The organism is Agrobacterium sp. 22-209-1 (genome assembly GCF_053522485.1).
Genome location: NZ_JBNWCH010000004.1, coordinates 284115 through 340220 on the forward strand (window position 1 = coordinate 284115; position 56106 = coordinate 340220).

Annotated in this window: 56 protein-coding genes and 2 tRNA genes (2 of these 58 running past the window's edge); 26 read left to right on the forward strand and 32 right to left on the reverse strand. The window is 59.3% G+C overall.

All coding sequences use genetic code 11. The features are described from left to right. Together ACQZ48_RS12480 and ACQZ48_RS12485 are read right to left on the reverse strand one after the other, a co-directional pair. Positions 1-649, reverse strand: partial view of a D-alanyl-D-alanine carboxypeptidase family protein gene (locus tag ACQZ48_RS12480; RefSeq protein ID WP_077982293.1) — the 5' portion only. It extends 524 nt beyond the left edge of the window; only the first 649 of its 1173 coding nucleotides appear in the window; it begins with the start codon at positions 647-649; its stop codon lies beyond the left edge, outside the window. A 75-nt stretch (positions 650-724) separates the two neighbouring features. Next, the gene (locus ACQZ48_RS12485; RefSeq protein ID WP_137410306.1) at positions 725-1813 is read right to left on the reverse strand and encodes a septal ring lytic transglycosylase RlpA family protein; all 1089 of its coding nucleotides are present in this window, start codon (positions 1811-1813) and stop codon (positions 725-727) included. Between the two features lie 318 nt (positions 1814-2131). On the opposite strand from ACQZ48_RS12485, the gene ACQZ48_RS12490 reads away from it, so the two are divergent. Then, positions 2132-2470, forward strand: a complete 339-nt coding sequence (locus ACQZ48_RS12490; protein WP_137410307.1) for a hypothetical protein — start codon at positions 2132-2134, stop codon at positions 2468-2470. A 131-nt stretch (positions 2471-2601) separates the two neighbouring features. Here the strand turns inward: ACQZ48_RS12490 and ACQZ48_RS12495 are convergent. The 4 genes from ACQZ48_RS12495 to ACQZ48_RS12510 form a co-directional block, all read right to left on the reverse strand. Next, positions 2602-2691 (reverse strand) — tRNA-Ser (locus ACQZ48_RS12495). 87 nt (positions 2692-2778) lie between these two features. Then, a complete protein-coding gene (locus ACQZ48_RS12500; protein ID WP_077982291.1) occupies positions 2779-2943 on the reverse strand; it encodes a hypothetical protein in 165 nt (54 codons plus the stop codon). Between the two features lie 328 nt (positions 2944-3271). Continuing rightward, on the reverse strand, positions 3272-3499 hold the full coding sequence (locus ACQZ48_RS12505; RefSeq protein WP_077982290.1) for a hypothetical protein: 228 nt from the start codon (positions 3497-3499) through the stop codon (positions 3272-3274). A gap of 15 nt (positions 3500-3514) precedes the next feature. After that, entirely contained in the window at positions 3515-3778 is a 264-nt protein-coding gene (locus ACQZ48_RS12510) for a hypothetical protein (protein ID WP_003502742.1), read from the reverse strand. A gap of 137 nt (positions 3779-3915) precedes the next feature. Here ACQZ48_RS12510 and ACQZ48_RS12515 point away from each other — a divergent pair, with 137 nt between their 5' ends. From ACQZ48_RS12515 to ACQZ48_RS12525, 3 genes are all read left to right on the forward strand, one after another. Then, positions 3916-4635, forward strand: coding sequence for a hypothetical protein (locus tag ACQZ48_RS12515; RefSeq protein WP_077982289.1), 720 nt, complete (start codon positions 3916-3918; stop codon positions 4633-4635). A gap of 138 nt (positions 4636-4773) precedes the next feature. Next, positions 4774-6267, forward strand: a complete 1494-nt coding sequence (locus ACQZ48_RS12520) for a D-alanyl-D-alanine carboxypeptidase (RefSeq protein ID WP_191218283.1) — start codon at positions 4774-4776, stop codon at positions 6265-6267. Positions 6268-6350: 83 nt separating this feature from the next. Continuing rightward, positions 6351-6611 (forward strand): hypothetical protein, encoded by a 261-nt coding sequence (locus tag ACQZ48_RS12525; protein WP_077982287.1) that lies wholly within the window; start codon positions 6351-6353, stop codon positions 6609-6611. A gap of 97 nt (positions 6612-6708) precedes the next feature. Here the strand turns inward: ACQZ48_RS12525 and gyrA are convergent, their stop codons facing one another. Beyond that, complete coding sequence (gene gyrA / locus ACQZ48_RS12530; protein ID WP_191218282.1) at positions 6709-9501, reverse strand: DNA gyrase subunit A; 2793 nt, start codon at positions 9499-9501, stop codon at positions 6709-6711. A gap of 217 nt (positions 9502-9718) precedes the next feature. Here gyrA and ACQZ48_RS12535 point away from each other — a divergent pair, with 217 nt between their 5' ends. Together ACQZ48_RS12535 and ACQZ48_RS12540 are read left to right on the forward strand one after the other, a co-directional pair. Beyond that, positions 9719-10348, forward strand: coding sequence for a MarC family protein (locus ACQZ48_RS12535; protein ID WP_080790741.1), 630 nt, complete (start codon positions 9719-9721; stop codon positions 10346-10348). Positions 10349-10480: 132 nt separating this feature from the next. Further along, positions 10481-11629, forward strand: a complete 1149-nt coding sequence (locus ACQZ48_RS12540) for an HPP family protein (RefSeq protein ID WP_448728864.1) — start codon at positions 10481-10483, stop codon at positions 11627-11629. A 68-nt stretch (positions 11630-11697) separates the two neighbouring features. Here the strand turns inward: ACQZ48_RS12540 and ACQZ48_RS12545 are convergent, their stop codons facing one another. Further along, on the reverse strand, positions 11698-12279 hold the full coding sequence (locus ACQZ48_RS12545; RefSeq protein ID WP_448728865.1) for a single-stranded DNA-binding protein: 582 nt from the start codon (positions 12277-12279) through the stop codon (positions 11698-11700). A 264-nt stretch (positions 12280-12543) separates the two neighbouring features. Here ACQZ48_RS12545 and uvrA point away from each other — a divergent pair, with 264 nt between their 5' ends. After that, positions 12544-15465 carry an excinuclease ABC subunit UvrA gene (gene uvrA / locus ACQZ48_RS12550; protein WP_077982283.1) on the forward strand — a complete coding sequence of 974 codons (2922 nt, stop codon included), beginning with the start codon at positions 12544-12546 and terminating at the stop codon, positions 15463-15465. Between the two features lie 56 nt (positions 15466-15521). Then, positions 15522-16322 (forward strand): DUF72 domain-containing protein, encoded by an 801-nt coding sequence (locus ACQZ48_RS12555; protein ID WP_448728866.1) that lies wholly within the window; start codon positions 15522-15524, stop codon positions 16320-16322. A gap of 6 nt (positions 16323-16328) precedes the next feature. On the opposite strand, the gene dusA is transcribed toward ACQZ48_RS12555, so the two are convergent. Then, on the reverse strand, positions 16329-17339 hold the full coding sequence (gene dusA / locus ACQZ48_RS12560) for a tRNA dihydrouridine(20/20a) synthase DusA (RefSeq protein WP_448728867.1): 1011 nt from the start codon (positions 17337-17339) through the stop codon (positions 16329-16331). 138 nt (positions 17340-17477) lie between these two features. Between dusA and ACQZ48_RS12565 the strand changes: the two genes are divergently transcribed. Continuing rightward, positions 17478-18167, forward strand: coding sequence for a fumarylacetoacetate hydrolase family protein (locus ACQZ48_RS12565; protein WP_448728868.1), 690 nt, complete (start codon positions 17478-17480; stop codon positions 18165-18167). Between the two features lie 33 nt (positions 18168-18200). Then, a complete protein-coding gene (locus tag ACQZ48_RS12570; protein ID WP_173989101.1) occupies positions 18201-18734 on the forward strand; it encodes a gamma carbonic anhydrase family protein in 534 nt (177 codons plus the stop codon). Positions 18735-18770: 36 nt separating this feature from the next. Here the strand turns inward: ACQZ48_RS12570 and zur are convergent, their stop codons facing one another. Genes zur through znuC form a run of 3 tightly spaced genes read right to left on the reverse strand, consistent with a single transcriptional unit; the run spans position 18771 to position 20912 of the window. Further along, positions 18771-19184, reverse strand: a complete 414-nt coding sequence (zur, locus tag ACQZ48_RS12575; RefSeq protein WP_077982278.1) for a zinc uptake transcriptional repressor Zur — start codon at positions 19182-19184, stop codon at positions 18771-18773. Further along, complete coding sequence (znuB, locus tag ACQZ48_RS12580; RefSeq protein WP_191218276.1) at positions 19181-19999, reverse strand: zinc ABC transporter permease subunit ZnuB; 819 nt, start codon at positions 19997-19999, stop codon at positions 19181-19183. Before znuB ends, zur begins: the two co-directional genes overlap by 4 nt. Further along, positions 19992-20912: a zinc ABC transporter ATP-binding protein ZnuC gene (znuC, locus tag ACQZ48_RS12585; RefSeq protein ID WP_448728869.1), complete on the reverse strand. Its 921-nt coding sequence runs from the start codon at positions 20910-20912 to the stop codon at positions 19992-19994. The genes znuB and znuC overlap by 8 nt, the downstream gene beginning before the upstream one ends. Positions 20913-21016: 104 nt before the next feature. Between znuC and znuA the strand changes: the two genes are divergently transcribed. After that, entirely contained in the window at positions 21017-22009 is a 993-nt protein-coding gene (znuA, locus tag ACQZ48_RS12590) for a zinc ABC transporter substrate-binding protein ZnuA (protein WP_191218274.1), read from the forward strand. A gap of 194 nt (positions 22010-22203) precedes the next feature. Here znuA and ACQZ48_RS12595 read toward each other — a convergent pair whose 3' ends face one another. Next, the gene (locus ACQZ48_RS12595; RefSeq protein WP_191218273.1) at positions 22204-23256 is read right to left on the reverse strand and encodes a LacI family transcriptional regulator; all 1053 of its coding nucleotides are present in this window, start codon (positions 23254-23256) and stop codon (positions 22204-22206) included. A gap of 489 nt (positions 23257-23745) precedes the next feature. Between ACQZ48_RS12595 and ACQZ48_RS12600 the strand changes: the two genes are divergently transcribed. From ACQZ48_RS12600 to ACQZ48_RS12610, 3 genes are all read left to right on the forward strand, one after another. Beyond that, positions 23746-26244: a glycoside hydrolase family 2 protein gene (locus tag ACQZ48_RS12600; protein ID WP_191218272.1), complete on the forward strand. Its 2499-nt coding sequence runs from the start codon at positions 23746-23748 to the stop codon at positions 26242-26244. A 103-nt stretch (positions 26245-26347) separates the two neighbouring features. Continuing rightward, positions 26348-27379: an L-glyceraldehyde 3-phosphate reductase gene (mgrA, locus tag ACQZ48_RS12605; protein ID WP_448728870.1), complete on the forward strand. Its 1032-nt coding sequence runs from the start codon at positions 26348-26350 to the stop codon at positions 27377-27379. Between the two features lie 190 nt (positions 27380-27569). Further along, complete coding sequence (locus tag ACQZ48_RS12610) at positions 27570-27896, forward strand: RcnB family protein (RefSeq protein ID WP_077982272.1); 327 nt, start codon at positions 27570-27572, stop codon at positions 27894-27896. A gap of 66 nt (positions 27897-27962) precedes the next feature. Here the strand turns inward: ACQZ48_RS12610 and gndA are convergent, their stop codons facing one another. The 5 genes from gndA to ccoG all read right to left on the reverse strand — a co-directional run bounded on the left by gndA (position 27963) and on the right by ccoG (position 34080). Further along, the gene (gene gndA / locus ACQZ48_RS12615) at positions 27963-29393 is read right to left on the reverse strand and encodes an NADP-dependent phosphogluconate dehydrogenase (protein ID WP_142912238.1); all 1431 of its coding nucleotides are present in this window, start codon (positions 29391-29393) and stop codon (positions 27963-27965) included. Positions 29394-29556: 163 nt separating this feature from the next. After that, the gene (ccoS, locus tag ACQZ48_RS12620) at positions 29557-29715 is read right to left on the reverse strand and encodes a cbb3-type cytochrome oxidase assembly protein CcoS (RefSeq protein WP_077982270.1); all 159 of its coding nucleotides are present in this window, start codon (positions 29713-29715) and stop codon (positions 29557-29559) included. Beyond that, complete coding sequence (locus ACQZ48_RS12625; RefSeq protein WP_191218270.1) at positions 29712-32003, reverse strand: cation-translocating P-type ATPase; 2292 nt, start codon at positions 32001-32003, stop codon at positions 29712-29714. The genes ccoS and ACQZ48_RS12625 overlap by 4 nt, the downstream gene beginning before the upstream one ends. Next, positions 32000-32500 (reverse strand): FixH family protein, encoded by a 501-nt coding sequence (locus ACQZ48_RS12630; protein WP_077982268.1) that lies wholly within the window; start codon positions 32498-32500, stop codon positions 32000-32002. Before ACQZ48_RS12630 ends, ACQZ48_RS12625 begins: the two co-directional genes overlap by 4 nt. Further along, complete coding sequence (gene ccoG / locus ACQZ48_RS12635; protein WP_191218268.1) at positions 32497-34080, reverse strand: cytochrome c oxidase accessory protein CcoG; 1584 nt, start codon at positions 34078-34080, stop codon at positions 32497-32499. Before ccoG ends, ACQZ48_RS12630 begins: the two co-directional genes overlap by 4 nt. A gap of 120 nt (positions 34081-34200) precedes the next feature. On the opposite strand from ccoG, the gene ACQZ48_RS12640 reads away from it, so the two are divergent. The 3 genes from ACQZ48_RS12640 to ACQZ48_RS12650 are packed head-to-tail and all read left to right on the forward strand — an operon-like array spanning position 34201 to position 35435. After that, the gene (locus ACQZ48_RS12640) at positions 34201-34605 is read left to right on the forward strand and encodes an SRPBCC family protein (RefSeq protein ID WP_191218267.1); all 405 of its coding nucleotides are present in this window, start codon (positions 34201-34203) and stop codon (positions 34603-34605) included. A 10-nt stretch (positions 34606-34615) separates the two neighbouring features. Further along, positions 34616-34972 (forward strand): VOC family protein, encoded by a 357-nt coding sequence (locus ACQZ48_RS12645; protein ID WP_137410399.1) that lies wholly within the window; start codon positions 34616-34618, stop codon positions 34970-34972. Between the two features lie 16 nt (positions 34973-34988). Beyond that, complete coding sequence (locus ACQZ48_RS12650) at positions 34989-35435, forward strand: VOC family protein (RefSeq protein ID WP_191218266.1); 447 nt, start codon at positions 34989-34991, stop codon at positions 35433-35435. 57 nt (positions 35436-35492) lie between these two features. Here ACQZ48_RS12650 and ccoP read toward each other — a convergent pair whose 3' ends face one another. From ccoP to cobU, 5 genes are all read right to left on the reverse strand, one after another. Then, positions 35493-36356, reverse strand: coding sequence for a cytochrome-c oxidase, cbb3-type subunit III (gene ccoP / locus ACQZ48_RS12655; protein WP_142912243.1), 864 nt, complete (start codon positions 36354-36356; stop codon positions 35493-35495). 3 nt (positions 36357-36359) lie between these two features. Further along, positions 36360-36512 carry a cbb3-type cytochrome c oxidase subunit 3 gene (locus tag ACQZ48_RS12660; RefSeq protein WP_443388985.1) on the reverse strand — a complete coding sequence of 51 codons (153 nt, stop codon included), beginning with the start codon at positions 36510-36512 and terminating at the stop codon, positions 36360-36362. Positions 36513-36525: 13 nt separating this feature from the next. Next, complete coding sequence (gene ccoO / locus ACQZ48_RS12665) at positions 36526-37257, reverse strand: cytochrome-c oxidase, cbb3-type subunit II (RefSeq protein ID WP_077982262.1); 732 nt, start codon at positions 37255-37257, stop codon at positions 36526-36528. 10 nt (positions 37258-37267) lie between these two features. Beyond that, the gene (ccoN, locus tag ACQZ48_RS12670; RefSeq protein WP_077982261.1) at positions 37268-38890 is read right to left on the reverse strand and encodes a cytochrome-c oxidase, cbb3-type subunit I; all 1623 of its coding nucleotides are present in this window, start codon (positions 38888-38890) and stop codon (positions 37268-37270) included. 237 nt (positions 38891-39127) lie between these two features. Next, positions 39128-39649 carry a bifunctional adenosylcobinamide kinase/adenosylcobinamide-phosphate guanylyltransferase gene (cobU, locus tag ACQZ48_RS12675; protein WP_077982260.1) on the reverse strand — a complete coding sequence of 174 codons (522 nt, stop codon included), beginning with the start codon at positions 39647-39649 and terminating at the stop codon, positions 39128-39130. 503 nt (positions 39650-40152) lie between these two features. On the opposite strand from cobU, the gene ACQZ48_RS12680 reads away from it, so the two are divergent. Then, on the forward strand, positions 40153-40845 hold the full coding sequence (locus ACQZ48_RS12680; protein ID WP_077982918.1) for a DUF599 domain-containing protein: 693 nt from the start codon (positions 40153-40155) through the stop codon (positions 40843-40845). Between the two features lie 65 nt (positions 40846-40910). Beyond that, positions 40911-41876, forward strand: coding sequence for a heparan-alpha-glucosaminide N-acetyltransferase (locus tag ACQZ48_RS12685; RefSeq protein ID WP_077982259.1), 966 nt, complete (start codon positions 40911-40913; stop codon positions 41874-41876). 287 nt (positions 41877-42163) lie between these two features. On the opposite strand, the gene ACQZ48_RS12690 is transcribed toward ACQZ48_RS12685, so the two are convergent. After that, complete coding sequence (locus ACQZ48_RS12690; RefSeq protein ID WP_003524989.1) at positions 42164-42550, reverse strand: MerR family transcriptional regulator; 387 nt, start codon at positions 42548-42550, stop codon at positions 42164-42166. Positions 42551-42622: 72 nt separating this feature from the next. Further along, the gene (gene mgtE, locus ACQZ48_RS12695) at positions 42623-44050 is read right to left on the reverse strand and encodes a magnesium transporter (protein WP_077982258.1); all 1428 of its coding nucleotides are present in this window, start codon (positions 44048-44050) and stop codon (positions 42623-42625) included. Positions 44051-44443: 393 nt separating this feature from the next. On the opposite strand from mgtE, the gene ACQZ48_RS12700 reads away from it, so the two are divergent. Genes ACQZ48_RS12700 through ACQZ48_RS12710 form a run of 3 tightly spaced genes read left to right on the forward strand, consistent with a single transcriptional unit; the run spans position 44444 to position 47558 of the window. After that, on the forward strand, positions 44444-46744 hold the full coding sequence (locus tag ACQZ48_RS12700; protein ID WP_191218262.1) for an FdhF/YdeP family oxidoreductase: 2301 nt from the start codon (positions 44444-44446) through the stop codon (positions 46742-46744). Continuing rightward, a complete protein-coding gene (locus ACQZ48_RS12705; RefSeq protein WP_191218261.1) occupies positions 46744-47046 on the forward strand; it encodes a hypothetical protein in 303 nt (100 codons plus the stop codon). Before ACQZ48_RS12700 ends, ACQZ48_RS12705 begins: the two co-directional genes overlap by 1 nt. 17 nt (positions 47047-47063) lie before the next feature. Next, on the forward strand, positions 47064-47558 hold the full coding sequence (locus ACQZ48_RS12710; protein WP_191218260.1) for a peptide deformylase: 495 nt from the start codon (positions 47064-47066) through the stop codon (positions 47556-47558). A gap of 3 nt (positions 47559-47561) precedes the next feature. Here the strand turns inward: ACQZ48_RS12710 and ACQZ48_RS12715 are convergent, their stop codons facing one another. After that, positions 47562-47990: an OsmC family protein gene (locus ACQZ48_RS12715; protein WP_448728871.1), complete on the reverse strand. Its 429-nt coding sequence runs from the start codon at positions 47988-47990 to the stop codon at positions 47562-47564. Positions 47991-48113: 123 nt separating this feature from the next. On the opposite strand from ACQZ48_RS12715, the gene ACQZ48_RS12720 reads away from it, so the two are divergent. Next, positions 48114-48281, forward strand: a complete 168-nt coding sequence (locus tag ACQZ48_RS12720; RefSeq protein WP_191218258.1) for a Thivi_2564 family membrane protein — start codon at positions 48114-48116, stop codon at positions 48279-48281. Positions 48282-48357: 76 nt separating this feature from the next. On the opposite strand, the gene ACQZ48_RS12725 is transcribed toward ACQZ48_RS12720, so the two are convergent. After that, positions 48358-48855 carry a PAS domain-containing protein gene (locus ACQZ48_RS12725; RefSeq protein WP_448728872.1) on the reverse strand — a complete coding sequence of 166 codons (498 nt, stop codon included), beginning with the start codon at positions 48853-48855 and terminating at the stop codon, positions 48358-48360. A gap of 497 nt (positions 48856-49352) precedes the next feature. Next, positions 49353-49437: transfer RNA gene (locus ACQZ48_RS12730), tRNA-Leu, on the reverse strand. Between the two features lie 189 nt (positions 49438-49626). On the opposite strand from ACQZ48_RS12730, the gene lipB reads away from it, so the two are divergent. The 3 genes from lipB (at position 49627) to ACQZ48_RS12745 (ending at position 52513) form a co-directional block, all read left to right on the forward strand. Then, positions 49627-50358 carry a lipoyl(octanoyl) transferase LipB gene (gene lipB / locus ACQZ48_RS12735; RefSeq protein ID WP_137410409.1) on the forward strand — a complete coding sequence of 244 codons (732 nt, stop codon included), beginning with the start codon at positions 49627-49629 and terminating at the stop codon, positions 50356-50358. A 66-nt stretch (positions 50359-50424) separates the two neighbouring features. Beyond that, on the forward strand, positions 50425-51492 hold the full coding sequence (locus ACQZ48_RS12740) for an NAD(P)-dependent alcohol dehydrogenase (RefSeq protein WP_077982251.1): 1068 nt from the start codon (positions 50425-50427) through the stop codon (positions 51490-51492). An 85-nt stretch (positions 51493-51577) separates the two neighbouring features. Further along, the gene (locus tag ACQZ48_RS12745) at positions 51578-52513 is read left to right on the forward strand and encodes a DMT family transporter (protein WP_170985574.1); all 936 of its coding nucleotides are present in this window, start codon (positions 51578-51580) and stop codon (positions 52511-52513) included. Positions 52514-52532: 19 nt separating this feature from the next. Here ACQZ48_RS12745 and ACQZ48_RS12750 read toward each other — a convergent pair whose 3' ends face one another. From ACQZ48_RS12750 to secDF, 4 genes are all read right to left on the reverse strand, one after another. Beyond that, positions 52533-52991: a hypothetical protein gene (locus ACQZ48_RS12750; RefSeq protein WP_077982250.1), complete on the reverse strand. Its 459-nt coding sequence runs from the start codon at positions 52989-52991 to the stop codon at positions 52533-52535. Between the two features lie 143 nt (positions 52992-53134). Further along, positions 53135-53980, reverse strand: a complete 846-nt coding sequence (locus tag ACQZ48_RS12755; protein ID WP_173989129.1) for a phytoene/squalene synthase family protein — start codon at positions 53978-53980, stop codon at positions 53135-53137. Positions 53981-54003: 23 nt separating this feature from the next. Further along, the gene (locus ACQZ48_RS12760; RefSeq protein WP_077982248.1) at positions 54004-54396 is read right to left on the reverse strand and encodes an Mth938-like domain-containing protein; all 393 of its coding nucleotides are present in this window, start codon (positions 54394-54396) and stop codon (positions 54004-54006) included. Beyond that, positions 54396-56106: the 3' portion of a protein translocase subunit SecDF gene (secDF, locus tag ACQZ48_RS12765; RefSeq protein ID WP_077982247.1), read on the reverse strand. It continues 854 nt past the right edge of the window; only the last 1711 of its 2565 coding nucleotides appear in the window; its start codon lies off the right edge, out of view; it ends in the stop codon at positions 54396-54398. Before secDF ends, ACQZ48_RS12760 begins: the two co-directional genes overlap by 1 nt.

Genomic DNA, 56106 nt, shown 5'->3' on the forward strand with positions numbered 1-56106 from the left:
TGTTGCGCTGGAAAATCCGGTTCCATTCGAAATCCGGCTTGGTAAAAAGCCCGTAACGGTCGGGATAGGTGTCATGCAGATGCTGGGCAAGGCGCACCATATCCCTCGCACTCGTCCGGTTGCCGGGGTCGGGAAGCCCGGTCGAATTGGTAAAGGTGCTTCGGCTCATGCCCAGTTCGTCCGCCCTCACCGTCATGCGTTTGGCGAAAGCGGCATCCGAACCTGCCATGCCTTCGGCGACGACGATACAGCCGTCATTGGCGTTCTGAACGATGATCCCGGTCAAGAGATCGTTGATGCTGACCGAGGATTTCAGCGCCGCGAACATCGTCGAGGTGCGTGAAGGCGCGCCGCCCGTGCGCCAGGCATATTCCGAGACGGGATAAGCCGTCTCTGCCGTCACCTGCCCCTTTGAAAGCGCATCCAGCACCACTTCCACCGTCATCAGCTTGGCGAGCGATGCGGGCGGAAAAGGCTGATCCTCATTTTGCGAAAGAAGCACCGTGCCTGTTTCGGCATCGATCATATAGGCCTGTTCCGCCTTGGCGATGAAGGGGCCGGTCTGCGATTGTGCCGGGCTTGCACTGAAAAGCGCAAACGCTGCCGCTGCGAGGAGCGAACAATAGGAGCGATGAATGGCCTTGCGCATGAAACCGCCCAGTCCTGCCTGCCGTAACCGGCTGCCCGCGACAAAGGCAAAAGGCCGGCCGTATCCTTCAATTCGTCAGCGCGACTTCGCCTGCTGACGTTTCACATGGGCGAGTATCGATTGCTCGTTGAGCGCGCCACGGTCGACGAGCACGCTGTCGAAGGCGCTCGCGGTCCTGGAGACCGTAGCCGATTCTTCGGAATAGGCCGCCGCAAATTTGGAGGAAGGCGTCGGCACACGCAGATAATTGCCGCCGGGCGCCGCCGGTTCACGCATGAAATTGCCTTCCGGACGTTCGGCCAGGAAAGGACCGATTTCCGGCAGGATCGCGAACTGTTCGAAAGCCGGTGCCGAACCATTGACCAGCGGCATGGCCTGCAACGCTGCATTCTTCCTGGAGCCGACAAGCGCTGTCTGGGTCGAGCCGCCATAATTCGGGTTGGACGCCGGAGCCGGAACGAAATTCGGCGAGGCTGAAGCCACCATCACGCCTGTCGCGATCTGCCCTTCCGGCGCCACACCCGGTGAGCGAGAACCCTTCGGAATATAAGATGCCATCAGATAAGGCATGTCGTGACCATCGAGCGGCGCACGTCCGGCGTATTGTACCCGCACATTGGCCGTGCCAGTGGTCTTCATGTCGAGAAGATCGGCCGTCTTGCTTGAAACGTCGATCAGGCGGCCTTCGTGGAACGGTCCGCGATCGTTGACGCGCACCAGAACCGACGCGCCATTGTCCATATTGGTGACGCGCGCGTAGCTCGGCAGGGGAAATGTCGGATGTGCGGCAGAAAGATGTTCTTTGTCGTAGACTTCGCCATTGGCGGTCAGGCGACCATGGAAGGCGGAACCATACCAGGAGGCGAGGCCGGTCTTGTTGTAACCCGGTTCTTCCTTGGGGAAATAACGGCGGCCCTTGACGGTATAGGCATTGCCGATCAGCTCGCGCCCGCCGCCCTTGGGAATGGCCTTGCCATCGGCCACACGCGGACTGGCTTTGACGCCATATTCGGATTCGGAAAAATATTCCTTGCTGCGCTTGGGCTTAGGCTTGGTCTCGGATGTCGTGGAACACGATGCGGTTGCGGCGCAAAGCACGGAAATTGCAAGCCACTTCACGCCCGACCTGGCGTTGATGCCGAGTTTCTTGACCGTAGAATTCAAATCGTCTGCCCCACGCTGCTATTGGCTCGGAGAACCGCACCCTCACTTGCCTCGATTATTTGCCCCTGCCATCGAAGCACCTAACAGTCGCTTAATCTTGTGCATAACGTGGCGAAAATGCGAACGACTTCTGCAAATTCGATAAAATTGTAACGAACATGGTTAATGATTTCTATCTTTTGAGCCCACCCATCGGGCCGGATTTACCCGCCTCAACATCTCCCGCTCACCGCTTCCGCAAGGAACAAACGGAGGGCAACCGCGTTCTCTCCCCGCAAAGAAACGAGCTTTCCGCCGGTTTCGGCTGAGGGAGGAAACATGATCAAGCCAATGAAAACCACAGCTCTTGCGATGGGCATCGCCTTGGTATCCTTCGCCGCGCCGATCCCCGCAGGTGCGCAGGACATGGAACTCAGAATCGGCCCCGACGGCGTTCGCCCCATCATCCGCGATCGTGACCGGGACGTAGACCGCCGCGGCCCGCCCCGCATGCGCGGCTGTAGCGAACGCGAAGCCCGCGCCGCCGCCCGTGAGGCCGGCCTGCGCGATCCCGAGGTCGTGCGCGTCACCCCGGGTCGTGTCGTCGTAGAAGGCTTCACGCGCCGGGGACCGGATCGCATCACCTTCGCCAATGAGCGGGGCTGCCCGGAAATATGATTGCATCGACAAAATGGAACCCGCTGCACAGCGGGATTCCCGCTCGCGCTGTTTTCCAGCCATTCCAAAGCCAGGAAGCGGGATCGAAGCATCCCTCACCGCAGCATTGTTCGAATGATTTTAAAGCTTGATGGCAGATGGGGTGGGATTCGAACCCACGGTACGCTCTCACGCACGCCGGTTTTCAAGACCGGTTCCTTAAACCACTCGGACACCCATCCATCGGTGGTGAGGCTTTATAGCGGTTTGAAAAAGGTCGTCAATCCCGACCGGTCGAGCGGCGTCGCTCTTCTTTCGTGGTTGGCAGATCATTGCCCCGGTGTCGTTGCCGGCGGCAACAGGGATCCGTCACCTGAAGGTATCGACGGCGCCTGCTGAGCCGTATCGAATAGCGTCAGGCTTAGAACGATTGCCACAAGCGCCAGCAAAAGCGCCACAAAGAGGATTCCCGATTTATCCATGCGTTTGCTCATGTCACGTTATCTTAAAGCCGAATATGTGCAATTCTGGGCAACGCAAAGAACAAAGTGAAAGTCTGTCAAGTTGTCTTACAGATTCGGCCAACTTATCGTTCAAAAATCCGCGAATTGGGTGAAATTTATGCATAGGCGTACTGTTTGAGACGGAAATGGCCTATCGCGTCAGCACTATTGTCATTTATATCAGGCCATCGCTCCCGGGCATTGCCCAACTTTCCCCGAGCGATCAACCTGCCCCGCCTCTTTGCGGGGCTTTTTTTCTATTATGACCACAAAAAAAGAAGCGTGACCGAAAGGCCAGCGGGCGATAACCGCCATCGTCTCAGACGCCGATGCTCGGCCCGCCATTGCCGTGCCGGCCGTCACCTCGAAGAATATCCTCGAACAGATTTAGCAGCGCCGGCGGCAAGCTATCGGACAACTCGGTGATGATTTCGTTGGCGCGATTATAGGAATAGATGGCCGAGAGCGTCAGCACCAGCAGCACGATCCACGGCCAGATCGGCTTGCGCCTTTGCGGCGCTCCGTTCGGTTGTTGTGGTAAGGTCATGCCGGCACCTTTCCTTCAGGCCTTCACGCGCGGCTCGCCTCCGGGCGCATAGGCGGTTTTCTGCAAGAAACGGAATATATTGCCGCACTGGGCGCAGCGGATCATGAAATCCGTCGGATCGCCCGAGACGCGCTCCGCGCGAAATCCGCGCGGCATTTCATCAATGCGAAAATCGACGTCCCGGCGGCTCTTGTCATCCGATTCCGACGCTTCGGCAAAACCCTGATGACCACATTTGGAACATTCGAGCTTCCGGGAATATCTGTCGCGCGCTGCCATATGCCGTCCTTTGCTTGGTTGTTATCAGGTAGCAGCGGCAAAACATCATTTCAATGCCGATCGCCTCGGGTTAAAGCTTTGCACGGCTATTTCCCGGCGGGAAACGCATCCGGCGGCCGGAATGAATATGGAAGCCCATGAACGACCAGAAACCTCTGCTGTCATCATCACTCGTCCTGCGGTCCGTCCTTATCGCCGCAATTCTGCTCGTCTTTCTCGGCGTCCTAAATGTCGGCATCAAATGGTATGGCGAGCGGATTCTTCAGGCCGGCCAGACGACGGACACCGAAGAGGTCGAGATCGTCATCGGCAACGACCGGCTGAAGCTTGCCAAAAACACCCTGCGGGCGCCTTCCGAGCGCCTCGGTGGAGAACGGGAGCGCGTCGACCTTTATCTAAGCTGGCCTGATCTCAAGGGGTATGAGGAAGCGAATCGCGCCGTTTTCGACGATCCCGCGCAGGCGGCAGGTCTGATTTTCATCCAGCTTTCACAAAGCACCATGTCCGAGGACATGTCCGGTCGTTTCGGGCCGATCTATTCGCGGCTGACGGAGGGAGAGCCGATGCCGTTGAAGCACGGCCTGCTGCTGCACCGTCTGCGGACCGATTCCGGCTATGGCAAGGAAGTCATATTGACCGGCGATCGCGATGGCAAAAGCGTTTATGTGGTGCGCTGCCTGCTGCCGCAAACGCCGCAGGCGGCCACCGGCAGCGATTGTCAGAGGGATATTCACGCCGGACAGGACCTCAGCCTGTTCTACCGTTTCTCCTCCGCCCTGCTGCCCCAATGGCAAAAGCTGGATGCGGAGGTGAAAAACTATATCGAGCGCCGCCTCGTAAAAGACGGAAATCGGTGAAACAGCACGGCACAGATTGGGTGCGAAAAGTCGCATTTTATGGAAGGCGGATACCTTTCATAAACCACTTGGTAACGCCAACCCGATAAAGTTTTGTCTCGGAGCATCGGGCGGGGCGTGTCCGAGCGGAACAGAAATATGCGATTGAAGAGTTCAGCAGTGTTGAAAAGTCTATCCGGGGCACATTCGCGCAAAGCGGGTGCGACGTCTTTTGTGAGGTTTATTGCGTTAACCCTTGCTGCGGCGTTCATAACCGCAACATCCGTTCAAACCGCAAAGGCCGATCCGAAATATGCGGGCATCGTCGTCGATGCCAAGACCGGCAAGGTTCTTTATGGCGAGGATCCGGACGGGCTGCGTTATCCGGCGTCGCTGACAAAGATGATGACGCTTTATCTGACATTCGAGGCGCTCAATACCGGACGTATCTCGCTCGATTCGAAGGTGCCGGTGTCAGCCAACGCCGCCAAGGAGCCGCCGTCCAAGCTCGGCGTACGCGCCGGCGGCAGCATCACCGTGGAACAGGCCATCCTTGCACTGGTCACCCGGTCCGCAAATGACATGGCAACCGCGCTCGGCGAATATCTCGGCGGCTCGGAAGACCGTTTCGCCAGAATGATGACCGCCAAGGCCCGGGCGCTCGGCATGACCCGCACGACCTATCGCAACGCCAACGGCCTGCCCAACACGGCGCAGATGACAACGGCACGCGACCAGGCCCGTCTCGGTATCGCGCTTCGCCAGCATTTCCCGCAATATTACGGCTACTTCTCCACCCGTACCTTCAACTTCGGCAAGCAGGTTATCGGCAACCATAACCGCCTTGTCGGAACCGTGAAGGGTGTGGATGGCATCAAGACCGGTTATACCCGTGCAGCCGGCAGCAACCTTGCCACATCGGCTCAGCTTGACGGACGTTCCATCGTCGCCGTCGTTCTCGGCGGTCGCTCCAGCGCTGCCCGTGACGCCACCATGCGCAAGCTTGTCGCAACATACCTGCCGCAGGCATCGCGTGGCGGCAACAGCAACCTGATCGCGCAGACCCGCTCCGCACCGGTCGAAGAGCCTGCCGCCGTAGCCGCTGCCGTTCCTTCCGTGGCGGTTGCTGCAACGGCAGCCGGCCTGCCCAATTCCGGTCCAGTCCCGCAGGCCCGTTACGAGGAAGCGCCGGTCACCGCTTTTGCAGGCTCCTCTTCCAATGCGGCCGTCAAGGCAATGGAAGCCGCAACCTGGCAGAAGGGCAAGGACCCGATTGCTCGTGCGCCTTCCGCGCCGGACCGTAAGCTGATCACCAACTCGACCAAGGTGGATAATATCGTCACCGCGTCCACTACGACACCTGTCGTCTCCGCCCCTTCAGTTTCGGCCAGGTCGGAAATTCCGCAGGGAAGCTGGGTAATCCAGATCGGAGCATCTCCCGACGAGAACTCCGCGCGCGGCCTGTTGCACAACGCGCAGGAAAAAGGCGGTGCGGCGCTGCGCTCCGCAAAGCCCTTCACGGTTGCCTTCAACAAGGACGGCTCCCAGATCTACCGCGCCCGTTTCGGCGGATTCGATGGCCAGAACGCCGCGGTGAATGCATGCAATGCATTGAAAAAGAAAGGCGTCAGCTGCTGGGCGTCACTCCAGTAACAGACGTTTTCGCAGGCGGTGGTTCACGCTCGAAACATCGCCTGTCTCCTCGAAATTTGTAATGTGTAGCGAGGCTTTCCAAGATGGCAGTCAACGAGAATTATTCGGACATTGCGTCTGGCAACGGGCATGGCAACCTGTCGGTTCTGCATCCCATTCACGAGGCGGCGATGCGTATCGCCGATCTGGGTCTTAACCGTTCCAAGGCGAAGACGCGCGATCTCGTGGCGCTGCTTCTGTCGCATGGCGCCCGCGCCTGGCGCTCCAATCAGCCGGAAGCAAACATCCACCTTCATGTCGCAAGCCGCTCGGGCCGCGCACCGGTGCATATTCGGATCCGCTGAAAATCAAACGCAGTCGACAAGACGCAAGCAAAAAACCCCGCGGAGCCTGAGCGCCGCGGGGTTTTTCTTGATTGGTAACCGAAGATAACGAGGCGGCTTACGCCTCGCTTTCCGGCGCCTCCGGCGTATCAGGCAGATCGGCGGCAGCGTCTTCGCCATTGCCGTTTTCCGCTTCGTCGTCGCCTTCCGGCTCGTTGATACGCTCCACGGAAACCACCTTCTCATCCTTGGCGGTCGAGAAAATAGTCACGCCCTTGGTGGCGCGGCTGGCGATGCGGATTCCGTTGACCGGAACGCGGATGAGCTGACCGCCATCTGAAACCAGCATGATCTGGTCGCCCTCTTCCACCGGGAAAGCAGCGACGAGTTCGCCGATCTCGTTGGTCTTTGCCGTATCGGTGGCGCGGATGCCCTTGCCGCCGCGACCCGAGGTGCGGAAGTCGTAAGAAGAGGAACGCTTGCCGAAGCCCTTCACGGAAACCGTCAGCACGAATTCTTCACGCGCCTTCAGTTCCTGATAACGCTCTTCGCTGAGTTCACCCTCTTCTGTAACTTCCTCGCCGACGAGCGCAATATCGTCCTCATCAACGCCTGCGGCACGCCGCTCGGTAGCCGAACGCTTCAGATAGGCCGCGCGCTCCCACGGTTCAGCTTCCACATGGCCCACAATGGTCATGGAGATGATGCGGTCGCCCTCGGCCATGTTGATGCCGCGCACACCGACGGAGTTGCGGCCGGCAAAGACGCGCACATCGTCCACGGGGAAGCGGATGCACTGGCCGAGCGCGGTCGTCAGCAACACGTCGTCGCGGTCCGTACAGGTTTCGACGGAGAGGATTTCATCGCCCTCCTCGTCCAGCTTCATGGCGATCTTGCCATTGCGGTTGACCTGCACGAAATCGCCGAGCTTGTTGCGGCGAACCGTGCCACGCGTCGTCGAGAACATTACATCCAGCGTTTCCCAGGTCGTTTCGTCCTCGGGCAACGGCATGATGGTGGTGATGCGCTCGCCGGGCTCCAGCGGCAGCATGTTGATGAGGGCCTTGCCCTTGGACTGCGGCGTGCCGATCGGCAGACGCCAGACCTTTTCCTTGTAGACGATGCCACGCGAGGAGAAGAACAGGACAGGCGTATGGGTATTGGCAACGAAGAGACGGTTGACGAAATCCTCGTCGCGCGTCGCCATGCCGGAACGGCCCTTGCCGCCGCGACGCTGCGCCCGATACGTGGTCAGCGGCACGCGCTTGATGTAGCCGAGATGCGAAACGGTGACGACCATGTCCTCGCGGGCGATGAGGTCTTCATCGTCCATATCTGGGCCGCCCTCGACAATCTCGGAACGGCGCGGCGTGCCGAACTCATCACGGACGGCGACAAGCTCGTCCTTGACGATCTGCTGGATGCGCAGGCGCGACGACAGGATTTCCAGATATTCGGATATTTCAGCGCCGATCTTGTTCAGTTCGTCGCCGATTTCATCGCGGCCGAGCGCTGTGAGGCGGGCAAGGCGAAGTTCGAGAATGGCGCGCGCCTGCTCTTCCGAGAGATTGTAGGTGCCGTCTTCATTGATGCGGTGGCGCGGATCGTCGATCAGACGGATCAGGCTTTCCACATCCTGCGCCGGCCAGCGCCGCGTCATCAGCTCTTCGCGGGCCGAAGCGGGATCGGGCGCATGGCGAATGACGCGGATGACCTCGTCGATATTGGCGACCGCAATCGCCAGACCGACCAACACATGCGCGCGCTCACGCGCCTTGCGCAGCAGATATTTGGTGCGGCGGCTGACGACATCCTCGCGGAACGAAACGAAAGCGCGCAGCATGTCGAGCAGTGTCATCTGCTCCGGCTTGCCGCCGTTCAGCGCCACCATGTTGCAGCCGAAGGAGGTCTGCAGCGGCGTGTAACGGTAAAGCTGGTTCAGGATGACATCGGCATTGGCATCGCGCTTCAGCTCGACGACCACGCGGTAGCCCTGGCGGTCGGACTCGTCGCGCAGGTCGGAAATGCCCTCGATGCGCTTTTCCTTGACCAGTTCGGCCATCTTTTCGATCATCGACGCCTTGTTCACCTGATAGGGAACCTCGGTGATGATGATCTGCTCGCGGTCGCCGCGCATCGGTTCGATGGTGGCGCGGCCGCGCATGATGACCGATCCGCGACCCGTCTCGTAAGCCGAGCGGATGCCGGACCGGCCCATGATCAGCGCGCCGGTCGGGAAATCCGGGCCGGGAATGATCTGCATCAGTTCCGGCAGCTCGATCGCCGGATTTTCGATGAGAGCGATACAGCCGTCGATAACCTCAGAAAGATTGTGCGGCGGAATATTGGTGGCCATGCCGACCGCAATGCCGCCTGCCCCGTTGACCAGAAGGTTCGGGAACTTGGCCGGAATGACGACCGGCTCTTGCAATGTGCCGTCGTAGTTGTCACGGAAATCGACCGTTTCCTTGTCGAGATCGTCGAGCAGCGAATGCGCGGCCTTGTCCAGACGGCATTCGGTATAACGTTCTGCCGCCGGCGGATCGCCGTCGATGGAGCCGAAATTGCCCTGCCCGTCGATCAACGGCAGGCGGAGCGACCAGTCCTGCGCCATGCGCGCCAAAGCGTCGTAGATCGCCGAATTGCCGTGCGGATGGAATTTACCCATCACGTCCCCGGTAACGCGGGCGCATTTGACGTATTTTTTGTTCCAGTCGATGCCGAGTTCGGACATGCCGTAGAGGATACGACGATGGACCGGCTTCAGGCCGTCTCGCACATCGGGAAGCGCGCGGGACACGATAACGCTCATGGCGTAATCGAGATACGACCGCTGCATTTCCTCCATGATGGAAATCGGTTCAATGCCTGGCGGAAGTTTTCCGCCGCCGGGGGGGCTCTGGTCAGTCAAAACGGATCACATTCTCTGTTAAGAATCGGATGGATTTTTATAGCGGAAACAGCAACGTTAAGCCAATTTCCCGGCGAGTTTTGAACAGGCTTTTGCGTCATTTGCAAGACGAACGCCGCTTTTCACGATTTAGCCCGGCAAAAGTGGGTCCGTTCCCTTTCAAAGCAGCCACGACTTGCGTAGGGTCATATGCAAAAAGGCAATAAGCGGGGAAAGAATGGCCAGCAGCGAAACGCTCATCAATGCGCTCACCACACTTCTGGTCACACTCGATCCACCGGGTCTCGCACCCGTTTTCCTGGCGCTCACCGTCGGCATGACGCGCGACCAGCGCAGCCAGGTGGCGCTGCGCGGCTCCATCATCGCCTTCGGCATTCTCGCCGTCTTCGCGCTTTTCGGCCTCGCGATCCTCAATCTTCTCGGCATCTCGCTCGGCGCCTTCCGCATCGCCGGCGGCCTTCTGCTGTTCTGGATTTCCTTCGAGATGATTTTCGAAAAACGCCAGGAGCGCAAGGAAAAGACTTCCGAAATCGCCATCACCAGGGACCAGCTTCACAATCTGGCGGTCTTTCCGCTGGCGCTGCCACTGATCGCCGGGCCGGGCGCGATTTCAGCCACCGTGCTGCTAGCCGGATCGATGAAGACCACGGTCGAGATGGTGGTGCTCATCCTGATCCTCGCTTTCGCCATGGCCCTCGTTTATGCAGCACTGATCGTCTCGGAACGCATGGACCGCTTTCTCGGCAATACCGGCCGTGCGATCCTCACCCGGCTGCTCGGCGTGCTGCTGGCGGCACTATCAGTGCAATTCGTGGTCGACGGCATAAAATCGGCCTTTGATTTCTGATCTTCGGTGCGATCCCATGTCCGCGCAACAAAATCCCGTATGCGGTTATAACTCTGGAAAATCCGCGCTTTAAATCCGGCCGGCATTTCGGCTAAAAGACGCGCATCTTTTCCAGTCTCGAAAGTTGTTCTCATGCGCTCCACGCTGCGCCGCCTCATCCCGGATGCCGCCCCCGTCAGCAACAGGGAAAGGCTGCGCTCCGCAAGCGGCGCCTTTTTAGGCATTCTGCTGACTGGGCTTCTCGGCAGTTTGGCTCTGCGTTTCGATCCCACCCTGCCCGCCATGATCGCACCGATGGGCGCCTCGGCCGTGCTTTTATTCGCCGTGCCCTCCAGCCCGCTGGCGCAACCCTGGTCGATCCTGTGCGGCAATCTCGTATCGGCTTTCGTGGGTGTAACCGCAGCGCTACTGGTGCCGGATCCATTCCTCGCCAGCGCGCTCGCCGTCAGCCTTGCCATTGCCGCCATGATGGCGCTGCGCTGCCTGCATCCGCCAAGCGGTGCCGTCGCGTTGACGGCCGTTCTCGGCGGCCCCGCCGTACACAGCCTCGGTTATGACTTCCTGCTCTGGCCGGTCGCCGGAAACTCACTGATCCTTCTGGCACTCGCGCTCGTCTATAACAATGCCACCGGCCGCACTTATCCCCACGGCCTGAAGTCTGGAAAGGCCGCCCATGGGACCACCGATCCCACCCCTCTCCAGAAAATCGGCTTTTCCTCCAGCGATCTCGATGAGGTGCTGAAGGAATATGACGAGTTTCTCGATATTGACCGGGACGAGCTCGAAGCCATCCTGCGCAAGACCGAACTGCGCTCTTACCGCCGCCGCGCGCTGCATCTCGATTGCGCCAGTGTCATGTCGCGGGATGTGATCGGTGTCGCCCCCGATGACAGCCTGCGCCACGCCCATGCGTTGATGCGCAGCCACCATTTCAAGGCACTGCCCGTCACCAATGATAAGGCCGAAATCCTCGGCATCGTTACCCAGACCGATTTCCTGGAGAAGGCAAGCTGGAGAAACGGTCGCCCCTCCATCGGCTTCCTGCAGCGGCTGCGCCGGATTCTATCAGGCGCAAGCGCCCCCAACGATACCGTCAAGGACATCATGACCTCCCCGGTAAAAACCGTGCAGCCTGAAACCTCGATCGAGGAGGCCATCATCCGTTTTGCGGAGGAAGGTCTACATTACCTGCCGGTTATCGACGCCAAGGGAAAGATGGTGGGCATCGTGTCGCAATCGGATGTCATGGTTGCGATGCTGGCGGACAAGGTGGCGGCCTGAGCCGATCTAAAATTAAAGGCGGGCAGCAGCCTTGCTACGCCCGCCTTCCACAATCTGCGAGCTTCCACTCAGAACGGGATATCGTCATCCATATCGTTGGAGAATCCACCGGAAGGCTGGCCGCCGCCGCTACGGGAAGAGCCGCCGCGCGACGAGGACTGCTGGTCGTAACCGCCGCCATAGCTGGAGCCGCCGCCACTGCCATAATCGTTGCCGCCGCCAAAATCTCCACCGCCGCTACGGCCGCCGCCTTCGCCGCGACCGTCAAGCATGGTCAGAGTAGAGTTGAAGCCCTGAAGCACGATTTCGGTGGAGTAACGGTCGTTACCGGTCTGGTCCTGCCATTTGCGCGTCTGCAACTGGCCTTCAATATAGAGCTTGGCGCCCTTCTTGACATATTGCTCGACCACCTTGCAAAGGCCTTCGTTGAAGACGACGACGGTGTGCCATTCGGTCTTCTCGCGGCGCTCGCCGCTGTTACGGTCCCGCCAAGTCTCCGAAGTGGCAATGCGCAGATTGGCGATGGGGCGGCCATCCTGCGTCCGGCGGATTTCGGGATCGGCGCCCACGTTTCCGATCAGAATTACCTTGTTTACGCTACCAGCCATCTCGTCATCCTGTCCGCCGGCCATCATGACCGGCAATTGCATTTCAAAAAATTCGCCACACAATAGCTGCCGCCGCCCGCAAAGGGCACCGCAGCCGGGGAACTATCCACAAAGAATAATCTTAAGCTGCGGGAGCAGACATTCGCGCTTGCAATTCGTTCCTTTTTTGTTCTATTAAATCGCAGATTTCGAGTCAAGCATTCCGAAAAGCTGCGACCGATTGGGAATAGACCTCGACACATCCGGCTGCGTCACTACATAAGGACGCGCTGCCATCAAGCCTGTTATTTTTGTCCGAGCCTTGTCATGAGTGAACTGAAGACGATTTCCATCCGTGGCGCCCGCGAGCACAACCTCAAGGGCATCGATCTGGACCTGCCGCGCAACAAGCTGATCGTCATGACCGGCCTTTCCGGTTCGGGCAAGTCGTCGCTTGCCTTCGATACGATCTATGCCGAGGGCCAGCGCCGTTATGTCGAAAGCCTTTCGGCCTATGCGCGCCAGTTCCTGGAAATGATGCAGAAGCCGGATGTCGACCAGATCGACGGCCTGTCGCCGGCAATCTCCATCGAGCAAAAGACAACGTCGCGCAATCCGCGTTCCACGGTCGGCACGGTCACCGAAATCTATGACTATATGCGCCTGCTGTTCGCCCGCGTCGGTGTGCCCTATTCGCCGGCGACCGGCCTGCCGATCGAGAGCCAGACGGTCAGCCAGATGGTCGACCGCATCCTCGCTTTCGAGGAAGGCACGCGTCTTTATATTCTTGCGCCGATCGTGCGCGGCCGCAAAGGCGAGTACAAGAAAGAACTAGCCGAGCTGATGAAAAAGGGCTTCCAGCGCGTCAAGGTGGATGGCCAGTTCTACGAGATCGCAGACGTTCCTGCCCTCGACAAGAAATACAAGCACGATATCGACGTGGTGGTCGACCGCGCCGTCGTTCGCCCGGATATGGCCGCACGCCTTGCCGACAGTCTCGAGACCTGCCTCAAGCTCGCCGACGGGCTGGCAATCGCCGAATTCGCCGACAAACCTCTGCCGCCGGAAGAAACCGCCGCTGGTGGCTCCGCCAACAAGTCGCTTAACGAGACCCATGAACGGGTGCTGTTTTCGGAAAAATTCGCCTGCCCCGTTTCCGGTTTCACCATTCCGGAAATCGAGCCGCGGCTGTTCTCCTTCAACAATCCCTTCGGCGCTTGTCCCAGCTGCGACGGTCTCGGCTCGCAGCAGAAGGTCGATGAAAACCTCATCGTACCGGAGCCGGCCCGTACGCTGCGCGACGGCGCGATAGCGCCCTGGGCCAAATCCTCCTCACCCTATTACAACCAGACACTGGAAGCGCTCGGCAAGACTTTCGGCTTCAAGCTGTCGAGCAAATGGTCGGACCTGTCGAAAGAAGCGCAGCACGCCATCCTGCAGGGCACCGATGACAAGATCGAATTCAACTATCAGGACGGCGCCCGCTCCTACAAGACGGTGAAGAATTTCGAAGGCATCGTGCCCAATCTGGAACGTCGCTGGAAAGAGACCGACAGCGCCTGGGCGCGCGAAGAAATCGAACGTTACATGTCGGCGGCCCCCTGCCCGGCCTGCGCCGGTTATCGCCTGAAGCCGGAAGCGCTCGCCGTCAAGATCAACAAGCTGCACATCGGTGAAGTTACCGAAATGTCGATCCGTACGGCGCGCGACTGGTTTGAGGTGCTGCCGGAAAACCTCAACGCCAAGCAGAACGAAATCGCGGTGCGTATCCTCAAGGAAATCCGCGAACGGCTGCGCTTCCTCAACGATGTCGGGCTGGATTATCTCAGCCTGTCGCGCAATTCAGGCACGCTTTCCGGCGGTGAAAGCCAGCGTATCCGTCTGGCCTCGCAGATCGGCTCGGGCCTGACAGGCGTTCTCTATGTTCTCGACGAACCCTCGATCGGACTGCATCAGCGCGACAATGCCCGCCTGCTCGATACGCTGAAACATCTGCGCGATATCGGCAATACCGTCATCGTGGTCGAACACGACGAAGATGCCATTCTGACGGCGGATTATGTGGTCGACATTGGCCCGGCGGCCGGTATCCACGGCGGCCAGGTCATTGCCGAAGGTTCGCCGCAGGAGGTGATGGCCAATCCAAAATCGCTGACCGGCAAATATCTCTCCGGCGAACTCGGCGTTGCCGTGCCGGCTGAGCGCCGCAAGCCCAAGAAGGGCCGCGAGATCAAGGTGTTCGGTGCACGCGGCAACAATCTGAAGAATGTCACCGCAGCTGTGCCGCTTGGCGTCTTCACCGCCGTAACCGGCGTATCTGGCGGCGGCAAGTCCACCTTCCTGATCGAGACGCTTTATAAATCGGCGGCGCGCCGGGTGATGGGTGCGCGCGAAATCCCGGCCGAACACGACCGCATCGACGGTTTCGAATTCATCGACAAGGTGATCGATATCGACCAGTCGCCCATTGGGCGCACACCGCGTTCCAACCCGGCCACCTATACCGGCGCCTTCACGCCGATCCGCGACTGGTTCGCCGGCCTGCCGGAAGCAAAAGCGCGCGGTTATGCGCCCGGCCGCTTCTCCTTCAACGTCAAGGGCGGACGATGCGAGGCCTGCCAGGGCGATGGCGTCATCAAGATCGAGATGCACTTCCTGCCCGACGTCTACGTCACCTGCGATGTCTGCCACGGCAAGCGCTACAATCGCGAGACGCTGGATGTCACCTTCAAGGGTAAATCCATCGCCGATGTCCTGGATATGACGGTCGAGGAAGGTGTGGAGTTCTTCGCGGCGGTTCCGGCGGTGCGCGACAAGCTGCAATCGCTGTTTGATGTCGGCCTCGGTTACATCAAGGTTGGCCAGCAGGCCAATACGCTCTCCGGCGGCGAGGCGCAGCGCGTCAAGCTCGCCAAGGAACTGTCAAAGCGCTCGACGGGCCGCACGCTCTATATTCTCGACGAGCCGACGACCGGCCTGCATTTCCACGATGTCAACAAGCTGCTGGAAATGCTGCATGCGTTGGTCGAACAGGGCAATTCCGTCGTGGTGATCGAGCACAATCTCGAAGTCATCAAGACGGCGGACTGGATCATCGATATCGGGCCTGAAGGCGGCACGGGCGGCGGCGAAGTGGTGGCGACCGGCACGCCGGAGGACATTGTGAAGGTCGAGCGTTCCTATACCGGTCATTTCCTGAAGGAGCTTCTGGAGCGCCGGCCAGCCGGAAAACGGGAGGCTGCGGAGTAATCCGCAGCTTTCGTCGCAAGGGTACGAAAGGCCGAAGGCCGGAGGAGGAATAACAAATGTCGACATCAGGCACGATTCGCACCGGTATCGGCGGCTGGACCTTCGAGCCCTGGGAAGGCACGTTTTATCCCGAAAAATTGCCGAAGAAGCGCCAGCTGGAGCACGCCAGCCGGCAGCTTACGGCCATTGAGGTGAACGGCACCTATTACAGCAGCCAGAAGCCGGAGACCTTCGCCAAATGGGCTTCCGAAGTGCCGGAGGATTTCGTCTTCTCGCTGAAGGCAAGCCGCTTCGTCACCAATCGCAGGGTTCTGGCCGAGGCCGGTGAATCCATGACGAAGTTTTTGACTCAAGGGTTGACGGAACTCGGCGCCCACCTCGGCCCGATCCTCTGGCAGTTTGCGCCCACGAAGAAATTCGATGCGGATGATTTCGGTGCGTTTCTGGCGCTGTTGCCGGAAAAACAGGACGGTATCTCCCTGCGGCATGTGGTGGAGGTCCGCAACGAGACATTCCAGGTGCCGGAATTCATCGATCTCATCGCCAAACACAAGGTCGCGGTCGTCTGCGCCGATCATCATGATTATCCGATGCTGCCGGACGTGACCGCCGATTTCGTCTATTGCCGCCTGCAGAAGGGCGAGGACGATATCAAGACCTGTTATCCGCAGACCGGGATCAGCGACTGGGCCAAACGGGTCAAGACCTATGCGGCGGGCGGCGTGCCTGACGATCTGCCGCTGATTGCGCCTGAGCTGTCGGTCGAAAAGACCCCGCGTGACGTCTTCGCCTTCTTCATCACCGGCGGCAAGGTCAATGCACCCGTGGGTGCGCAGGAACTGCAAAAAGCGGTCTGAGCGCTTTCAGCCCGCCATTTCTTTCGTCGGGCTGAAATCGATTGTCGCAAAAGCGGCCTCGATCACCTCCGGCCCTGCCCCCGGACGAGTGGCGTCGCTGGAAAGGATTTGCCGAAAACGACGCGCGCCAGGCATGCCCTGAAACAGTCCGACCATGTGGCGGGTGACGTGGTTGAGACGTCCACCTGTGGCAATATAATCGGCAGCGTAGTCCATCATCGTGTCCCGCAAAGCCATCCAGTCATATTGGAGGGCTTCCTCGCCATGAATGCGATGATCGACATCGGCAAGGATTGAGGTGTTGTGATAGGCGGCGCGGCCGAGCATCACGCCGTCCATATGTTTCAGGTGCTCGCTCGCCTGATCGAGATCGGAAATACCACCATTGATGCCGATGAAGACGTCAGGATTTTCCCGCTTCATGCGATAGACGAGATCATAATCAAGCGGCGGCACCTCGCGGTTTTCCTTCGGCGAAAGCCCCTGAAGCCAGGCCTTGCGCGCATGAACCCAGACCGCATCCGCACCGGCAGCAACCACCCGCGCCAGAAAATCCGGCAAGACGGTTTCGGGCTCCTGGTCATCAACGCCGATCCGGCATTTGACCGTGACGGGCACAGCAGCAACCGCCTTCATCTCGGAAATACATTGCGCAACGACGTCAGGCTCACGCATCAGACAGGCGCCGAAGGTGCCGGATTGCACGCGGTCCGAAGGACAGCCGACATTGAGGTTGATTTCGTCATAACCGTAATCGCCGGCAATCCGCACCGCCTCGGCAAGCTTGGCGGGATCAGAACCGCCGAGTTGCAGCGCAACGGGATGCTCCTGAGGATGATAACCGAGCAACCTCTCATGCTGACCATGGATGATGGCGTCGGCGACGATCATTTCGGTATAAAGCAGCGCGCGCTTCGACAATTGCCGGTGCAGAAATCTGCACCTCGTATCGGTCCAATCGATCATGGGGGCCACGGCGAAGATTTTTTCGCCGCTTGCAAGCGCTTGTCTGTACATGGATTAACCTCTTTGCGCCGGCTTCTACAACAAAGGACCGTAAAAAGCCAGTTTTGCAGGCAGGGTCATTTTGAACTGGAAATCGCCCCGGAATCGCGGGACAAGAATTGCACTCAAAAAAGACGACAGGAAATCCGCATGGCCGCCACCGTCATCCCCGCTCCCAAACCCGTTCTCCTGCCCGTTGAAGGCACGGGCGACCTGTTTCCCGTACGACGGGTCTATTGCGTTGGCCGCAATTATGCCAATCACGCCATTGAGATGGGCCACGATCCCTCGCGCGAGCCGCCCTTCTATTTCCAGAAGAACCCGGACAATCTGCTGCCAGCAGGGAATGATTTCCCCTACCCGCCGCTGTCCTCCAACGTGCATTACGAAGTTGAGTGCGTCGTGGTCCTGAAGAGCGGCGGCGCGGATATTCCGGCGTCGGAAGCGCTGAACCACGTCTGGGGTTACGCCGTCGGTATCGATATGACCCGCCGCGACCTGCAGGACGGCCTGAAGAAGATGGGCCGCTCCTGGGAAGGCGCGAAGGCCTTCGAATATTCCGCACCGATCTCCCCAATCGTTCCCGCAGACAGGATCGGCCATCCCGCCACCGGCGCGATCTGGCTCGACGTCAATGGCGAACGCAAGCAGACGGGCGACCTTGCCCAGATGATCTGGAAGGTGCCGGAAGTGATTGCCGAGCTCTCCAAGCTGTTCACGCTTGCCGCCGGTGACGTCATCATGACCGGCACGCCGGCCGGCGTCGGCCCGATCGTGCGCGGCGACCGCATCGAATGCGGCGTCGAGGGTGTCGGCACGCTTGCCGTGACGGTTGCCTGAGGCCATCAAAAAAACAAAAGGGAGGATACCGCCATGCCACTTTACCGCCTCGCCGACCGGATGCCGCAAACCCCTGCGGCTGATCGCTACTGGGTAGCGCCCGACGCCAATGTCATCGGTTCGGTGACGCTCGGCGAGGATGTCGGCATCTGGTTCGGCGCGACGCTGCGCGGCGATAACGAGCCGATCAGCATCGGGCGCGGCACCAATATTCAGGAAGGCGTGATGGTGCATAGCGACCCCGGTTTTCCCGCCGTCATCGGCGAAATGTGCACCATCGGCCACCATGCCATCGTTCATGGCTGCACCATTGGCGACAATTCGCTCATCGGCATGGGCGCGACGATCCTGAATGGTGCGAAGATCGGCCGCAACTGCCTCGTCGGCGCCAATGCGCTGGTGACGGAGGGCAAGGAATTTCCGGACAATTCCCTGATTGTCGGCTCGCCGGCGCGCGCCATCCGGACGCTGGATGATGACACCGTCGCGGGGCTTCGCCGCTCGGCGGAGAAATACATCGAAAACTGGAAACGTTTTTCGAAGGATCTGGCGATCATCGAGGGATAGGAAACGGCGGGCGCCTACGCCCGCCCCGTCGTGAGATTAAGCCGAACAGGCGGCGCAGAGGCCCCGAATTTCAATGGTGGTCTTTTCCGCCTTGAACTTGCTGTCCTTCACCCAGCGCTCGAGACGGTGGTCGATTTCGTGATCGTGGAATTCCGTCACCTGTCCGCAGGACTCGCAGATGGCGAAAGCCACCGTGCCATGGTGCTGCGAGCAGCACTCTGCCTGCGTATGGGTGCAGGCGACAAAGGCGTTGAGGCTCTCGAGCCGGTGCACGAGACCAAATTCCACCAGCTTTTCCAGCGCCCGGTAAACCTGCAGCGGCGCACGAAACCCCTCGTCGCGCAGCTTGTCGAGGATCATATAGGCGCTCAGCGGCTGATGCGCGTTTGAGAGGGCATTCATGACCAGCGACTGGTTCTTGGTGAGGTTCTGCTGGGTCTGAGCATTCATGATCTGCCTCCTTCATCCGCGTCGCGGGAAAAACCCGGCGCCGGCAACAGGCTTATAACGAAGAGGATCACCGCGGCAACCACGATGGATGGGCCGGACGGTGTATCATAGGTCAGCGAGCCGAACAGGCCGCCGACAACGGCGACCGCACCGATCAGCGAAGCCACTACCGCCATCACCTCAGGCGTGCCGGAAAAGCGTCTGGCGGTCGCGGCCGGTATGATGAGCAGCGAGGTGATGAGCATGATGCCGACCACCTTCATGGCAATGGCGATCACCAGCGCCATCAACAGCGTAAAGATCAGCTTTGCACGCTCCGGGTTCAACCCCTCGGCCTCGGCCAGCTCCGTATTGACGGTGGAGGCAAGCAGCGACCGCCACAGGAACACCATGGAGATGACGACCACCAGCCCGCCGCCCCATATCAGGGCGATATCGCTGCGGGTGACGGCAAGAATATCGCCGAACAGAAACGAGACGAGATCGATGCGCACCCAGCTCATGAAGGCGACGATGACAAGGCCGATCGCCAGCGCGGAATGGGACAGGATGCCAAGCAAGGCATCGGAGGAAAGCGCCTGCCGCCGTTGCAAGAAGAGAAGCAGGATCGACACGGCCGACGCCACCATAAAGACGCTGACGATGAGGTTGAGCTGCAACAGCAGCGACAGCGCGACGCCGAGCAGCGCCGAATGGGCCATCGTATCGCCGAAATAGGCCATGCGACGCCAGACGACGAAACAGCCGAGAGGACCGGCAGTCAGCGCAACACCGATACCGGCGACCATGGCGCGAACGAAGAAATCGTCAAACATGGCGGTCTCCCTGCCGCTCACTGGAAGGCGTATGGCCCCCATGTTCATGCTCATGGCCGCAGCCGCATTCGTCATGGCTGTCGTGATGGTGGCCATGGTCATGCATATGGTGGTGCCCATCCTCCGGGTGGCAATGATCGGTCACCGAACCATCCGCATGCTGCACCCGGCCATCGGGCAAATGGGTATGATCGTGATGGTGGCTGTAGACGGCAAGCGCCTTGGCCGCGGCGCCACCGAACAGTCGCATATATTCCGGGCTCTGGCTCACAGCCTGCGGCGTGCCCCGGCAGCAGACATGGCCGTTCAGGCATATCACGGTATCGGTTTCCGCCATCACCACATGCAGGTCATGGGAGATTAACAGAATTCCGCAATTATTTGAATTTCTGATATTTTTTATCAGATCATAGAGAGCTATCTCGCCGGAGAAATCAACACCCTGCACGGGCTCGTCAAGAACCAGCAGATCGGGCTTGCGGGCGATGGCGCGAGCCAGAAGCGCGCGCTGGAACTCGCCGCCGGAAAGGTGCTGGACCTCGGCATTGGCAAGATGCGCAATACCAGTCGCATTCAGCGCCGCGTCGATTTCACGGGCTGGCAGCGGCCCGGTCAGCGTCATCAGCCGGCGCACCGAAAGCGGCATGGTCCAATCAACCGAAAGCTTCTGCGGCACATAACCGACCCTCAGACCGGCAATGCGCGAGACCTCGCCCTCAGTCGGCTTCACCACACCGATTGCCATTTTCGCGCTCGTTGACTTGCCGGAACCGTTCGGGCCGATCAGCGTGACGATCTCGCCTTTGCTGACGGAAAACTCCACGCCGCGCACCAGCCATCGGCCGTTGCGCTGCACGCCGGCATTGGCAAGGGAAACCAGTGTATCGTTACCCTTACGGGCGGAATGAAGCATGGCATTGTCCGTTCGGCGATGTTGCCTACCGCTATTGCATACGTTATAGAGTTACGCAATAAATGTAATAACATAACTATACTTGTTCAAGTGGAGTGCATTTCATGAAATCGTTCCTGGTCCCGCTCATGGCATCCGTGGCAATAGCGGCGGCCGCTTCAGGCGCCACCGCCGCGCCCGATGTCGTGGTCTCGATCAAGCCCGTCCATTCTCTCGTCGCCGCCATCATGCAGGGCGTCGGCGAACCGCAGCTCATCGTCGACGGCGCTGCCTCACCGCATACCTATAATCTCAGACCTTCCAATGCGCGCGAGCTGGAAAAGGCGGATGTGGTCTTCTGGGTCGGGCCGGGACTGGAAGCATTCCTGGAAAAGCCGCTGGCGGCGCTTGCCAGCAAGGCGACCGTGGTTGAACTGGAAGACGCCAATGGGCTCGAGAAGCTGCCCTTCCGTGAAGGCGGCCCCTTTGAAGCACACGACCATGGCGACGAAGGCCATGATGCACATAACGGCCACGCCGAAGAGGAAGGCGCACACGATCATGGACACGACCATGCGGAGGGCCACGGGGACCATGACCACGGCGCTTATGACACCCATCTCTGGCTCGACCCCGCCAATGCCAAGGCCATGGCGCAGACGATAGAAACCGCTCTGATCACCGCCGATGCCGGCAATGCCGCGACCTATCAGGCCAATACCAAAAAACTGATAGACGACCTAGATGCGCTCGATGCCGAACTCAGGGAAACGGTCGAGCCGGTGAAGGACAAGCCCTTCATCGTCTTCCACGATGCCTATCAATATTTCGAGCATCGTTACGGTGTGAAGACGGCGGGATCGATCACCGTAAGCCCCGAAACCCTGCCGGGGGCGGACCGCGTCAAACAGATGCAGGAAAAGGTCCGCCAACTCGGCGCAACCTGCGTCTTCGCTGAACCGCAATTCGAGCCGAAGCTGATTTCGGTCATCACCGAAGGCACCGCCGCGAAATCGGCGACGCTTGATCCGGAGGCTGCAACACTGGAACCCGGCCCGGACCTCTATTTCAAGCTGATGCGCGGCATTGCCGGCTCGCTGAAGGACTGCCTGTCCTGATGCGCATTTGCTGCCCCAAACGCTTCGGCGCCGTCATTCCGGCTTTGAACCGGAAACGGCCGAAGCGTGAATTCCCGGAAGAACGCATATTTCAAAACAGTTACTTGCGGTTGAAATATAAAGTACCGCATAAGGAAACGAGGCGCGACAATCGCTGGGTAGGCACGTCGCGCCATCAATCGCAAAGCAGCTCGCTACGGCTTCGGCGCCATCGAAGACCAGACAGGGCTGCTGATGCCCTGCAGGGTTTCCGGCGGCGCGCCGTTGATGCGCGCCAGAAGGGCCTTTGCAAGCTCCCTGCCCGCCAGCTTGATATCTTCATTGACGGTGTGGATCTGCGGTTTGATCCAGTTCAGGAACTCGGCGGACTGTTTCGAGACGATATCGATATCTTCGCCGATCCTAACACCCGCTGCTTCGAAACCCGCCACCAGCGCGATGGTGCTGCTGCCGCTGATCGAAACGATGCCGTCGGGACGGTCATCGGATTGCATTAACCGCTGGCCGAAATCGCGGATTTTTTCAAGCGGTGTTTCGATGGTGATGGCGTCCAGCGGAAATTCGCTAAGGCCGAAATCCCAGATCGCCCGGTTGAACCCCTTGCGGGCGTGATCGTGGAACGAAAACCGCGATGGCGGCACGATGACGGCGATCCTTTTGCGTCCGCATTGCGCCAGCCGCTCGACGGCTTCATAGGCATAGGCCTCATTATCGAAATCGTGAAAAGCATGGTCGATGCCCATATTGGACCGCCCATGGGTGACGAAGGGCATGTTGCGCTCGGTCATGAAACGAACGCGCGGATCGTTGGGCTCGATTTTCGAAATAATGACCCCATCCGCCGAACCGGTATCGAGAATATAGCGGATCGGCACCATCGAATCCTTGGCATGGATGTGGGGCGTCACAACCAGATGATATTGTGTCGTGGAAAGAACCTCGGTGATGCCGAATACCATCTGGCTGGTAAAACCCATCAGTTCTTCATCGACGCTCAGCACAAGGGCAATCACATTGGTCTTGCCGGTGCGAAGGCGCACCCCGGCGCGGTTTGGCTGGTAACCGATCTGCCGGGCGATCAGCCGCACGCGCTCCTTGGTTTCAGCGCCGATATCGGGCGCATCCTTCAGTGCGCGCGAGACGGTGGTGATGCCGAGACCCGTCATATAGGCGATGGTCTTCAAGGTCGGACGCTCGCCCGTCGTCGCGGATATGTCGTCCCTGCCGGATTTTCCAGTATCGTTCATGTCATTTCGCCACGCTTTACCGAACGATAATCATAGATAGCTTTTGCTCTGTTGCAAAGGCAAAGGTCTCGGCCACAGAGTGGGCCTTTTCTGCATATCCGCCGATCCGGCTATAACGATATAGATCGAGAAAATATCTCCCCGCCGTCAGCCACTCCTCAAGGTCTGGAAATTGTGGATATTGACAGACAAACATCCTAATTATTTAAATTAAATAAATAGAATAAATTACTGATATAAATTGATAAAACAGCAAACTTTTAACTCACCAGAACTTCTGCGTCCCACTCAATAAACGCCCGGTATTTTTCTGGCGTCCACAGGACATTCAAAGGAATGACGGGAGGATAGTTTTACGGTAACGTTGCCGGAGGGAGGAAATCGCAAAGCCGCATAAACGTATCACGGCCGCTTTGCGTCGATCCATTCTCCCCATATTCTGACACAAGCCTGCATCATAATGCCGGCCGTCTTCGTTGAATTCATATTATGCAGGGTCCGATCATGATTTCTTCCTCCACGCCCGAAACCGTCATCGATCTGGCCGGGCTTTGGCACTTGGCCTCAGTGGAAGGAGACCATGCCACCGAGATTTCCATTCCGGGCGATATTCACTCCGCGCTCAAAAATGCCGCCATCATTCCAGACCCCTATCACGGCGCCAACGAGAAGGCCGTGCAATGGGTCGCGCAGCGAGACTGGATCCTTGAGCGCACTTTCATTCTCGATGAGGCGGACGCCAGCTGGTATCTCGATATCGATTACCTCGACACGGTCGCCATCGTCTTCGTCAACGACGTCCCGGTCCTGAGCGCCGACAATTGTTTTCGCCGTTACCGCCCGGATGTTTCGCGGGCTGTTCGGCCGGGTGAAAACACAATCCGGATTCATTTCCATTCCAATATCGCTGCCGGTGCGGACCGGCAGGCGCGGCAGCCTTTTTATATTCCCTATCACCCCGGCAATTCACCCATTGCCAATGGCAACATGCTGCGCAAGCCGCAATGCCATTTCGGCTGGGATTGGAATATCGCAATTGCGCCGCTTGGACTTTACGGCAAAATCCTGCTGAAGCGGCTCGATACGGCCCGCATCGAACATGTCGTTACCTCGCAGCACCATGTCGAAGGCGGTGTCGAACTGCATGTGGCCGTCACCCTTATTGCCGAGGGACCGGCAAGCCTGCCGGTCTATCTGTCGCTGAATGACGATAGGCTCAGGCTCGATTGCGGCGTCGGCGCCGGCGAAACGGTGATACGCCACGTCTTCTTCGTGGAAAATCCGGAACTCTGGTGGCCGGTCGGCAGTGGCGAGCAGACGCTCTACAGACTGACCGTGGAATTGCCCGATGAGACCGTGACCCGGCAGATCGGCTTCAGGACCATCGAGCTTCTGACCGACAAGGATGAGGCCGGCAGCCGCTTCGCTTTCCGCATCAACGGACGGGAAATCTTCTGCCGCGGCGCTAACTGGATTCCCGCCGATGCGCTTTATTCGCTGACCAGCCGGGAGAAGACCGAAGATCTCCTCTGCTCCGCGGTCGAGGCCAATATGAACATGATACGTGTCTGGGGCGGCGGCTTTTATGAGGAAGACTGGTTCTATGATCTCTGCGACCGTCTCGGCCTTCTGGTCTGGCAGGACTTCATGTTCGCTTGCAATCTCTATCCTTGCACCGATGACTTCCTCGACAATGTCGAACACGAGGTCGATTATCAGGTCAAACGCCTCTCCTCGCATCCGTCCATCGCACTCTGGTGCGGTGATAACGAACTGGTGGGCGCGCTGACCTGGTTCGATGAATCCCGCAACAATCGCGACCGTTATCTCGTGGCTTACGACCGCCTGAACCGCACTATCGAAAAAGCCCTGGAAAAAGCCGCTCCCGAAGCGCTTTGGTGGCCGTCAAGCCCCGCCTCGGGCTATCTCGATTATGGCGACGCCTGGCACGCAGATGGCTCCGGCGACATGCATTATTGGTCCGTCTGGCACGAGAACAAGTCGTTCGACAATTATCATCAGGTGAAACCGCGCTTCTGCTCCGAATTCGGTTTCCAATCCTATACGTCCATGCCTGTCATCCGCACCTATGCGGAAGAGAAGGACATGAACATCGCCTCCCCGGTCATCGAACTGCACCAGAAGAATGTCGGCGGCAATGAGCGGATTGCGGGCACCATGTTCCGCTACTTCCGCTTCCCCAACGATTTCAAGAATTTCGTTTATCTCAGTCAGGTGCAGCAGGCGCTGGCCATACGCACGGCTGTCGATTACTGGCGCTCGCTCAAGCCCCATTGCATGGGCACGCTGTATTGGCAGCTCAACGACACCTGGCCGGTCGCCTCATGGTCGAGCCTCGATTATGGCGGCGGCTGGAAAGCGCTGCACTATGCTGCCCGCCGTTTCTTCCAGCCAGTCACGGTCTCGGCCATTCCCTCGGAGGATGGACGCCGGGTGAAATTCTCCATGGTCAACGACACGGCGGAGGATGTGGAAATTGACATGAACATCGTTGCGCTGACCATGGACGGCAGCCGCGTGCCGCTGAAATCCGCCAACGGCACATGCGCGACGGATAAGGCCGCGACGCTGACAGACATCGACATGGACAGCCTGCCGGATGGCGCTATCCTTGCGTGGAGCTTCATCGCGTCCAACGGCATGACCGGCGAAGGCCATCATGTGCGCGATAGCTACAAGGCGCTGGATCTTCAGCACGCCGGGTTGGATCTCTCCGTCAGCCCGCTGAAAAACGGCCAGTTCGAAATCGATGTCACCGCCGCCGGTCTCGCCCTCTTCGTCATGTTGGAGGCGGACCAGCCGGGTCGATATTCGGACAATCTGTTCGATCTTTCGGCCGGCGAAACGCGCCGCATCATCTTCACCCCGAAGGCGGGCGGCCCCCAGCCGCATTTCCGCACCTTCGATCTTCACACCTGCCAATCCTCGCCCAATCCCGACATTGAAACGATGCGGAGAAAGGCATAACCATCCCTCTCGGGAATGACAGGTGCACATGCGCCTGTCGTCGACAGTTCAAAGGGTTGCCGGGTTCTGCGGCAGCCAGTCATCAGCAAATGGAGGAATAACCATGGTTTGGCAACCGGCCGAAAACCGATACACATCCATGAAATACAATCATTGTGGCAAGACCGGCCTGAAACTGCCGGCGATTTCGCTGGGGCTCTGGCACAATTTCGGTAATGACACGCCGCACCAGACGAAACAGGCCATTTGCCGCCGTGCTTTCGATCTCGGCATTACCCATTTCGATCTCGCCAACAATTACGGCCCGCCGCCCGGCAGCGCCGAAACCGCCTTCGGCGATATTCTGAAGACGGATTTCAGAGGTTATCGCGACGAGATGATCATCTCCTCCAAGGCCGGTTACAACATGTGGCCAGGTCCCTATGGCGAATGGGGCAGCCGCAAATATGTAATCGCCTCCTGCGACCAGAGCCTGAAGCGCATGGGGCTGGATTACGTCGATATTTTCTATTCCCACCGTTTCGACCCCAACACACCGCTTGAGGAAACCTGCGGCGCGCTGGACCAGATCGTTCGCTCGGGCAAGGCGCTCTATGTCGGCATCTCGTCCTATAACTCGAAGCGTACCCGTGAGGCCGCCGCTATCCTGAAGGATCTCGGCACGCCCTGCATCATCCACCAGCCGAGCTATTCGATGATCAACCGCTGGATCGAGGAAGACGGTCTGGTCGATACGCTGGAAGAGCTGGGCATCGGCTCCATCGTCTTCTCGCCGTTGGCGCAGGGCATGTTGACGACGAAATATCTCGGCGGCGTGCCTGATGGCAGCCGTGCATCGCAGAGCAAGTCGCTGAACCCGGCGTTCCTCAACGAGCGCAATGTCGAAAACATCCGCGCGCTGAACAGTATTGCCGAACGCCGCGGCCAGACGCTGGCGCAGATGGCGATTGCCTGGGTTCTGCGCGGCGGCCGCATCACCTCGGCGCTGATCGGCGCAAGCCGTGTCGAACAGGTCGAGGACTGCGTAAAGGCGCTGGACAATGCTGATTTCTCCGCCGAAGAACTGGCCGAAATCGACCGTTACGCCAAGGACGCTGATATCAACCTCTGGGCAAAATCCGCCGAACGGGCCTGATATATGAAGCAAGGCCGTCCGGCGGATACCGGGCGGTCTCACTCCAAGAGCCGGATTGCAATCTGCAACCGAAGAATTAATGTCCGCACCTAACCGTTAATAACCATTACATAAATGTAATTTTAAATTCAGTTTCCGTTCATTCGTTTATTCGTAAGTTCTCCTCATCGAAACACGAGAGGAAACGTCCATGAAAAAGTTCGTCACCATTCTTCTGGCAGCCACCGTTCTTGCAGCCCCGATGGCTCAGGCCCAGAGCCGCCACGACGACCGCCATCGCGGCGTTACCGTCGAGCGTCAGGTCACCACCAAGAAAGTCATCGTCAAGAAGCACCGCTGGGATCGCGGCCAGCGCCTCTCGGCCCGTGAGCGCCGCAACATGGTGGACCGCCGTGACTACCGCCGCTATCGCCTTGCCGAACCGCGCCGCGACCAGCGCTGGGTGCGCGTCGACAACCAGTTCCTGCTCATCAACGCCGTCAGCGGCCTCATCGTCGGTCTCGCCGCCGCCCGCTAATCGAGGCATAGATGAAATGAAAAAGGCCCGCTCGCGCGGGCCTTTTGTCGTTTGTCGTTCAGCCTATCAGAAGCTATCCGCGCCGCTACCCCAAGGGCCGTGCGGTTTGTCCACACCGTCGGTGCGTTCGAAGCCGTGGGCGCCGAAGAAGTCGCGCTGCGCCTGGATGAGGTTGGCGCTGCCGCGACCGCGGCGATAGGCATCGAAATAGCCGAGTGCCGAAGCCAGCGCCGAAACAGGCAGGCCGGAGAGCACGGCATAGGAAACCACACGACGCAGCGGCGCGTCGGTATCCTTGACGATGGCGGAGAAGGCCGGCGTCACGATGAGGTTGGCCACATGCGGATCCTTGGTGAAGGCCGAAGTGATCTCATCGAGGAATTCCGAGCGGATGATGCAGCCGGCGCGCCAGATACGGGCGATCGTCGGCATCGGCAGGTTCCAGTTGAACTCCTTCGACGCGGCCGACATGATGGCGAAGCCCTGCGCATAGGCGCCGACCTTGGCGGCCAGAAGCGCGCTTTCCAGATCGGCGATAAACGCCTTTTTGTCGGCGGGTGCGGCTGCAAGCTTCGGCAGGCCGAAGATTTTCTCGGCAGCTTCACGCTCGTCCTTCTGCGACGACAGGATACGGGCAGCCACGGCCGCCTCGATAGCTGTTGCGGCGACGCCCATGTTCTGGGCCTCGATGACCGACCACTTGCCGGTGCCCTTCTGGCCGGCCTTGTCGAGGATCAGATCGACCATCGGCTTGCCGGTGATGGGATCGGCGGCGCGCAGGACCTTCTCGGTGATCTCGATCAGGTAGGAATTCAGGCGCCCCTTGTTCCACTCAGCGAACACGTCGGCGATCTCAACCGCGCTCATGCCAAGGCCATCACGCAGAATGCCGTAGATTTCGGCGATCATCTGCATGTCGGCATATTCGATGCCGTTATGGATCGTCTTGACGAAATGACCGGCACCGTCATTGCCGAGCCAAGCCACGCACGGATCGTCATTATATTTGGCGGAAATGGAGGTCAGCACCTTCTCGACGCGCTTCCAGCTATCTTCGGTGCCACCAACCATGATCGATGGTCCGTGACGCGCACCTTCTTCACCGCCGGAAACGCCCATGCCGATAAAGGTCAGACCGCTGTCCTTGAGGTTATCGAAACGGCGGATCGTATCGCGGAAATTGGCATTGCCGGCGTCGATCATGATGTCGCCGTTCGAGAGATGCGGTTTCAGGATTTCCATCTGCTGGTCCACCGGATCGCCGGCCTTGATCATGATGATGATCGGGCGTGGAGGGCGAATGGCGGCGACGAATTCCTCGATGGTTTCGCAGGGGATCAACTGCCCCTGCAACGCCCCGGCTTCAGCGTAAAATTTTTTCGTCGCTTCAGGGGTTCGGTTGAATACGGCGATCTTGTTGCCTTTTTCAGCGATGTTCAACGCCAGGTTCGAGCCCATGACGCCGAGACCGATCAAACCGATTTCTGCCTGTTCCACGGATGTGCCTCCATCTTGCTTTTAGGTGGTCGTGTTGTGGCACTGTAATCACCAAACGGCAAGGCTGGCCGCGACTGAAACGATTAAATTTTGATGACGCAAGTCAGCTTTGCATATTTGCGACAGGTCGATACAAGTTCAAAACTGACCGTTTGTTTTTCCGTCAAGAGGGCCGTGGCCGGTCATCACCATCATCGATTACTCGCCAGGCGGCCCCGTCCATATCCTCATATTGGCCCGAACGCACCGACCAGAGGAAGGCGAAAAGGCCAAGTGCCCCTAAGAACAGCGCGACGGGAATGAGATAGATCAGCATGTTCATGCCAGTTGCGCCCCCTCGCCCGCAAATCCTGTTTTTACATCGCTCCGGGGACGGACAGTTTCAGCCGCACCAGCAAGGCGCAACGCATTGGCAACAACAACCAGCGAAGACGTCGACATGGCAATGGCCGCAATCATCGGCGTCGCATAGCCGGCAATCGCAATCGGCACGGCGACGACGTTATAGCCGATGGCAAGCGCAAAGTTTTGCCGGACAAGCCTTCCTGCCCGCTGCGATGTCTCGATTGCGAAAGGCACGGCATCGAGATTCTCCTGCATGAACACGAAATCGGCGGCCTGCCGGCCAATATCGGCGGCGGTGGCGGGCGCCATGGACACATGCGCAGCGGCAAGCGCCGGAGCGTCGTTGATACCGTCTCCCACCATCAGCACTCTGCGCCCCTCGCCGGCAAGCGCGGCACAGCGCGCCGCCTTGTCCTTCGGCGACAGGTCCGCGCGCCAGTTGCCGATCCCCAGCCGCTGCGCCATGGCGCTGACGGCTGCTGCCCGGTCACCCGAGACGATCTCCTGCGCAAGGCCCCGGCCAGACAGGCTGCGCAATGCCGCCACCGCACCCGCGCGCGGCTTGTCCTCAAAGCCAAAGCTCGCCAGATGCCGGCCATCGAGAGAAAGCACCACTTCCGACCGCGCATCGCCATTGTCGACCCGTGCCTCATCCGGGCAGGTGAAACGGCGATTGCCGAGCCGGTAAGTGCCGCTTTCCGTCTCGGCCTCGACGCCCGAACCCGGAATTTCCCGCACCGTTTCATAGGCCGGCAAGGCACCGCTATAGGCAGCATGCAGAGCCTTCGACAACGGATGCCGCGAATGGGCGGCAAGGCCGGCGGCAATCGCCATGATGGCCGGCTTTACATCGCCGGTCTCGACCAGTTTCGGCTTGCCAACAGTCAGGGTTCCGGTCTTGTCGAACAGCACGGTGTCGATTTCAGCAAGCCGCTCCATGGCCGAACCTTCCTTGACCATGATACCGTGCCGGAACAGCCTTCCTGCTGCCACCACCTGCACCACGGGAACGGCAAGGCCGAGCGCGCAGGGGCAGGTGATGATGAGAACCGCAATGGCGATCAGCATCGCCTGTTTCCAGTCGCCGCCGAAAATGCCCCAGCCCAAAAACGTCACCAGCGCCAGAAGATGCACGACGGGCGAATAATAGCTCGCGGCACGGTCGGCGATACGCCGGTAACGTGCCCGCCCGCCTTCGGCCGCCTCCATCAACCCGATCACTTCCGACAGGAAGGAATCCTTTGCGGACGCGGTCACCCGGGCGACAAGCGAACCGGTGAGATTGAGCGTGCCGGCCTGCAGGCTGTCGCCGGCCACGACGCGGCGCGGCGCGCTTTCACCATTGACGATGGACATGTCGAGATCGCTGCTGCCGGAGACCACCACGGCATCCACCGCTACCCGGTCACCCGCCGCAATCGCAATCGACATTCCGGGGTCGATATCCGCAAGCGACCGGTAGTCCCGCACCCCGTCCGCGTCGATGACGGTAGCGCCGCGCGGCGAAAGGCGGGCCAATCCGGCAATCGCCGAGCGCGCCTTGTCGCGCATGACATGATCCAGCGTGCGACCGATCAGCAGGAAGAACAGCAGCGATACCGTCGCGTCGAACCACGCGTGTTCGCCGTGATGGATCGTCTCCCACAGCGAAACGGCATAGGAGAGCGTGATGGCGAGCGCGATCGGCACGTCCATATTGGTGCGGCCATGTTTCAGCGCATTCCAGGCCGATCGATAGAAGAAACGCCCGCCATAGATCAGCGCCGGCGCGGCGATCATCGCCGAAATCCAGTGGAACATGTCACGCGTCGCCGCATCCGCGCCCGACCAGACGGAGACCGACAGCAGCATGATGTTGGCGGACGCAAAGCCGCAGAGCGCCACCGCCCTGATAAGCTGCGAGCGCAACGCGTCTGAAGCATCCTGCCCGCTCGAGAAAAGATGTGTCCTGTATCCGGTTGAAAGGATCGCGCGGGCAAGATCGGCGGGATCGGTCTTGACGCCATCGACCTCTTCCTTCCAGACGACCGCCACCCGTTTCGACGACAGGTTCACCCGCGCCCGCTCCACTTGCGGCACGCGGCGAAGCGCAGTCTCGATGGTGGTGATGCAGGCGCCGCAATAAACACCCGGCACGCTGAGATCGGTCTGGCGAAGACCCTGCCCCAGATCGCGGCTCGCCAGCAGCAATTCCTCCGACGATGGCGGATTGACCGGTTCGCCGAGTTGCAGCGACCCTTCCGTTCCCGGTGCGCAGCAGCTCATTTGCGCCCCCTGATGACAGCGATCCGCGTGCCCTCATGCACGATGATCCGGCCATCCTTGACGGCTGTCACTTCGACGATCCATTGGCCGGGCAACATGTCATGCGCAGCAGTGAAAACACCCGTGGAAACCGGGGTCAGCTCCATGTCGAAATTCTGGCTCTCACCCACGGGCCGGCGGAAATGCGCCGTCACCGTATCCGTGTCGACAGGCCCGGCATCCGGATGGAAAACTTCGTAACGCACCGTCTTTTCATCCACCGCCAGCCTGCCCTTGATGCCGGTTGCAGCCCTTGCCTTGGCGGCCTCCGCCTTGGCGTTGAACTGCTGGCTGGCCACATAGGTATTGGGCACCACAAGCCCGCTCCAGCTATGGATCGCGTTCCAGGCCATGATCATGTTGACGGTAATGATGGTACCAAAGAACAGCACCATCACGCCGAGCATGTGCCAGCCTGTAAATGTGAAACCGGAGGCGCGTTGGTTGTTCACCGTCATTTTTTCACTCCCGGAGCATTGAAGACCGCATCGTAACGGGCCGTTTCGTGGCCGGCCGTATCGCTGACGATGAATTCGAAATTTTCAGCTACCCGCGCAACATCCGCGCCCGGCAGGGTGACGAAGACCTTCAGCGTCGTCGCCTCATCCGGCTCCACGGTCACCTCGAAAGCCCGGGCAGCCGTATCGGCCATGCCGTTTATCTTCATCACCGCATTCGGAAGGCCGTCCATCGTCAGCCTCATTATGCGCGGCTGCGGCACCATGTTGAGGATTCGGACCGTGTAGCCGTTGCGGATGGACCCGTTCGATTCCAGCACATATTGCGGGTTGCGGTCGTGCAGCACGTTGAGCGCCAGCCGCTCGCGCGTCACCAGCGCAAACAGCATGCCAATGCCAACGGCAGCCCAGATGGCCGTATAAAGCAGCGTGCGCGGCCGGAAGATGATGCGCCAGTTGAAGTGGCGCACGCGCCTACTGAAACGGCCGTCCTCTTCGCGCACATTGGCGGGACGGATGGCGTATTCGCCGTTGCCGGTCGCCAGCGCCATATTGGACTGGTATTCGGAAAGCGTCGCATAGGCGATCAGCCCGCGCGGTTTGCCGATCTTGTCCATCACCCCGTCACAGGCATCGATACAGAGCGCGCAGGTGATGCATTCCAGCTGCTGCCCGTCCCTGATGTCGATACCCATGGGACAGACCGCAACGCAGGCATTGCAATCGACGCAATCGCCAATGCTCTCCCCTGCCGCCGCAGCCTTTTTAGCGTGACGTGAGCGCGGTTCACCCCGCCAGTCATTATAAGTGACGACAAGCGAATTCTCGTCCAGCATCGCTGCCTGAATGCGCGGCCAGGGGCACATATAGGTGCAGACCTGTTCCCGCATCAGCCCGCCGAAGACATAGGTCGTGGCGGTGAGGATCGCGACGGTGGTGTAAGCGATCATGGGTGCTTCGCCGGTCAGGAACTCTCTCGCCAGCGTCGGCGCATCGGCAAAATAGAAGATCCAGGCTCCACCTGTCAGAACACCGATGACCAGCCAGACCGCATGTTTCAACACCCGCTTGTGTAACTTGCCAAACGTGAAGGGCGCCGCATCCAGTTTCATGCGCGCGTTCCTGTCGCCCTCTATCGCCCGCTCGACCACCAGAAACAGATCGACCCAGACGGTCTGCGGACAGGTGTAACCGCACCATGCGCGCCCAACGGCGGAGGTGACGAGAAAGAGCCCCAGCCCCGCCATGACCAGCAGGCCGGCAACGAAAAAGAACTCCTGCGGCCAGATTTCGATGAAGAAGAAATAAAAGCGCCGGTTGGCGATATCGATCAGCACTGCCTGATCGGGTGCATAAGGTCCCCTGTCCCATCGCAGGAACGGCGTCAGATAATAAATGCCGAGGGTGACGAGCATCACCAGCCATTTGAACCGCCGGAACCGACCTTCCGCGCGCTTGGGAAAAATCTTCTTGCGGGCTTCGTAGAGCGGTTTGCGCGTTTTTGCGGAATTGACGGCTTCCGCCTCCAGCCTTTCGACGGGCTGTTGCGGGCTGTCCTGTCCGGCGCGATAGATGTTCATGATAGGAGTCCATTTTTATCTCCTTGCTTTCTCCCATCTCCGCGGTGAAACATCCTTGACTTGCATCAAGTGACGACAAAGTGGCGCAGTCATGGGAACGCGCCGCCAAGGGAGGATGAAATGCCTGTCATGCAGTCGAGAATCATTCATCTTTCGATCGAAAAACCGTGGGCAGAGGTCTACGACTTCGCCTCCGACCCTCAGAATATGCCTCGCTGGGCCGCGGGGCTTGCGGGCGGTCTTAAAGCCGATGGCCAAGACTGGATCGCCGAGGGCGGGCCGCTTGGCGAGGTGCGCGTCAATTTTGCGCCCGCAAACGAATTGGGCGTCATCGACCACGTCGTGACATTGCCGGATGGTATCAAAGTTTATAACGCGCTACGGGTGACACCGAATGGCGACGGTACGGAGGTGAGTTTCACCCTGCTTCGCCTTCAGGGCATGACGGACGAGGATTTCGATCAGGATGCAAGAGCGGTCACGGCCGATCTCGAAACGCTGAAGGCGCTGCTCGAAAAGGATTGATGGAGGAAAGATGATCACGAATACAAACGACCGACGCATCGACTATGTCGAATTCAACGTCGCCGATATCGAGCGCAGCAAGGAATTTTACGGCGGCGCGTTCGGTTGGACTTTCAAGGATTACGGTCCGCAATATTGCGAATTCTCCGACGGCCGCCTGACGGGCGGCTTCACCACCACCGCGCCGGTTTCTTCCAAGGGCGGACCGCTCGTCATTCTCTACGCCGCCGATATCGAGGATGTGCAACGGCGTATCGAGGCCGCCGGCGGCCAGATTAGCGTCGCGATCTTCGCCTTTCCCGGCGGCCGGCGTTTCCATTTCACCGATCCGGATGGATACGAACTGGCCGTCTGGTCGAAAAACTGATCGGCAGGAACCCGCCATGACTTTGACAACGCCGCCTTTTTCGTTGGTCGGTATCGATCATATCGTCTTCATCGTCGACGATATGGCGCGGGCGCTCGATTTCTACCGGAACGTGCTGGGGTGCACTGATGGTTACTCTTATCCTGCTCTCGGCATGGAACAGGTCTGGTGCGGAAATGCCTTGATCGTGCTGTGGGATGTCACACATCCCGGTGGCACAAAGGCTGCTCCGCCCGTCGCCGGAGGACGCAATGTCGATCACATCTGCATAGCGACCGGTCCCCTGAACCATGATGCGCTTCGCGCACATCTGGTGAAATTTAACGTTACGATAGAACAGGAAGCCTTTCACGGCGGCGCGAGAGGAATGGGACATTCGTTCTATTTCCGTGATCCCTTCGGCAACAAGATCGAGTTGAAGGGACCAGCCGAATATCCGGATGGACGGGCGGACAACGCCTGATCTGCCCATGATAAAAAGGGCGCCTCCCCGGCGCCCCCTCTCCACATTCTGCTCACCTCATTCACCCCCACCAAGCGAATGCACGAAGATGGCAAGCTGCTTGACGGTCGTATCACCGAGACGCTCTCCCCAGGCAGGCATCACCCCATGTTTCGGTGACCGTATCTGTGCAGCGATACCTTCTTCGCCGTGGGCCTTCAGCCAGATAGCATCGGCAAGATTGGGTGCTCCGAACTCGCGGTTGCCCTTAGCATCCTCACCGTGGCAAGAAGCGCAATTATCCGCAAAAACCTGTTTGCCAGGTTCCACCAGCGCCGGATTGGAAGGCTTTCCGGTCAGACTGACGACATAGGCGGCAACCTCGCGGATTTCGTCAGACTTCAGAATGTCGACGAAGGCCGGCATTTCCGAAGCACGCGTATCAGCATCGTCGGCAAAACGAATGCCGTGCTTCACCGTTGTATAGATGTCCTCGACGCTGCCGCCCCACATCCAGTCGTCATCGTTGAGGTTGGGATAACCCTGCCCGCCTTCCGCGCCCGAACCGTGACACTGAATGCAATTGACCTTGAAAGCGGCCGCGCCGCCGGAAAGGGCAAATTGACTCAGGGCCGGGTCGGTCTGAATTTCGGCAAGCGACGCATTGGCGATTTTGTCGACAAAGACGCTCTGCAACTGTTTTGCATCGGCAATATCGGCGGCAATATCGCCGCGGCTGTTCCAGCCGAGCAACCCTTGCGTCGCCCCGTTGATCAGCGGCCATGCCGGATAGGCGATGGTATAGCCGATGGCCCACAGTATAGTGAGATAGAAGGTCCAGACCCACCAGCGCGGCATTGGGTTGTTCAACTCGCGGATACCGTCCCATTCATGGCCAGTGGTTTCGACGCCGCTGATTTTATCGATGTGTTTTTCGGACATATCCTAGTCCTCCTTGAGCGGAATGCTGGCGGCATCGTCCGCGGCTTTTCTCGAGCCTGGGCGAAGGGTGAAAATAACGACGCCGGCAAAGAACAGGGTCATGGCAAGCAGACCCCAGCTATCGGCGAAGTGGCGCATGGCCGTGTAGGTTTCCATGGCTCACACCTCCTCACCGGTATCCGGCGGCATCGTCATAGGTCGAGAAATCGACCAGCGTGCCGAGCATTTGCAGATAGGCCACAAGCGCATCCATTTCGGTGAGCTTGGCCGGATCGCCGTCGAAATCTCCGACCTTGGCCTTCGGGTAACGCGCTAGCAGCTCGCTGGTATCGGCATTCGGGTCAGCCTGCGCCTTCATGTCAGCGCTCGCCTTTTCGATCATCTCGTCGCTATAGGGTACGCCGACGGCGCGGTTGGCCTTCAGCTCCATAGAAACCTCGGTGACCTTCAGCGTCGTGGTCTTCAGGAAAGCATAGGAGGGCATGATCGATTCCGGCACGACCGAACGCGGATCGGCCAGATGCTGCACGTGCCACTCGTTCGAATAACGATCGCCGACACGCGCAAGATCCGGCCCCGTGCGCTTGGAACCCCACTGAAACGGATGGTCATACATGGATTCCGCTGCCAGGCTGTAATGCCCGTAACGCTCCACCTCGTCGCGGAACGGTCGGATCATCTGGCTGTGGCAGACATAACATCCCTCGCGGATGTAGATGTTGCGCCCGGCCAGTTCCAGCGGCGTGTAGGGCCGCATGCCTTCCACCTTCTCGATGGTGTTTTCGAGATAAAAGAGCGGTGCGATTTCCACGATACCGCCGATTGAGACGACGAGCAGCGAGCCGACCAGAAGCAGGGTGGCGTTACGTTCGATGACACCGTGTTTGTCGAGTATGGACATCGGCCTCTCCTTATTCAGCGGGCTGCAGCGAAGGAGCCGCGCCCTTGCTGGCGCCCTCCTCGCGTTGATGACCGAGGATGGTCATTGTGACGTTGTAGGCCATGATCAGCGCGCCACTGAGGAACATCAGGCCGCCCAATGCACGCATCACGTAATAGGGGAACAGCGCCGCGACCGACTCCGCGAAGGAATAGACGAGGAAGCCCTGGGTATCGTATTCGCGCCACATCAGCGCCTGCTGGATGCCGGCCACCCACATGACGGCCGCGTAGATGACGATGCCGATCGTGGCGAGCCAGAAGTGCCAGTTGACGAGTTGCAGGCTGTAAAGACGCTCCCTGCCCCAGAGTTTCGGCGTCAGGTAATAGATCGCGCCGAAGGTGATCATGCCGTTCCAGCCGAGAGCACCCGAATGCACATGGCCGATGGTCCAGTCGGTATAGTGGCTGAGCGAGTTGACGGCCTTGATCGACATCATCGGACCTTCGAAGGTCGCCATGCCGTAAAAGGCCACCGCCATCACCATCATGCGCACGATGGGGTCTGTACGGATCTTGTCCCAGGCGCCCGATAGCGTCATCAGGCCGTTGATCATGCCACCCCAGGACGGCATCCACAGCATGATCGAGAACACCATGCCGAGCGTCTGCGCCCAGTCCGGCAGCGCCGTATAGTGCAGATGGTGCGGGCCGGCCCAGATATACATGAAGATCAGCGCCCAGAAGTGGATGATCGACAGGCGGTAGGAATAGACCGGGCGGTTCACCTGCTTGGGAATGAAATAATACATCATGCCGAGGAAGCCGGCTGTCAGGAAGAAGCCGACAGCGTTATGGCCGTACCACCATTGCGTCAGCGCGTCCTGCACGCCCGAAAAAGCCGAATAGCTCTTGACGCCAAGGAACGAGACGGGAATGGCGAGATTGTTGACGATATGCAGCATGGCGATGGTGACGATGAAACTGAGGTAGAACCAGTTCGCCACATAGATATGCGGCTCCTTGCGCGTGAGGATCGTACCGAGGAACACCAGCAGATAGGCGACCCAGACAATGGTCAGCCAGATATCCACATACCATTCCGGTTCCGCATATTCGCGGCCCTGCGTGATGCCGAGCAGATAGCCGGTGGCGGCCATGACGATGAAGAGGTTGTAGCCCCAGAACACGAACCAGCCGAGATTGCCGCCGAACAGCCGCGCGCGACAGGTTCTCTGCACCACGTAAAAGGAGGTGGCAATCAGCGCATTTCCCCCGAAAGCGAAGATAACCGCCGATGTGTGCAGCGGCCGCATCCGGCCGAAATTGAAATAGGGCGCGAGGTTGAGATCGGGAAAGGCGAGCTGAAGCGCCACGACAACGCCAACCAGAAAGCCGACGACACCCCAGAACACAGTGGCGATGACGCCGTATTTCACCACCTCGTCGAAATATTCCGACTTCAAGTGAGCACGCGTGGCAGAACCGACAGGCGCGAAGGAGACACGGCGCAGCAAAAGCACCGTGCTGACCAGAAGCGTAAAGAACAATACCCACATATGGGCTGCGAAAAGACTGTCATGGGCAAAGGCTGCCCCAAGCAACGCGAGAAAGGCGCCGAGCGCCACGATCGCGGTTTCTAACGTGTAATTCATTGTTGGTTTCCCCCAACGTGCAAGCCGACCGACGAAAGGCACGGCACGCGCCCAAGAGAGCGAAAACGTGCCTATGCGTCGGTTGGAGCATTGCCACCGGCGGGAGAGCGCCACCTTGATCCAGGTCAAGAAAGCAAAGCTGTCGCAGCCCCGGCAAAACGGGACGCGACTTTACGAGAGAAATTTGTACAAGAGCAAAATGCGCAGCGATGCCGGCCCCGCTTGCGCGCGTACCCTTCAGCCCTTCATCTTCAGGGGCAGGCCGGCGGAGACGAAATAGACTTCTGCGGCAATGGCGGCGATTCGCTGATGCAGGCGGCCGGCGTGATCGCGAAATTCCCGCGCCATGCGGTTTTCCGGCACGATGCCGAGACCGACTTCGTTGGAGACGAGAATCAGCTTAGCTCGAGCCGATGCAATCGCCGTCTCGAGCGCCGCAAAAGCAGCCTCGATATCGGCGTTCTCCATCATCAGATTGGTGAGCCACAGGGTGAGGCAATCGATGAGAACGACATTTTCCGGCGCGCCGAGCTGGTCCAGCACGGCGGCAATATCGACGGGCGCTTCATGCGTTGTCCATTCGCCGCCGCGCCGCGCCTGATGATGGACGATGCGGTCGCGCATCTCGTCATCCCATGCCCGGCCAGTGGCCAGATAATGCAGGCTTCCACCCGACTTGCCCGCAAGCTCCTCCGCAAAACGGGACTTGCCGGAGCGCGCGCCGCCAAGAATGAAAACGGAGCGGTTTTTATCTGTCATCTGAAACCTGAAGGAAGAGAATGAAACGGACCGGCATCTTCGCCGTGTCGCAAGCCAGGGGCAGACAGACAGGAAGGGAACGATTCGTAGAAAAAGGCGTTCCCCGGTTGCTCATGCCGGACTGCCGCTGATACCGGGCCGGAGAAAACAAGACCTGCCTGCAGGATGCGAGGCATATCAGCCTTGGCTGCTCCGGATACCGGAAACACCGGTCCAGATAAAAGGCTAGGTGCGAACGGCCATTCTGTCAATCGGCCCTCGCCGCTGGCGAAAAAACGGGCGGAACCGGGACGCAAAACCTTAACCCGGAACCGGCAGACACATCGTCCGCGACTGGATTGATAAAGCGACTTGGTTACCGGAACGTTAGCGAAAAACCGAATGATGAAACCGCAACGCCCAAGGAGAATATGGAGTGACGGCAGCCGCCGCCATTGCCTTGCCATGGCCTTCAAATCAATATGCTTTCGAAGATTCGCAAACAGCAAGGTGGCCTGCCCGTGATGACCGTGATGGACTATATCTCGATCGTGGTTTTCATCCTGCTATGGGCCGTTTATACCCATGTCACGACGGGCACGAGGCTGTTTTCGAGAGCCAGCCTCAACCAGGCCATGGCCGAGCGCCGCCGCGAGTGGATCATGAATTCGCTGAAGCGCGACCTGAAGATGATCGACACGCAGATCATGGCCGGCCTTCAGAATGGCACCGCCTTCTTCGCCTCCACCTCCATCTTCGCCATCGGCGGATGTTTCGCCCTGCTGGGCGCCACAGAACAGGTCGAATCGGTGTTTCGCGACATGCCGTTCGTGCAGTATGCCGGGCGCACGGCCTTCGAGCTGAAGGTCATCGGGCTGACCTGTCTTTTCGGTTATTCCTTCTTCAAGTTCGGCTGGTCCTACCGCCTGTTCAACTATTGCACCATCCTGTTCGGCGCCATTCCCATGGTCCACGATGTCGGCGCCGATCGCAGGGCGGCCGAGCGGGCAGCCGAAAACGTCATAAAGATGAACATCATCGCTGCTAAGAACTTCAATGACGGCCTGCGGACCATCTTTCTGTCAATCGGTTATCTCGGCTGGTTCATCAGCCCCTATGTCTTCATCGCCAGCACGCTCATCATCATCGTGGCGTTGTTACGCCGCCAGTTCTTTTCCGAAGCACGGCGCGCCATTATGGAAGAAAACAGGCCTTGAAATAGCCGCACTTCAGGGGCCAAGCCGAGCGTGATACCGCCCCCCGAAAGCCGAAAACGGAAACCATGAACACGAACGCAGCCGCAAACGAAAACCGCCGCAAAGGCCGCATAGGCGGTCTCGACACCCTGCGCGGGCTGGCCCTCATCGCCATGGCGTCCTACCACTTCACATGGAATCTGGAATATTTCGGCTATCTGGAACCCGGCACGGCAACCACCGGCCTGTGGAAACTCTATGCGCGCGGCATCGCCAGCTCATTCCTGTTTCTGGCCGGTTTCAGCCTGTTTCTCGCCCATGGTAAGGGCGTCAACTGGCCGTCTTTCGGCAAACGTTTTGCGATGGTGGCCGGCTCGGCACTGCTCATTACCATCGCCACCTATTTCGCCTTTCCTGACAGCTTCATCTTCTTTGGCATATTGCACAATATCGCCGCGGCAAGCCTTGTCGGGTTGCTGTTCGTGCGAGCCCCCGCGGCCGTGACGTTGCTTTTTGCCGTGATCGCCTTCACCCTGCCTCACTATCTGCAGTCCGAACTGTTCAACGCAAAATGGTTGGCCTGGATTGGTTTTTCCACCACGCCGCCCCGTTCGAACGACTATGTGCCGCTTCTGCCCTGGCTTGCGCCCTTCCTTGCCGGGCTTGCGGTGTCGCAATTCGTCACGCCGCGCGACTGGCTCGACCGCTTTCGAAGCCCGAGTTCGCCTCGCAACCTGATCGCAGGCGCCGGCCGCCACAGCCTGGCATTCTACCTCATCCACCAGCCGGTGCTTATCGGCCTTGTCTATACCCTGTCGCTCATAGCCCCACCCTCGCCTGTCGATCAGGTCGAGCTTTACAAATCGAGCTGTGAAAAGAGCTGTGTCGAGCAGGCCAACGGGCTGGAACTGTGCCAGCGTTTCTGCGGCTGCACACTGGAGAAGCTGCAGGCGGAAAACCTGTTCGACACGATGATGGAAGGCAAGCTCAACGCCGATCAGCAGACGAAGGTCAGTGAGGTGGCGCAACAGTGCACGGTTGAGGCACAGTAGGGAGACGTCAGGGCTTGCCGCTTGTTTCTTCTCCCCGAGGAGGGAGAAGGTGGCCCGAAGGGTCGGATGAGGGGGCAACGTTGCCGAATATCTCTACCCTAGCCCCCTCATCCCGCTGCCGCGACCTTCTCCCCGGCGGGGAGAAGGCGACAAGCGGCACATACTCGCTCCAACGCGGCCCATCACCACTCTGGCGATCGTCCCCCAAAGGAATGCGGTAAAGATAGAAGGCTTAAGGCCTGTTTTCGGCATAAAATCACTGACGAATCAAGCAGCACGAGCTGCTTTCATGTCCCAACGCCGATTTCGGCAAGCCGCGTCAGACAGGCTTCTTCGACATTGTCGAGTTCCGCCAGCGTCTCTTCGATGTCCTTGCGTTTTTGCCGAAGCTCGGCACGCTTTTCATCGACCTTCTTCATCAGAAGCACCAATTGGCCCGATTCGCCCGGCGGTTCCTTGTAGACGTGAATGATCTCGCGAATTTCGGAGATCGTGAAACCGATACGGCGGCCGCGCAGGATTTCCTGAATGAGGCGGCGGTCTGCAGCCCTGAAAAGCCGTGTGCGCCCGCGACGTTCAGGGTGAATCAGTCCCTCGTCCTCGTAAAACCTCAAGGTGCGGGTGGAAACACCGAATTCGCGTGTCAGTTCGGTTATGCTATAATACTTGTCCAAGGGCCTATCCGATTCATCACCGGAAGATATTATTTGACCTTCACGTAAAAGTCAATTTTCGCCCGTCTGGCCCTATCCGGAAATACCGTACCACCAGGTCGCGATCCCCAGAAAGGCGAAGAAGCCGACAATATCGGTGACCGCCGTCACGAAAACTGCCGACGAGACCGCCGGGTCCGCGCCAAACTTGTCGAGCACCAGCGGAATGAGAATGCCCGCCAGCGCCGCCGCCAGCATGTTGAGGCACATGGCCGTGGCGATGATGCCGCCGATATGGATATCCTGAAACCAGATACCGGCAACGATGCCGATGGCGCAGCCGAACAGCATGCCATTCAGAATACCCACGCCCGCCTCGCGCCGGATGATGCGCGCAGCGTTGTGAATATCGAGGCTTTTGGTGGCGAGCGCCCGCACCGACACCGTCATGGTCTGCGATCCGGCATTGCCGCCCATACCGGCCACCGCCGGCATCAGGATCGCCAGCGCGACGATCTGCTGGATCGTTGCATCGAACAGGCTGATGACGGAAGCGGAGAGAAAGGCGGTGATGAGATTAACCGCAAGCCAAGGCACGCGCGAACGGGACGTGCTGGCGATCGAGTCCGACAGTTCTTCGTCACCGACACCGCCAAGGCGCAGCAAATCCTCCTCGGCCTCTTCCTGAATGACGTCCACCACATCATCGATGGTCAGCACGCCCACCAGTCGGCCGTTATCATCGACCACGGCGGCGGAGAGAAGGTCATATTGCTCGAAAAGCTGCGCGGCCTCTTCCTGGTCCATCTCCGCCGGAATGGAGTGGTTGGTCTCGTGCATGATCGTTTCGATCTTCACCTGACGTTTGGCGCGCAGAACCCTGTCGAGATCGAGCGCGCCGACCAGCTTGAAGGTGGGATCGATGACAAAAATCTGCGAGAAGGATTCCGGCAGCTCCTCCTCCTCGCGCAGGTAGTCGATGGTCTGCCCCACGGTCCAGAACGGCGGCACGGCGACGAATTCCGTCTGCATGCGGCGACCGGCCGAACTTTCTGGATAATCCAGCGCCCGCATCAGCCGCACGCGTTCAGTGAACGGCAGTTGCGAGAGAATATCCTCGCGGTCTTCGTCGTCGAGGTCCTCGAGAATATAGACGGCGTCGTCCGAATCCAGCTCGCCAATGCCGGCGGCAATCTGTTCATTCGACATCTGGTCAACGATATCGAGACGGATGCCCTCATCCACCTCGGTCAGCGCCGTCATGTCGAAATCGGAACCGAGAAGCCGCACCAGCGCATGGCGCTGTTCCGGCAGGATGGATTCCAGCAAGTCACCGAGTTCCGATTCGTGCAGCCGCGCCACATTCTTGCGCAGGAAAAGCAGATCGCGGTCAGCGATCGCCGCACCCACCATCGTCAGAAAATCGGAGCGTACCGAACCGTCTTCGGCGTAGATATCGGAGGGCGCTTCCGTCGGCTTCATGTCCTCGGGCGCGACAGGATCGTCGTCACGGTCTGTCATCTGGCGTCCCCTTGTATTCAAATATGGCAGTGCACGGATGCGCAGGCAGAATGGCGTTAAAAGGTATATTGTCAACAACCGGGTAGCAGCAAATACGCAAGCTCTCCGGCCGCGGCAAAAAATCCATTCGACATTCCTCTTCCTATTGGCCGGCAGGGTCTCAGCCAGCGGCCATAAGCATGTTTAGCCAATCTGCGCGGCTTGTTTTACGACAACGTCCACCCCCTTTACGCCGTTCCCGTTTTAAATGTCGAATGGGCGAACAAAGGTTTTGCCGCAATGCACAATTAAGACATTGACAGGCGGTGCGGATCAGCGCTTTTGAAGATGCTTTTGACAAACGGCAAGCGCCGTCGGGCGCGCACAAGAAGACACATCCCGGGAATCACAATCATGAGCAAGACGGATTTCATAGGCAAGGCATCCTCCGCCGCAGGTGGCTGGGGCGCACTCAAAAGCGTCGGCAAACGCCTCCTGGAATCCGGCGCCCCGATTTCCGGCGCCCGCACCCTTTTGAAGACCAACCAGCCGGATGGATTCGACTGCCCGGGCTGCGCCTGGGGAGACCCGGAACATGGCTCCTCTTTCGAGTTCTGCGAAAACGGCGTCAAGGCGGTGTCATGGGAAGCAACGGAAGCCCGGGTGCCGCCGGATTTCTTCGCCAGCCGCACCGTATCCGAACTGCGCAGCTGGTCTGATTACGATCTGGAAAAACAGGGCCGCCTCACCCATCCCATGCGTTATGACCGGGCGAGCGACAGATATCTGCCTGTCTCCTGGGACGATGCCTTCGCCGAAATCGGCCGTATCCTCAACAGCCTCGACAGTCCCGACCGGGCTGAGTTCTATACCTCCGGCCGCGCCTCCAACGAGGCGGCCTTCCTCTATCAGTTGATGGTCAGGCTTTACGGTACCAATAATTTCCCCGACTGCTCCAACATGTGTCACGAGGCGAGCGGCGTCGGCCTGAAAGAATCGATCGGCGTCGGCAAGGGCACGGTGCTGCTGGAGGATTTCGAGCAGACGGACGCCATTTTCGTCATCGGGCAAAATCCCGGCACCAACCATCCACGCATGCTTGGCGACTTGCGCCGCGCCGCCCTTCGCGGCGCCCGCATCGCTGTCTTTAATCCCATCCGGGAAAAGGGTCTCGAGCGTTTCGCCGACCCCCAGGACAAGATCGAAATGATCACCGGCAGCAGCACGAAAATCGCCACCAACTATTACCAGCCGCGTCAGGGTGGCGATATGGCAGCCGTGCGCGGCATGAGCAAGGCAGTCTTCGCCGCCGACGATGCAGCAAGGGCGGCGGGCGAGCCCGCCATCATCGACTACGACTTCATCGCCGAACATGCGGCCGAATTCGATGCCTATCGCGCCGCCGTCGATGCGACGAGCTGGGAGAGCATCCTCGACCAGTCCGGCCTCACCCGCGCGGAGATCGAGGAAGCCGCCCGCATCTACATGAACGCCGGTTCCGTCATCGCCACCTGGGCCATGGGTGTCACGCAGCACAGGCATTCGGTCATTATCGTTCGCGAGATCACCAATTTCATGCTGCTGCGTGGCAATATCGGCCGTCCGGGCGCCGGCCTTTGCCCCGTGCGCGGCCATTCCAACGTGCAGGGCGACCGCACCGTCGGCATCGATGAAAAAGCCCCGCCCGCGCTTCTCGATGCGCTGGAAAAGGAACTTGGCGTCCCCATGCCGCGCAAGCCCGGCCACAATACCGTCGAAGCCGTCGCCGCGATGCTGGACGGCAAGGCTCAGACTTTCATCGCGCTCGGCGGCAATTTCATGCGGGCGACGCCCGACAGCCCGCTGATCGTCAAGGCTTTCGAAAAGCAGAAGCTGACCGTCAACATCGCCACCAAGCTCAACCATTCGCACTTGGTGCCGGGCGAAACCTCCTTTGTGCTGCCCTGCCTCGGCCGAACGGAAATCGACCGCAATTCGGCCGGGCGCTCGCAGATCGTTACGGTGGAGGATTCCATGAGCATGGTGCACGGTTCCGGCGGCATCAATCCACCGGCCTCGGATGAGCTGCGCTCGGAAGTGGCCATCGTCGCTGGCATCGCCGAGGCGACGCTTGGCAATGCCCATGTCGACTGGAAGGCGCTTGCCGATGATTACGACCTCATCCGCGACATGATCGAGCGGGTCATTCCCGGTTTCGATAATTTCAACGAGCGCGTACGCGTGCCGCGCGGTTTTCATCTGCGCAACGCAGCAGCCGAACGGGAATGGAACACGCCGGCGAAAAAGGCCACCTTCTATAGCGGTCCGCTACCCGAACAGACCGAACACCAGCAGGCGCTCACGCGCGATGACCTGTTTGTCTTGCAGACCTTCCGCAGCCACGATCAATACAACACCACGATCTACGGCATGGACGACCGTTATCGCGGCGTCTATGGCGAGCGCCACGTCATCTTCATGAACCCGAAGGACATGGAAACGCTCGGCGCCCATTCCCGCCAGCGTGTCGATGTCATCGGCGAATATGGCGACGGCGTGGAACGCATTGCGCGGAATTTCCGGCTGGTGCCCTATAATATCCCGCAGGGCAGCGTCGGCGGTTATTATCCGGAACTGAACGTGCTGGTGCCGCTGTCGAGCTACGGCGAGGACAGTTTCACGCCGACATCGAAATCGGTGCTCGTCTCCGTTCGCCTGCGCCCGGACGCCTCCTGATGGACGAGGCGCAGTCCGCCGCCGCGTTCATGGCCGCGGTGGACCGGGTTCAGGAAAGCTCCTCACGGGCGCTGACAGCCACGGGCGCGGCGATCCTTCTTTCGCTTCGTCTCAACATCGCCGCTGACAGCCGCAGCATCGCCAATCGGCTGGGGCTTGCGCACGCCCTCATTCTGCGCGAAATCACTGCCCTGTCGCCACGTTTCGTGCGGGTGACAAAACGCGATGCCCGCACCCAGCGCAGCTTTCTGGAGGCAACCGAAGAAGGACAGGCCCTCGCGGCGGCGTCCCTGCGGATTTGAAACAAACGGAGCATTCCTTGGCAATCAGGCCGATCCCGCCCTACCCTCATCCCGGTTTGTCCGAAATCTGCGCGCCGGTCACGGCTTTCGACGGGCAATTGCAACAGCTGGTAACGGACCTGATCGACACGATGCGCGCTGCACCCGGCGTCGGCATCACCGCCGCCCACATCGGCATAAAACAGCGGGTTTTCGTGTTGGAACTGACACCGGGAACCGTCCTGACCTACATCAATCCCGAAATAATCAGCCAATCCACGCAGACCATGCGCCATATGGAGGGCAGCGTCTCCATGCCGGGCTTTACCGACGAGGTGGAGCGGCCTTGCAGTGTCGAGGTGAGGTTTCAGGACATATCCGGCGGCGAACACCGGCAGACCGCCGAGGGATTTCACGCCGTCTGCATCCAGCACGAGATCGACCAGCTGGATGGCATTTTCTGGCTGAAGCGCCTCTCGAAGCTCAAGCGCGACCGGCTGGTGAAAAAATGGGAAAAATCCCGGAAGCCTTGATCGTCAGCCGGTAACAGACATCGCGAATTCCGCATCGCCCTTCAGCGTGTTGCTGACAGTGCATATATCCTCGGCAAGATGGGCAATGGCGTTGCGGCTATTCTCATCGAAATCGCCGCTCACCGCGATGCCAATGTCGAAACGGACAATGCTGTACGGCTCCTCGGCGGATTTTTCGCCCGTGACCTCGACAACCACACCATTGAAGCGCTCCAGCAAACCTAGCCGACTGGCGGCGATCCGGGCGCTGACTGCAAGACAGGCGGCGAGTGACGAATACAGTAGATCAATCGGGTTGAATCCAGGCTCTGCAACGCCGGTCACGAGATCCAGTTTACCGCCTGTCACCGTCGAAATGGCGGGGCGACCGAGCCGCCCCACCGCGACCCTCGCCCCCACGGGACGCAACTTCACCTTCCCACCATCTGCCATTCAGCAAGTCCTAATTTTAATCGCGCGCAATCAACTGCATGGAACAAAAATCTATCTGGCGCTTTTTACTCCCACAACGGTGAACGACCGTTGAAGCCTTTATTTTACAGGGAGCTGGGACATATGGTTACATCTACGCTCGTCAGCATTCTGATCACCTTCCTGGTGATTGTGCTCGTCTTGTGGCTTATCGCGCGCCTGCCGGTCGGCGGCGGTGCGAAACAGATTGCGCAGGTGATCGTCATCATCATCGGCATTATTTCGCTGCTGAAATATCTTCACGTCTTCTGATGTCCAAGCACGGTGCAGACGAAAAAAGGCGGCGAAGGCCGCCTCTTTTTATGCGCGGTTTCAAAAGCCCGGATTGCTATTGCCGAGGCTCGAACTGATAGGTTTTTTTCAGGGTAATATCCCGAACGCTGCCAATGCCCAGAAACGGCGTATTGTCTGCATCAAAAATCGCCCTGCCCTTCGCCACGATCCATCGTTTCGATCCGTCCGGCAGATTGACCTTATAACGCTGGTCAAAAAAAACACCTGTCGTAATGCTCTCAAAAATGGCCTGCGCCACCTGATCGCGCATTTCGACATCTATTCTTTCGAGTATAGCCTCGATCGTCACCCCGCGTGACGCAACCGGTTCCGAAAAGCCATGACACTCCGCGGTGACGGCATCCATGATCAGCCTGTTGTCGGAAATACTCCACATGTAATAGCCAAGCGCATTGTCTGAATCCGTTTTGTCCCCCAGCACGACCCCCCCCGGACATTTTTCCTGACGAAAGCTAACATCAGACCTCTGATATTCCACCCCTCGTTTTTTAGGGTGAGGCCGATGTCCACCGGAGCGTGCATTGATATCCACCGAAATTTCACGCCGGTCAGATCGAGTACGGTCTCAAAGGAGCGATAAATTCCTCGGGGACATCGCAAAGCCGCCAACCTCGTCCTACATAACTGTGCGACGAAATTTCATAGGAGGCTAATATGCTGCGAACCGCTCTCACTTTCGGAGTGCTGACGGCAACTGCCGCTCTTGCCGGGTGCCAGACGTGGGAAAGCCCATATCGAGGGTCTCAATGGCGCATGGACCAAGTGATGGACGGTGACCCGTATCGCGTCGGAGATGGCAACCATCAGGGAAATGGTACCGCCTCAAATATCATTCGACGCTAGGTCGCGACGAGCATGCTGAAGTAGCGGCAGGTCGAGAGTTCTCCGAACCAAATTATAAAGCCCGGGTAGTGACGAAAATCACATCGAAGCCGCCCGAGCTCTGTTCCAACGAAACCGCGAGCAGAAAACAGAAAGCTATCTAAACGACTGGCTAAAAAAGAAAAAACCCGCCGAAGCGGGTTTCTTTGGTGCGGTCGAGAAGACTCGAACTTCCACGGGTTGCCCCACAGCGACCTCAACGCTGCGCGTCTACCAATTCCGCCACGACCGCATCGTGGTAGGCGTCGACTTGCGCCGACGGGGGTGCATGTAGCAAAAGGATTTTCGGTGCACAAGAGCGTCGTGACAGTTTTTTGAAATTAAAAATCGCACCGCACCATCCTATATGCAGGAAGCCCGGAAATGCTGGGGTTGCGGCCGTCTCGCCATTTTGCGAGAAGGCTGTGGAAAGGACTTTTTCATGCTCACACGCACCGATATAGAGACAAACATGCTGCCCGCTCCCGGTTCGCCGCCCGTTCGCTGGCGAATCTCGGAAGGCCTCGTGCCCTATGAGCAGGCGATTGAGGAAATGGAGCGTGAAGTCGCCGCCATCGCCAGCGGCGAGGCCGATGAACTCGTCTGGCTTCTGGAACATCCGCCGCTCTACACCGCCGGCACCAGCGCCGATGCCGCCGACCTTATAGAGCCGGAGCGTTTCCCCGTCTTCGCCACGGGTCGCGGCGGTGAATATACCTATCACGGGCCAGGCCAGCGGGTTGTCTACGTGATGCTCGATCTGAAACGACGGCGGCAGGATGTCCGCGCCTATGTGGCGGCGCTGGAGGATGTCATCATCCGCACGCTCGACAAGATGAATGTCCGTGGCGAGCGGCGCGAGGACCGCGTCGGCGTCTGGGTCAGGCGGCCGGAGAAACCACTGCTTCCCGATGGCGGCATGGCCGAGGATAAGATCGCGGCGCTTGGCATCAGGCTGCGCAAATGGGTGAGCTTCCACGGGCTCTCGATCAATGTCGATCCCGACCTATCGCATTTTTCCGGCATCGTTCCCTGTGGCATCAGCGCCTATGGCGTCACCAGCCTTGTCGATCTTGGATTGCCGGTTATGATCGGAGACGTCGACGTTCTGCTGCGCGAGGCCTTTGAGGAGGTGTTTGGCGAAGCAGCGCCCGAAACCGGCGCAAGCGGCTGATCCCACCGCAACCTTTGCCGCAGGCCGGTGTTTCCAGCATCGATCACCACAAGAGGAGGAACGATCATGTTCACAACATCCGCTTATGCCTGCGATGACGGTTCTTCGCCGATGAAGCTTGCGACCATCAAGCGTCGCGATCCCGGCCCGCGCGACGTCGAAATCGAGATCGAATTCTGTGGCGTCTGCCACTCCGATATCCACACGGCCCGCAGCGAATGGGCGGGCTCCCTCTACCCTTGCGTTCCCGGCCACGAAATCATCGGCCGCGTCGGCCGTGTCGGCTCGCAGGTCACCCGGTTCAAGGCGGGCGACCGCGTCGGCGTCGGCTGTATTGTCGATAGCTGCCGGGAATGCGCAAGCTGCGCCGAGGGTCTGGAGCAATATTGCGAAAACGGCATGACCGGCACCTATAATTCCCCCGACAAGGCGATGGGCGCCGGCGCGCATACGCTTGGCGGCTATTCCGCCCATGTGGTCGTCGATGACCGTTACGTCCTCAACATTCCCGAAGGCCTCGATCCGGCGGCAGCAGCACCCCTGCTCTGCGCGGGTATCACCACCTATTCGCCGCTGCGTCACTGGAACGCCGGACCCGGCAAACGTGTCGGCGTCGTCGGTCTTGGCGGTCTCGGCCATATGGCCGTCAAGCTCGCCAATGCCATGGGCGCAAAGGTGGTGATGATCACCACCTCGCCCGCCAAAGCGGAGGATGCGAAAAAGCTCGGCGCCCACGAGGTGATCGTCTCACGCGACGCCGAGCAGATGAAGAAGGCCGCTTCGAGCCTCGATCTCATCATCGATGCCGTGGCCGCCGACCATGACATCAACGCCTATCTGGCGCTGCTGAAACGTGACGGCGCGCTGGTCCAGGTGGGCGCGCCGGAAAAGCCGCTCTCGGTGATGGCCTTCAGCCTCATTCCCGGCCGCAAGACCTTTGCCGGCTCGATGATCGGCGGCATTCCCGAGACGCAGGAAATGCTCGATTTTTGCGCCGAAAAAGGCATCGCCGCCGAAATCGAGATGATCGATATTGATCAGATCAACGACGCTTATGAACGCATGATAAAAAGCGATGTGCGTTATCGCTTCGTCATTGATATGAAGAGCCTGCCGCGCCAGAAGGCCGCCTGACCCTGAAAGGGGGCGACCTTCTGGCGCCCCTTTCCCGTTGGACCTTTCGGTCGAAAGCGCAGCCTGCCCCATGACTTCCCGATCCATGACCAGCCAGACCGGTTTCAACGATATCGCCAGGGGCATGACCATCATGGCGGGTTGCATGCTGGTGCTGCCGGTCATGGATGCGATTGCCAAATACATGGCGGTAAGCGGTGGCATGTCGCCAGCGCAGGTGACCTTCTATCGCTTCTTTTTCCAGCTGCTCTGCACCCTGCCGCTGCTGATCGTGGTGTCGCCCAGGGCGCTGTTCAGCGCCAAGCGGCCATGGATGAACTGCCTGCGTGGCGTCCTGCACGCCTCGGCCAGCCTGATGTTCTTCGCCGCCGTCAAATACATGCCGCTCGCCGATGTCTTCGCAATCTATTTCGTCGAGCCCTTCATGCTGACCATGATGTCGGCCCTCTTCCTCGGCGACAAAGTGGGCTGGAAGCGCTGGACCGCGATTGCGGTGGGCTTCGGCGGCGCGCTGATCGTCATCCAGCCCAGCTTCGAAATCTTCGGCTGGACGTCGCTTCTGCCGGTTGCCTGCGCCTTTCTTTATACGCTCTACCTCTTTTTGAACCGCGCCATCGGCGATGCCGACAGCCCGTTGGTCATGCAGACCATGTCCGGCATCGCGGGGACAGTGTTCATGGGTGCCGCACTCTTCGCCGGTGATGCGCTAGGCGACAAGGATTTCGCCGTCTCGCTTCCGCAATCCGGCTTCGCCCTTGCCCTTCTCGTATTATTGGGATCGATATCCGGCTACATGCACCTGTTGATCGTCAGGGCCTTCCGGCTGGCGCCGCTTTCTCTGCTGGCGCCGTTCCAATATTTCGAGATCATCTCGGCGACGATCCTCGGTTATGCGCTGTTTTCAGATTTCCCGACGCCGTCGAAATGGCTTGGCATCGTCATTATCGTCGCATCCGGCCTGTTCATCATCTGGCGCGAGCGCCAGAAAGACGGCGCAAACCCGCCGCTTGACGGACAATGACAGCCGGCACAGTTATTTCTCAACTCTTCGAGGGCAGCGGCCCTTCGTCGTGGTGATCTTGCGCCTCCACGAGACTGCCAAGCAGCCAGAGGGAAACCTCGGCCGCCTCTCCGGCCGACTTGAACCGGTATGAGCCGCTATATTTCGGCATGTCAAAGAAGGTGACGACGAAACCGTCACCGCTCTCAAGACTTTCGACCCGGATGCGCTCGGGATCGATCATCACGCACACATAATGCGATCCCATATTGCGCATGAAGCCGGCCTTGTTGTCGTGCAGCCGCACGAAGGCACCACCACCATCCGCCGTCATATGCAGGCTTCTGATCGCCTCATTGGGAAAGGCGCGGGCGAAATCCATGATCGCCTGCCCCACATCATGACTGTTATCCTCATCCGTCGCCCGCGACATGCGCCAGGCGTAAACGGCAAAGACTGAAAGCAGCACGAAAACGATAATCCAGATCGCAATATTCATCCGGGGCGCTCCCTCAGTATAACAACATCAAGATTCGCGAATCGAAACGATGCGAACCGATTCAGGTTCATATAGACCGAGGCTTGTGTGAAGTGTGGCTAGCGGGATCGACCTCGATTCGCAGCCTGGCTCAGTCAGCGCCATTAGAAACGCTTGAGGAAGGAAGCCTTTGCCAGCAGCCATTGCCGGCGAAGCTGCGACAGTTGCAGGTCGCCGTCAAATACGCCGCTCCCCACCTTTCTCGCGGCTGCGATGACCGGACCGGACAGGGCGACGGGAAGATAGGCGGCAAAGACATTTTTCGAGATCTTCGCACGCCTCGCCTTCTCGATATGATCCAGCGCATGGGCCGCAAAAATTTCAATGGCGATACCGATGCGCTGCCTGTCCTGCCCTTCGAGAAATGTTTCGCGGTCTAGCCCGGCCGCAGCCAGCATATCGGCGGGAATATAGACCTGCCCGCGACGCCGGTGCAGCGGCATGAGCAGCAACATGCCGGCCATGGCCTGCGCCACGCCCGCGTGCCCTGCCGCCTCCGCGCTGGATGCGGCGTCTTCAGTGGAAAGCACGAGACTTGCAAGCTGGATCAATGCGGATGCGGTCTCTCCGGCATAGCCTTCCAGCGCATTGCGATCCTCGAACAGGTCGTCATAGAGATCGAAGATACGCGCCTCGATCATATTGGCCAGAACCGGACGCGGCAGGCGATAGTGCTCGATCGTCGTCAAAAGCGCTGCAGCCACCGGGTGGGATTGGCTGTCGCCGTGTGGATTGCCGTCTAGAAGATCGCGCCACCATTGCATGCGCACTTCGCCGGGCAGTGCTTCGCGCACGGAATCGCGGATGCGGGCGATTTCGGCGTTGAAAGCATATAGCGCGGCAAGGGCATTGCGCCTGTCTGCGGGCGACAGAAGAGACGCGAGATAGCGATCGCGATCGGTATCGCGCAGCGTCGCGAGGCAGACGTCGAGATTTTCTGTGGGTGCCATGGTTCCCCGCGCGAAACGTCCTGTCAGCCTTCGACGGCAATCAGCGCCGCAGCCACAGCGCGCGATTCCGACAGCATGATATTATAGGTGCGCACGGCGGCGCCCGTGCTCATCGGGTCAACGGCAATGCCTGCCTCCTTGAAGGCGGCGCGTAATTCCTTCGGCAGAACCCGCATGCCATCACCCGTTCCGATCAACAGCACTTCGATATCCTGCGCTTCCGCCAGAAGCTTTTCGAAATGTCCGACAGTCAATTCTTTCGCATCAACGGGCTCCCACCCATAGATACCCGAAGGCAGGAGCAGCAGCGAACCGCGATGCGACATGTCGGCAAAACGGAACCCGCCGTTGCCATAGGCATCGATGGGCGCCCGGCCGGGAAAATGGGCCGGGCGTATTTCGATCCCGCCAGCCATCAGACGGCAGGCTTGCCGCCGATGGCGTTACCGGACTTGTCGTCCTTCTCGTCTTCCGCATCCTTGCTTTCGGGGCGCAGCTTGAACGCAATCAGCACCGGAGCTGCGATATAGACCGAGGAGAACACCCCGATACCGACGCCGAACAGCATGGCGAAGGTGAATGAGCGGATGACCTCGCCGCCGAAGAGGTAGAGCGCGAGCAGCGCCAAAAGCACGGTCAGACCTGTAAGGATGGTACGCGACAGCGTCTGGTTTAGCGACGCGTCGATAATCATCGGCAACGGCATCTTCTTATAGCGCCTGAGGTTTTCGCGGATGCGGTCATAGATGACGACGGTGTCGTTCAACGAATAACCGATGATCGTCAAAATCGCCGCGATACTGGTCAGGTTGAATTCTATTCCGAGGAACACGAACAAGCCTATCGTGAAGACCACGTCGTGCACCATGGAGATGACCGCACCGAGCGCGAACTGCCACTCGAAACGAACCCAGATATAGACCATGATCGCCGCCATGGCGAGCACTACGCCGATAGTGGAGGACGTGGTCAGGTCGCCGGAAACGGCAGGGCCGACAACTTCTACACGGCGGAAGTCATATTTGTCCTCAAGCTCACCGCGCACCATGGTGATGGCGGACTGTTCGGCATTTTCCCCGCCGTCCTGCGCCTGGATGCGGATGAGAACATCCTGCGGCGTACCGAAATTCTGCGCCTGGATTTCACCGAGGTTCAGCTGGTTCAGACGATCGCGAATATCGGCAATATCGGCATCGCCCTGCTTGGCGCGCACTTCGATGACCGAGCCGCCCTGGAAATCGATACCGAGGTTAAGCCCCTTGGCGACGAAGCCGCCGACACAGGCGAGCATCACGGCGCCGGTGATCATGAAGACCACGCGACGGTAGCGCATGAAGGGGATATCGCGGCCGTCGAACATGGCGGTGCGGACACCCTTCGGCAAGTGTTTCGGGCGGCTGCGGCGAACCCAGTAGCCGAACATCCACGCCGTCAGCGTATAGGCCGTGAAGACGGTTGTGATGATACCGACGGCCAGCGTGACCGCGAAGCCCTTGACCGGACCGGTACCCATGTAGAACAACACGCTAGCCACGATCAGCGTCGTCAGGTTGGCGTCGACAATGGTCGCAAAGGCGCGGGTGAAGCCGTTATCCAGCGCCTGAATCAGCGGTTTCCCGCTCTTCACCTCTTCGCGTATGCGCTCGTAGATCAGAACGTTGGAATCCACGGCCATGCCGATGGTCAAGACGATACCGGCAATACCCGGTAGCGTCAGCGTCGATCCGATCACACTCAGCACCGCAATCAGCATCACGACGTTGACGATAAGGGCGATATTCGCCAGCAGGCCGAAGAAGCCGTAGAAGACGAACATGAAGATGAGGACGCCGACGGCGCCGATCGCGCTGGCCGTCAGGCCGGCGGTGATGGAGTCGCTACCGAGGCTCGGACCGACGGTGCGCTCTTCAACGACGGTCAGCGTGGCCGGAAGAGCACCCGCACGCAACAGGACTGCAAGGTCGTTGGCACCCTGAACCGAGAAGTTGCCGGAAATCTGTCCCGAACCGCCGATGATCGGCTCGCGGATGACAGGCGCGGAGATGACCTGGTTGTCGAGCACAATGGCAAAAGGTTTGCCGACATTCTGCTGCGTCGCCTGCGCAAAGCGCTGCGCACCGCGGCTG

Coding starts and splice junctions, on each gene's coding strand:
- ACQZ48_RS12755 (WP_173989129.1), bottom strand. CDS start 53,980: ATGGCACCCACAGAAAATCTCGACGTCTGCCTCGCGACGCTGCGCGAT.
- ACQZ48_RS12650 (WP_191218266.1), top strand. CDS start 34,989: ATGACTTTGACAACGCCGCCTTTTTCGTTGGTCGGTATCGATCATATC.
- ACQZ48_RS12610 (WP_077982272.1), top strand. CDS start 27,570: ATGAAAAAGTTCGTCACCATTCTTCTGGCAGCCACCGTTCTTGCAGCC.
- ccoS (WP_077982270.1), bottom strand. CDS start 29,715: ATGAACATGCTGATCTATCTCATTCCCGTCGCGCTGTTCTTAGGGGCA.
- ACQZ48_RS12750 (WP_077982250.1), bottom strand. CDS start 52,991: ATGAATATTGCGATCTGGATTATCGTTTTCGTGCTGCTTTCAGTCTTT.
- ACQZ48_RS12685 (WP_077982259.1), top strand. CDS start 40,911: ATGAACACGAACGCAGCCGCAAACGAAAACCGCCGCAAAGGCCGCATA.
- dusA (WP_448728867.1), bottom strand. CDS start 17,339: ATGTACAGACAAGCGCTTGCAAGCGGCGAAAAAATCTTCGCCGTGGCC.
- ACQZ48_RS12505 (WP_077982290.1), bottom strand. CDS start 3,499: ATGACCTTACCACAACAACCGAACGGAGCGCCGCAAAGGCGCAAGCCG.
- ACQZ48_RS12540 (WP_448728864.1), top strand. CDS start 10,481: ATGCGCTCCACGCTGCGCCGCCTCATCCCGGATGCCGCCCCCGTCAGC.
- ACQZ48_RS12700 (WP_191218262.1), top strand. CDS start 44,444: ATGAGCAAGACGGATTTCATAGGCAAGGCATCCTCCGCCGCAGGTGGC.
- ACQZ48_RS12740 (WP_077982251.1), top strand. CDS start 50,425: ATGTTCACAACATCCGCTTATGCCTGCGATGACGGTTCTTCGCCGATG.
- mgrA (WP_448728870.1), top strand. CDS start 26,348: ATGGTTTGGCAACCGGCCGAAAACCGATACACATCCATGAAATACAAT.
- cobU (WP_077982260.1), bottom strand. CDS start 39,649: ATGACAGATAAAAACCGCTCCGTTTTCATTCTTGGCGGCGCGCGCTCC.
- ACQZ48_RS12595 (WP_191218273.1), bottom strand. CDS start 23,256: ATGAACGATACTGGAAAATCCGGCAGGGACGACATATCCGCGACGACG.
- ACQZ48_RS12630 (WP_077982268.1), bottom strand. CDS start 32,500: ATGACGGTGAACAACCAACGCGCCTCCGGTTTCACATTTACAGGCTGG.
- mgtE (WP_077982258.1), bottom strand. CDS start 44,050: ATGACAGACCGTGACGACGATCCTGTCGCGCCCGAGGACATGAAGCCG.
- ACQZ48_RS12640 (WP_191218267.1), top strand. CDS start 34,201: ATGCCTGTCATGCAGTCGAGAATCATTCATCTTTCGATCGAAAAACCG.
- ccoN (WP_077982261.1), bottom strand. CDS start 38,890: ATGAATTACACGTTAGAAACCGCGATCGTGGCGCTCGGCGCCTTTCTC.
- ccoO (WP_077982262.1), bottom strand. CDS start 37,257: ATGTCCATACTCGACAAACACGGTGTCATCGAACGTAACGCCACCCTG.
- ACQZ48_RS12600 (WP_191218272.1), top strand. CDS start 23,746: ATGCAGGGTCCGATCATGATTTCTTCCTCCACGCCCGAAACCGTCATC.
- ACQZ48_RS12720 (WP_191218258.1), top strand. CDS start 48,114: ATGGTTACATCTACGCTCGTCAGCATTCTGATCACCTTCCTGGTGATT.
- ccoP (WP_142912243.1), bottom strand. CDS start 36,356: ATGTCCGAAAAACACATCGATAAAATCAGCGGCGTCGAAACCACTGGC.
- ACQZ48_RS12625 (WP_191218270.1), bottom strand. CDS start 32,003: ATGAGCTGCTGCGCACCGGGAACGGAAGGGTCGCTGCAACTCGGCGAA.
- uvrA (WP_077982283.1), top strand. CDS start 12,544: ATGAGTGAACTGAAGACGATTTCCATCCGTGGCGCCCGCGAGCACAAC.
- ACQZ48_RS12510 (WP_003502742.1), bottom strand. CDS start 3,778: ATGGCAGCGCGCGACAGATATTCCCGGAAGCTCGAATGTTCCAAATGT.
- znuC (WP_448728869.1), bottom strand. CDS start 20,912: ATGCTTCATTCCGCCCGTAAGGGTAACGATACACTGGTTTCCCTTGCC.
- ACQZ48_RS12515 (WP_077982289.1), top strand. CDS start 3,916: ATGAACGACCAGAAACCTCTGCTGTCATCATCACTCGTCCTGCGGTCC.
- ACQZ48_RS12680 (WP_077982918.1), top strand. CDS start 40,153: ATGACCGTGATGGACTATATCTCGATCGTGGTTTTCATCCTGCTATGG.
- ACQZ48_RS12520 (WP_191218283.1), top strand. CDS start 4,774: ATGCGATTGAAGAGTTCAGCAGTGTTGAAAAGTCTATCCGGGGCACAT.
- ACQZ48_RS12745 (WP_170985574.1), top strand. CDS start 51,578: ATGACCAGCCAGACCGGTTTCAACGATATCGCCAGGGGCATGACCATC.
- ACQZ48_RS12525 (WP_077982287.1), top strand. CDS start 6,351: ATGGCAGTCAACGAGAATTATTCGGACATTGCGTCTGGCAACGGGCAT.
- ACQZ48_RS12715 (WP_448728871.1), bottom strand. CDS start 47,990: ATGGCAGATGGTGGGAAGGTGAAGTTGCGTCCCGTGGGGGCGAGGGTC.
- ACQZ48_RS12555 (WP_448728866.1), top strand. CDS start 15,522: ATGTCGACATCAGGCACGATTCGCACCGGTATCGGCGGCTGGACCTTC.
- ACQZ48_RS12490 (WP_137410307.1), top strand. CDS start 2,132: ATGATCAAGCCAATGAAAACCACAGCTCTTGCGATGGGCATCGCCTTG.
- znuB (WP_191218276.1), bottom strand. CDS start 19,999: ATGTTTGACGATTTCTTCGTTCGCGCCATGGTCGCCGGTATCGGTGTT.
- ACQZ48_RS12660 (WP_443388985.1), bottom strand. CDS start 36,512: ATGGAAACCTACACGGCCATGCGCCACTTCGCCGATAGCTGGGGTCTG.
- zur (WP_077982278.1), bottom strand. CDS start 19,184: ATGAATGCTCAGACCCAGCAGAACCTCACCAAGAACCAGTCGCTGGTC.
- ACQZ48_RS12570 (WP_173989101.1), top strand. CDS start 18,201: ATGCCACTTTACCGCCTCGCCGACCGGATGCCGCAAACCCCTGCGGCT.
- ACQZ48_RS12545 (WP_448728865.1), bottom strand. CDS start 12,279: ATGCAATTGCCGGTCATGATGGCCGGCGGACAGGATGACGAGATGGCT.
- znuA (WP_191218274.1), top strand. CDS start 21,017: ATGAAATCGTTCCTGGTCCCGCTCATGGCATCCGTGGCAATAGCGGCG.
- ACQZ48_RS12500 (WP_077982291.1), bottom strand. CDS start 2,943: ATGAGCAAACGCATGGATAAATCGGGAATCCTCTTTGTGGCGCTTTTG.
- ccoG (WP_191218268.1), bottom strand. CDS start 34,080: ATGAACATCTATCGCGCCGGACAGGACAGCCCGCAACAGCCCGTCGAA.
- ACQZ48_RS12645 (WP_137410399.1), top strand. CDS start 34,616: ATGATCACGAATACAAACGACCGACGCATCGACTATGTCGAATTCAAC.
- ACQZ48_RS12760 (WP_077982248.1), bottom strand. CDS start 54,396: ATGGCTGGCGGGATCGAAATACGCCCGGCCCATTTTCCCGGCCGGGCG.
- ACQZ48_RS12705 (WP_191218261.1), top strand. CDS start 46,744: ATGGACGAGGCGCAGTCCGCCGCCGCGTTCATGGCCGCGGTGGACCGG.
- ACQZ48_RS12535 (WP_080790741.1), top strand. CDS start 9,719: ATGGCCAGCAGCGAAACGCTCATCAATGCGCTCACCACACTTCTGGTC.
- lipB (WP_137410409.1), top strand. CDS start 49,627: ATGCTCACACGCACCGATATAGAGACAAACATGCTGCCCGCTCCCGGT.
- ACQZ48_RS12565 (WP_448728868.1), top strand. CDS start 17,478: ATGGCCGCCACCGTCATCCCCGCTCCCAAACCCGTTCTCCTGCCCGTT.